At 63.0% G+C, this 57671-nt stretch carries 47 protein-coding genes (1 of these 47 running past the window's edge); 27 read left to right on the forward strand and 20 right to left on the reverse strand.

Annotated features, from left to right (window positions below):
- The first annotated feature begins 239 nt into the window (after positions 1-239).
- Together RKP46_RS16675 and RKP46_RS16680 are read left to right on the forward strand one after the other, a co-directional pair.
- Positions 240-3194: a bacteriohemerythrin gene (locus tag RKP46_RS16675; protein WP_311107660.1), complete on the forward strand. Its 2955-nt coding sequence runs from the start codon at positions 240-242 to the stop codon at positions 3192-3194.
- A 124-nt stretch (positions 3195-3318) separates the two neighbouring features.
- Entirely contained in the window at positions 3319-4446 is a 1128-nt protein-coding gene (locus tag RKP46_RS16680; protein ID WP_311107661.1) for an HD domain-containing phosphohydrolase, read from the forward strand.
- Here RKP46_RS16680 and RKP46_RS16685 read toward each other — a convergent pair.
- Positions 4443-5009, reverse strand: a complete 567-nt coding sequence (locus tag RKP46_RS16685) for a YSC84-related protein (protein WP_311107662.1) — start codon at positions 5007-5009, stop codon at positions 4443-4445. The genes RKP46_RS16680 and RKP46_RS16685 overlap by 4 nt on opposite strands.
- Before the next feature lie 577 nt (positions 5010-5586).
- Here RKP46_RS16685 and RKP46_RS16690 point away from each other — a divergent pair.
- Complete coding sequence (locus tag RKP46_RS16690) at positions 5587-7932, forward strand: fatty acid cis/trans isomerase (protein WP_311107663.1); 2346 nt, start codon at positions 5587-5589, stop codon at positions 7930-7932.
- 202 nt (positions 7933-8134) lie between these two features.
- On the opposite strand, the gene RKP46_RS16695 is transcribed toward RKP46_RS16690, so the two are convergent.
- The gene (locus RKP46_RS16695) at positions 8135-8581 is read right to left on the reverse strand and encodes a group 1 truncated hemoglobin (RefSeq protein ID WP_311107664.1); all 447 of its coding nucleotides are present in this window, start codon (positions 8579-8581) and stop codon (positions 8135-8137) included.
- 688 nt (positions 8582-9269) lie between these two features.
- Here RKP46_RS16695 and RKP46_RS16700 point away from each other — a divergent pair.
- From RKP46_RS16700 to nudB, 6 genes are read left to right on the forward strand one after another with little or no spacing between them, the layout of a single operon-like run.
- The gene (locus tag RKP46_RS16700) at positions 9270-9554 is read left to right on the forward strand and encodes an FmdB family zinc ribbon protein (RefSeq protein ID WP_311107665.1); all 285 of its coding nucleotides are present in this window, start codon (positions 9270-9272) and stop codon (positions 9552-9554) included.
- Positions 9539-10186 (forward strand): DUF502 domain-containing protein, encoded by a 648-nt coding sequence (locus RKP46_RS16705; RefSeq protein WP_311107666.1) that lies wholly within the window; start codon positions 9539-9541, stop codon positions 10184-10186. Before RKP46_RS16700 ends, RKP46_RS16705 begins: the two co-directional genes overlap by 16 nt.
- A gap of 22 nt (positions 10187-10208) precedes the next feature.
- Entirely contained in the window at positions 10209-12011 is a 1803-nt protein-coding gene (gene aspS, locus RKP46_RS16710) for an aspartate--tRNA ligase (RefSeq protein WP_311107667.1), read from the forward strand.
- 6 nt (positions 12012-12017) lie between these two features.
- Positions 12018-12407 carry a ribonuclease domain-containing protein gene (locus tag RKP46_RS16715; protein ID WP_311107668.1) on the forward strand — a complete coding sequence of 130 codons (390 nt, stop codon included), beginning with the start codon at positions 12018-12020 and terminating at the stop codon, positions 12405-12407.
- Positions 12404-12847 (forward strand): barstar family protein, encoded by a 444-nt coding sequence (locus RKP46_RS16720; protein WP_311107669.1) that lies wholly within the window; start codon positions 12404-12406, stop codon positions 12845-12847. The genes RKP46_RS16715 and RKP46_RS16720 overlap by 4 nt, the downstream gene beginning before the upstream one ends.
- Complete coding sequence (gene nudB, locus RKP46_RS16725; protein ID WP_311107670.1) at positions 12844-13296, forward strand: dihydroneopterin triphosphate diphosphatase; 453 nt, start codon at positions 12844-12846, stop codon at positions 13294-13296. The genes RKP46_RS16720 and nudB overlap by 4 nt, the downstream gene beginning before the upstream one ends.
- Here the strand turns inward: nudB and RKP46_RS16730 are convergent.
- The 13 genes from RKP46_RS16730 to RKP46_RS16790 all read right to left on the reverse strand — a co-directional run bounded on the left by RKP46_RS16730 (position 13262) and on the right by RKP46_RS16790 (position 27961).
- Positions 13262-13588 (reverse strand): cysteine-rich CWC family protein, encoded by a 327-nt coding sequence (locus tag RKP46_RS16730; protein ID WP_311107671.1) that lies wholly within the window; start codon positions 13586-13588, stop codon positions 13262-13264. The genes nudB and RKP46_RS16730 overlap by 35 nt on opposite strands.
- Complete coding sequence (locus RKP46_RS16735) at positions 13486-14250, reverse strand: DNA-binding domain-containing protein (RefSeq protein WP_311107672.1); 765 nt, start codon at positions 14248-14250, stop codon at positions 13486-13488. Before RKP46_RS16735 ends, RKP46_RS16730 begins: the two co-directional genes overlap by 103 nt.
- Complete coding sequence (locus RKP46_RS16740; RefSeq protein ID WP_311107673.1) at positions 14247-15086, reverse strand: DUF692 domain-containing protein; 840 nt, start codon at positions 15084-15086, stop codon at positions 14247-14249. The genes RKP46_RS16735 and RKP46_RS16740 overlap by 4 nt, the downstream gene beginning before the upstream one ends.
- Before the next feature lie 111 nt (positions 15087-15197).
- A complete protein-coding gene (locus tag RKP46_RS16745) occupies positions 15198-15458 on the reverse strand; it encodes a hypothetical protein (protein ID WP_311107674.1) in 261 nt (86 codons plus the stop codon).
- 392 nt (positions 15459-15850) lie between these two features.
- Positions 15851-16213: a cytochrome b5-like heme/steroid binding domain-containing protein gene (locus tag RKP46_RS16750; RefSeq protein WP_311107675.1), complete on the reverse strand. Its 363-nt coding sequence runs from the start codon at positions 16211-16213 to the stop codon at positions 15851-15853.
- A complete protein-coding gene (locus tag RKP46_RS16755) occupies positions 16213-17469 on the reverse strand; it encodes a ferric reductase-like transmembrane domain-containing protein (RefSeq protein ID WP_311107676.1) in 1257 nt (418 codons plus the stop codon). Before RKP46_RS16755 ends, RKP46_RS16750 begins: the two co-directional genes overlap by 1 nt.
- 26 nt (positions 17470-17495) lie before the next feature.
- Positions 17496-17792: a hypothetical protein gene (locus tag RKP46_RS16760; protein ID WP_311107677.1), complete on the reverse strand. Its 297-nt coding sequence runs from the start codon at positions 17790-17792 to the stop codon at positions 17496-17498.
- A 343-nt stretch (positions 17793-18135) separates the two neighbouring features.
- Positions 18136-19044 carry an SPFH domain-containing protein gene (locus RKP46_RS16765; RefSeq protein ID WP_311107678.1) on the reverse strand — a complete coding sequence of 303 codons (909 nt, stop codon included), beginning with the start codon at positions 19042-19044 and terminating at the stop codon, positions 18136-18138.
- Positions 19041-20024 (reverse strand): SPFH domain-containing protein, encoded by a 984-nt coding sequence (locus tag RKP46_RS16770; RefSeq protein ID WP_311107679.1) that lies wholly within the window; start codon positions 20022-20024, stop codon positions 19041-19043. The genes RKP46_RS16765 and RKP46_RS16770 overlap by 4 nt, the downstream gene beginning before the upstream one ends.
- 215 nt (positions 20025-20239) lie before the next feature.
- A complete protein-coding gene (locus RKP46_RS16775; protein WP_311107680.1) occupies positions 20240-21319 on the reverse strand; it encodes a 3-deoxy-7-phosphoheptulonate synthase in 1080 nt (359 codons plus the stop codon).
- 12 nt (positions 21320-21331) lie between these two features.
- Positions 21332-24736, reverse strand: coding sequence for a transcription-repair coupling factor (gene mfd / locus RKP46_RS16780; protein WP_311107681.1), 3405 nt, complete (start codon positions 24734-24736; stop codon positions 21332-21334).
- Positions 24737-24871: 135 nt separating this feature from the next.
- Positions 24872-25654 (reverse strand): NAD-dependent deacylase, encoded by a 783-nt coding sequence (locus RKP46_RS16785; RefSeq protein ID WP_311107682.1) that lies wholly within the window; start codon positions 25652-25654, stop codon positions 24872-24874.
- A 12-nt stretch (positions 25655-25666) separates the two neighbouring features.
- Positions 25667-27961 carry a penicillin-binding protein 1A gene (locus RKP46_RS16790; protein WP_311107683.1) on the reverse strand — a complete coding sequence of 765 codons (2295 nt, stop codon included), beginning with the start codon at positions 27959-27961 and terminating at the stop codon, positions 25667-25669.
- Between the two features lie 158 nt (positions 27962-28119).
- Here RKP46_RS16790 and RKP46_RS16795 point away from each other — a divergent pair, with 158 nt between their 5' ends.
- The 8 genes from RKP46_RS16795 (at position 28120) to RKP46_RS16830 (ending at position 35880) form a co-directional block, all read left to right on the forward strand.
- Positions 28120-29199 carry a pilus assembly protein PilM gene (locus RKP46_RS16795; protein WP_311107684.1) on the forward strand — a complete coding sequence of 360 codons (1080 nt, stop codon included), beginning with the start codon at positions 28120-28122 and terminating at the stop codon, positions 29197-29199.
- Positions 29196-29765 carry a PilN domain-containing protein gene (locus RKP46_RS16800; protein ID WP_311107685.1) on the forward strand — a complete coding sequence of 190 codons (570 nt, stop codon included), beginning with the start codon at positions 29196-29198 and terminating at the stop codon, positions 29763-29765. Before RKP46_RS16795 ends, RKP46_RS16800 begins: the two co-directional genes overlap by 4 nt.
- The gene (locus tag RKP46_RS16805) at positions 29762-30451 is read left to right on the forward strand and encodes a type 4a pilus biogenesis protein PilO (protein ID WP_311107686.1); all 690 of its coding nucleotides are present in this window, start codon (positions 29762-29764) and stop codon (positions 30449-30451) included. Before RKP46_RS16800 ends, RKP46_RS16805 begins: the two co-directional genes overlap by 4 nt.
- Entirely contained in the window at positions 30448-30966 is a 519-nt protein-coding gene (locus RKP46_RS16810) for a pilus assembly protein PilP (protein WP_311107687.1), read from the forward strand. The genes RKP46_RS16805 and RKP46_RS16810 overlap by 4 nt, the downstream gene beginning before the upstream one ends.
- Entirely contained in the window at positions 30967-33027 is a 2061-nt protein-coding gene (pilQ, locus tag RKP46_RS16815; RefSeq protein WP_311107688.1) for a type IV pilus secretin PilQ, read from the forward strand. It abuts the gene before it with no gap.
- Positions 33028-33132: 105 nt separating this feature from the next.
- Complete coding sequence (locus RKP46_RS16820) at positions 33133-33657, forward strand: shikimate kinase (protein ID WP_311107689.1); 525 nt, start codon at positions 33133-33135, stop codon at positions 33655-33657.
- On the forward strand, positions 33657-34745 hold the full coding sequence (aroB, locus tag RKP46_RS16825) for a 3-dehydroquinate synthase (protein WP_311107690.1): 1089 nt from the start codon (positions 33657-33659) through the stop codon (positions 34743-34745). Before RKP46_RS16820 ends, aroB begins: the two co-directional genes overlap by 1 nt.
- Positions 34738-35880, forward strand: coding sequence for a deoxyguanosinetriphosphate triphosphohydrolase (locus tag RKP46_RS16830; RefSeq protein ID WP_311107691.1), 1143 nt, complete (start codon positions 34738-34740; stop codon positions 35878-35880). Before aroB ends, RKP46_RS16830 begins: the two co-directional genes overlap by 8 nt.
- A 28-nt stretch (positions 35881-35908) precedes the next feature.
- On the opposite strand, the gene RKP46_RS16835 is transcribed toward RKP46_RS16830, so the two are convergent.
- The 3 genes from RKP46_RS16835 to RKP46_RS16845 all read right to left on the reverse strand — a co-directional run bounded on the left by RKP46_RS16835 (position 35909) and on the right by RKP46_RS16845 (position 39473).
- Positions 35909-36370, reverse strand: a complete 462-nt coding sequence (locus RKP46_RS16835) for a CBS domain-containing protein (protein ID WP_300328389.1) — start codon at positions 36368-36370, stop codon at positions 35909-35911.
- Between the two features lie 85 nt (positions 36371-36455).
- Positions 36456-37871 carry a Re/Si-specific NAD(P)(+) transhydrogenase subunit beta gene (gene pntB, locus RKP46_RS16840; RefSeq protein ID WP_311107692.1) on the reverse strand — a complete coding sequence of 472 codons (1416 nt, stop codon included), beginning with the start codon at positions 37869-37871 and terminating at the stop codon, positions 36456-36458.
- A gap of 12 nt (positions 37872-37883) precedes the next feature.
- Positions 37884-39473 (reverse strand): Re/Si-specific NAD(P)(+) transhydrogenase subunit alpha, encoded by a 1590-nt coding sequence (locus RKP46_RS16845; RefSeq protein ID WP_311107693.1) that lies wholly within the window; start codon positions 39471-39473, stop codon positions 37884-37886.
- 603 nt (positions 39474-40076) lie between these two features.
- On the opposite strand from RKP46_RS16845, the gene RKP46_RS16850 reads away from it, so the two are divergent.
- From RKP46_RS16850 to glmS, 4 genes are all read left to right on the forward strand, one after another.
- Complete coding sequence (locus RKP46_RS16850; RefSeq protein ID WP_409194162.1) at positions 40077-44759, forward strand: glutamate synthase-related protein; 4683 nt, start codon at positions 40077-40079, stop codon at positions 44757-44759.
- Positions 44760-44761: 2 nt separating this feature from the next.
- The gene (locus RKP46_RS16855; protein WP_311107694.1) at positions 44762-46204 is read left to right on the forward strand and encodes a glutamate synthase subunit beta; all 1443 of its coding nucleotides are present in this window, start codon (positions 44762-44764) and stop codon (positions 46202-46204) included.
- Positions 46205-46474: 270 nt separating this feature from the next.
- Positions 46475-47833, forward strand: coding sequence for a bifunctional UDP-N-acetylglucosamine diphosphorylase/glucosamine-1-phosphate N-acetyltransferase GlmU (gene glmU, locus RKP46_RS16860; RefSeq protein ID WP_311107695.1), 1359 nt, complete (start codon positions 46475-46477; stop codon positions 47831-47833).
- Between the two features lie 6 nt (positions 47834-47839).
- Positions 47840-49669, forward strand: coding sequence for a glutamine--fructose-6-phosphate transaminase (isomerizing) (glmS, locus tag RKP46_RS16865; RefSeq protein ID WP_311107696.1), 1830 nt, complete (start codon positions 47840-47842; stop codon positions 49667-49669).
- A 236-nt stretch (positions 49670-49905) separates the two neighbouring features.
- Here glmS and RKP46_RS16870 read toward each other — a convergent pair whose 3' ends face one another.
- Both RKP46_RS16870 and RKP46_RS16875 read right to left on the reverse strand, forming a co-directional pair.
- On the reverse strand, positions 49906-51594 hold the full coding sequence (locus RKP46_RS16870) for a cation acetate symporter (RefSeq protein WP_311107697.1): 1689 nt from the start codon (positions 51592-51594) through the stop codon (positions 49906-49908).
- Entirely contained in the window at positions 51591-51914 is a 324-nt protein-coding gene (locus RKP46_RS16875) for a DUF485 domain-containing protein (protein ID WP_311107724.1), read from the reverse strand. Before RKP46_RS16875 ends, RKP46_RS16870 begins: the two co-directional genes overlap by 4 nt.
- A gap of 243 nt (positions 51915-52157) precedes the next feature.
- Here RKP46_RS16875 and aroC point away from each other — a divergent pair, with 243 nt between their 5' ends.
- From aroC to asd, 6 genes are all read left to right on the forward strand, one after another.
- Positions 52158-53273: a chorismate synthase gene (aroC, locus tag RKP46_RS16880; RefSeq protein ID WP_311107698.1), complete on the forward strand. Its 1116-nt coding sequence runs from the start codon at positions 52158-52160 to the stop codon at positions 53271-53273.
- 78 nt (positions 53274-53351) lie between these two features.
- Positions 53352-53603, forward strand: coding sequence for a DUF465 domain-containing protein (locus RKP46_RS16885; protein ID WP_311107699.1), 252 nt, complete (start codon positions 53352-53354; stop codon positions 53601-53603).
- Positions 53604-53649: 46 nt separating this feature from the next.
- Complete coding sequence (locus RKP46_RS16890; RefSeq protein WP_311107700.1) at positions 53650-54840, forward strand: MFS transporter; 1191 nt, start codon at positions 53650-53652, stop codon at positions 54838-54840.
- A 22-nt stretch (positions 54841-54862) separates the two neighbouring features.
- Positions 54863-55702, forward strand: a complete 840-nt coding sequence (locus RKP46_RS16895; protein WP_311107701.1) for a M48 family metallopeptidase — start codon at positions 54863-54865, stop codon at positions 55700-55702.
- 84 nt (positions 55703-55786) lie between these two features.
- Positions 55787-56851 carry a 3-isopropylmalate dehydrogenase gene (leuB, locus tag RKP46_RS16900; protein WP_311107702.1) on the forward strand — a complete coding sequence of 355 codons (1065 nt, stop codon included), beginning with the start codon at positions 55787-55789 and terminating at the stop codon, positions 56849-56851.
- Between the two features lie 31 nt (positions 56852-56882).
- Positions 56883-57671: the 5' portion of an aspartate-semialdehyde dehydrogenase gene (gene asd, locus RKP46_RS16905; protein ID WP_311107703.1), read on the forward strand. It continues 342 nt past the right edge of the window; the window shows 789 of its 1131 coding nt (coding positions 1-789); the start codon lies at positions 56883-56885; the stop codon falls past the right edge of the window.

Genomic DNA, 57671 nt, shown 5'->3' on the forward strand with positions numbered 1-57671 from the left:
CTCCGGCCAGCGCCAGCACGCGGCGCTGCCAGCCCGATCGACTGGCGGCGTGGACAGGGGGATTCTTGCCCAGCAACCGGCTCGGCGCGAGGCCCTGATCAACCGGCGAAGCCTCACTCGGACGCCGCTCGGCCGCTGTCGCAGCTCGTCGGCCGCCAGACTAAAGCTCAGGAGTGCATTGCCGTTATCCGATGCAGGCATCGGGCTGTACCTGTCAACGTTTGCGGAGCCGCCAAGTCATGCATTCAATCGATTTTCTACCCTGGGAGGATAGCTTCGACTGTGGACTGCCGGCGGTCGACGCGCAGCACCGGCACCTGGTGCAGATGATCAACGCGCTCGCCAGCCACGTCGCGTTCCGGACGGACGTGCCGCAACTCGATGCGATGTTCGACGAACTGGCCGGATATGCGGTTTACCACTTCCAGACAGAGGAAAGCGTGTGGTACGAGTACCTGGCTGGCGACGAGGATGAAGCCAATCATCGGCAGGCGCACGAAAGCTTCGTCGACCAGGTGCAACGCCTGCGTGCGGAGCAGAGCTCGCCGTCGACGACACGTGCGGCGGAGCGAACGCTGGCCTTTCTGGCGAGCTGGCTGATCTCGCACATCCTTAAGGGCGACCGCTACATGGCCGGTGTGGTGCTTGCGCTGCGGGCGGGTCTTGGCCGCGAGCAAGCTCGGCAGCAAGCGGGCGCGCGGATGGCCAAGGAATCGCGCCTGTTGGCTGATCTCGTCCCGTCGTTCAATGCGACGCGGACGACCAATGCCCTGCACCTGATCTCGGAGGTCACCGAGCTGCGCCGTGCGCAGGCCGAGCTCAAGCGCGAAAGCGAGAAGAACCAGGCCTTGCTCCGCTCGGCCAGCGACGGCGTGCATGTCCTCGACAGTAGAGGCAACATCGTCGAGGTGAGCGATTCCTTTTGCGCCATGCTCGGCTGCTCGCGCGCCGAAGTCCTGGGGAGCAACATCGCGCGCTGGGACACGCGCTACGTCCCTGACGAAGGGAGACCGGCGTGGCGACCGGACGCCACAAGTACGCAACGCCGCCTCGTGCGCAGCGTCTATCGGCGCAAGGATGGCAGCCTGATCGACGTTGATGTCAATGGCGTGCCGCTGACGATAGAGAGTCAAACGCTGTACTTCTACTCGGCGCGCGACGTCAGCGCGCTCGTTGAGATGGAATCGGTACTCAAGCGGCAGGCCGAGTTCACCAACTGTCTGGTCGAGGCGATGGGCGACGGCATCGGCGTCTGCCATGACACCGCAACGCCACCCTACGTGCGCTTCACGGTCTGGAATCCGGCAATGCAGAAGCTCACCGGATACAGCCTGAGCGACGTCAACGAAGTGGGCTGGCAATGCGCGCTACCGGTTGAGGAAGCAAGGCGAGAGGAGGCTCGCCTGCGGGCTGAGCGCATGCGCTACGGTGACCATCTGCGCGGTGAGGAGTGGACGATACGTAGCGGCAGTGGCGAGCGGCGGACGCTGCAGGTCCATACGACCTTCGTACAGCCGCCCGGCGGTGGTTTGCACGTCTTGCTCGTGCTGCGTGACATCTCCGCGCGCAAGGCGGCGGAACTGCTCGTCCAGCAGCAGCGCGACCTGGCACAGTTCTACCTGGATACGGTGCAGAGCCTGATGCTCGCACTCGATTCCGAGGGGCGGATCACGATGATCAACCGTGCCGGGCGCGAGTTGCTCGGCTACACCGGTGACGAGCTGCTCGGCCGATACTGGTTCACCACCTGCCTGCCACAAGACAAGGGAATAAAGCACAGCTTGCCGCTCTTTCGGCGAGTCATCGCTGGCGAACTCAAGGCCAACCTGGCCGGAGAGGATATGGTGATTTGTCGCGACGGATCGCAGCGCTTGATTGGCTGGAAGACGGCGCCGCTGATCGACGACGCCGGGCATATCGTCGGTACGCTCAGCTCAGGCGCCGACATTACTGAACGCAGGGCGGCGGAGGAAGAACTTGAACGCTACCGCACGCACCTGGAGGTTCTCGTCGGGCAGCGCACATTGGAGCTGTCGGCGGCCAAGGAAGCGGCAGAAACCGCCAATCGCGCCAAGTCCGACTTCCTGTCGAGCATGAGCCACGAACTGCGCACGCCCATGAACGCGATCATCGGTTTTGCCCAGATGCTCGAGTACGATGGCGAACTGAACGCCAACCAGCGCGACAGCGTGCAAGAGATTCTCAAGGCGAGTCGGCACTTGCTAGATCTGATCAACGAAGTCCTCGACCTTTCGCGGATCGAATCGGGGCGCATCGAACTGTCGCTCGAGGCCACCAACGTTGCCGCCGTCGTCGACGACTGTCGGCACCTGGTCGAGCCACTCGCCGCGCCCTACGGCATCGTGCTGGTCACCGACGTTCCCGACGGTACCTGGGTGACTGCCGATCGCGTCCGCCTCAAGCAGGCGCTGCTCAACCTGCTGTCGAATGCCGTCAAGTACAATCGCGAGCAGGGCAGGATTCACCTCGTCGCCCAGGCGCGCCAGAGCGATGGTGGACCGCGCATCAGCATCAGTGTCGCGGACACCGGCATCGGTATTGCTGCCGAGCGCCTGAACGCAGTCTTTCAGCCCTTCACCCGGTTGGTCGGCGAGCAAAGCGAGATCGAGGGTACCGGCATCGGGCTGACGATCACCCAGAGGCTGATTGAGCTGATGGGGGGCGAAATCGGTGCCGAAAGTGAACTCGGCGTTGGCAGTCGCTTCTGGATCGATCTTCCCAGTGCCGGCGTCGCACGGCACGATGACCCGAGCAACGTCAGCCTCGGCGCGCGGACGCAGGCCTTGGCGGCGAGCGACGAGCGGCGCGTCCTGTGCATCGACGACAACCCGTCGAACCTGAAACTGATGACCCAGATACTCGGTCGGCGCACCAATCTTCGCCTGCTGGCAGCGCACGCACCGCACCTGGGAATCGAGCTGGCGCTGGCGCACCGCCCGCACCTCATTCTGCTCGACATCAACATGCCGGGAATGGACGGCTACCAGGTGCTCGCCATCCTGCGCCACGAACCCCTCACCAGGCGAACGCCGGTGATCGCGATCACCGCCAACGCACTCGCCCGTGACATCGAGCGTGGCCGGGCGGCCCGCTTTCGCGACTACATCATCAAGCCGATCGATGTCACCGCTTTCCTGCGTGTGGTCGAGGACGCGCTGCAGGATCAGCCGTAGCCGCGATCGAAATGCCAGCGCACATCGGCCACACGATCAGCGATATCGTTGTCAGGCGAGCTCCTTCGCGCGCCGGGGGCTTGCCGACTGCTGCATCGACGACCGAGGCGACAATGGAGGATGTGTGAACGACCCGCTGCGCAAGAACGCGTGCATTTTCTTGGTCGACGATGAGCCGGCGAATCTGAAGCTCCTGACCAAGATGCTGGCGAGCCGCCAGTACGAGCATCTTGTGCCCCTCCAGGACGCGCGGCAAGTCATCGACGCCTATCGCGCCAACCGCCCGGACCTGATTCTGCTCGACATCAACATGCCACACCTCGACGGCTATCAGGTGATGGCCCAATTACAGGCGCTGGCCGATCCGCTGCTCCCGCCGATCGTCATTCTCACGGCTCAGCATGGGCGCGACACGCTGCTCAAGGCGCTGGCTGCGGGTGCACGCGATTTCATTGGCAAGCCGTTCGACATGGCCGAACTCATGATGCGGGTCAATAACCTGCTCGATGCTCACCTGGCGCACCGCATGCTGCACGATCAGAAGGGCATGCTTGAAGAGATGGTGCGCCAGCGTACGGAAGAGCTGAATCAGACCCGCCTGCAGGTCGTGCGCCGCCTGGGCCGTGCGGCCGAATACCGCGACAACGAGACCGGCTACCACATTCTGCGCATGAGCAAGTACTCCGCTCTTCTCGCGCAACGCCTCGGCTGGGACAAGGCGGCTTGTGATCTGATGCTCAATGCCAGCCCGATGCACGACATCGGCAAGATCGGCATTCCCGATGCGGTTCTGCTCAAGCCGGGCAGGCTGGACGAGAACGAAATGGCGATCATCCGGACGCATCCGGAAATCGGTGCCAGCCTGTTGGCGGGCGACCGCTCCGAACTGCTCTGCCTGGCGCAAACGATAGCGCTCACCCACCACGAGAAGTGGGATGGCAGCGGCTATCCGGCCGGCCTGGCGGGTGGCGACATCCCCGAGGCGGGGCGCATCGTCGCCGTCGCCGACGTCTTTGACGCGCTAAGCTCGAACCGATCCTACAAGCGGGCGTGGTCGGTCGACGAGGCGGTGGCCTACGTCATCGACAGCAGCGGCAGCCACTTCGATCCGGATGTGGTGCGCTGCTTTCAGGAGCACCTGCCGGAAATCCTGGCTATTGGCAACGAACACCGGGAGCCGCAGGCCCAGCCGCCCTGCCTTGCGGCCTCGGCAGAACCGCTGGCGGCCTCCCCGCTGGCCCCAGCCGACTAGTTCAAGTCGTTGTTCCGATAATACTTCGTTCCCTTCAGCGTGGCATCGAGGGCAAGCCCCTTGTCGGTCATCTGGTACACGTGGACACCGGGTGCCACGAGCACCGCGCCCTCGAAGGCGCCGCCCTGCTTACCGTCGGTTGCCGCCGCAGTCGCCTGCGCGCTCGATTCCCAGCCCGAGTCGACGAAGTTCGTCAGGGCATCTTCGTTGTCAAAGACGAAGACCAGCGAGAACTTCTTGATGCCGATACCGAACCCGGCCTGTACCTCGACCATCTTCATGAAGATTTCGCGCTGTGTGCGGTTGTTGACTGCCACCCCGCTGCCGGCGCCGCCGCCGGCAAGGAAAATCTTCATTCCGAAGTTGCTGAAGGTGGCATAGCCGGCACTTGCCGCGATCCGCTTCTTTGCCGCCGGAGAGCTTCGGTAGAGTTGGCGCAGAATGCTCTGCGAGGTCTTTCTGATTTCCGCGCGTTCCTGCGCTACCGTGGACTCGGTGGCGAAGGAAGGCGTGTTGACAAAGAGGGCCAGTGCGGCAAGGCAGATAATCAGGGCACGCCTCATGGAAGAATCCTTTCATCAAAAGCAGTCAAGAAAACGGCAGCATACGTTCGTCGGGTGAACCTCACCGCGTGCCCCGGCCATGAGCCAGCCGCTCGTCTGGACGGCCACAACCCGGGCATGCTGCCCGCCCGCGGCGTGGCGGTTCCCGCGGCCGCTCTGCGCGGTAGTCGAACTTCCAGATAGTATCCGCTTCCCAGCGAAACACGGTCAATGCTCTCGGCAGTTTCTTTGCCAGCTGGCTGCTCGAAACGATCGATCCTGGACGGTCGTCGAGCCAGCTTCCAGGGGCGCCCGTGTGCGCGCCGATCCTTTACAATGGCCGCGTCCGGGCGTGCCGAGTCGGGCCATCGAAGCGCGCTGTGCAGCCGATCTGGCGCCTGGTTCGCGCACGCACCGCGCGGCCGGCCCGGCTTTCGCCCGGTCGACACTGCGCCATCCAGGGCTGTCGGTCGCCCGCCCACCTGCCTCCCGCCCGTCGAACTGCCATGCTGCCTCCTTCGTCCGCTCCTGCCGCAGATCCTCCCGAGCATCCGACCACGACCCCAGCGCGCTATCGCCGCGTGCCGGGATCCGGTCGATGAGCGCGCGGGGCATCGTGGCACTGCTCGGCGCGCTGCTCGTCGCCGGCTGCGCAGTGCTTTCGCGCGATGCGCTCGACCAGCAGTTCGGGGCGGCCGACCCGACGCGTCACGACGTGCCGCTTGCCAGCACGGGTGAGATTTCCTACCGGCGCGATGTGCAGCCGATTATCGAGCGGCGCTGCGTGCTTTGCCATGCGTGCTACGACGCGCCGTGTCAGCAGAAGCTCGGCGCCTGGGAAGGAATCGCGCGCGGCAGCAGCAAGCAGCGGGTGTACGAGACGCGCCTGGGCGAAGCAGCGCCGACGCGGCTTTTCGAAGACGCAGGCAAGGCTTCCGAGTGGCGCCAGCTCGGTTTTTCGCCGGTACTCAACGAACGCCAGGCGACGGCCGAATTCAATCTCGCCGGCAGCGTGCTCTATCGCAGTCTGCAATTGAAGGAGCGTCATCCACTGCCGCAGGTCGCGATCCTACCGCCGACTTTCGATTTCTCGCTTGATCGTGCGCAGAGCTGCCCGCAACTGGCCGAGTTCGATCGCTTCGCGCACGAGCATCCCTTGTGGGGAATGCCTTTCGGCCTGCCCGGCCTGAGCGCGGGCGAAATGGACCAGGTCCGCCGCTGGCTGGAAGCCGGCGCGCCTTTCGAGGGACTACCGCCGCTGCCGGACAAGGTCGAGCGCCAGCTTGCCGAATGGGAGGCGTTTTTCAACGGCGATTCGGCCAAGCAGCGCCTGGTCAGCCGCTACCTCTACGAACACCTCTTTCTCGCCCACCTCTACTTCGACGACGATGCGCAGCGCCACTATTTCCGCCTGATCCGCTCGCGCACGCCGCCCGGGGTGGCGGCTGAGCCGATCGCCACCCGCCGGCCTTACGACGACCCGGGCGGCGAGCGCGTCTACTACCGCCTGCAACGCGAGCAGGAGACGATCGTCGACAAGACGCACATGCCCTACGCGCTGGGCGCCGAGCGCATGGCGCGCTGGCGCGCGTGGTTCCTCACGCCGGATTACGTGGTCGACCAACTACCCTCGTACGATGCGGTGGTCGCCGCCAATCCCTTCCTCGCCTTTCGTGCGCTGCCGGTCAGCGCGCGCTACCGCTTTCTGATCGACGAAGCGGAGTTCACGATCATGGGCTTCATCAAGGGTCCGGTCTGTCGTGGGCAGGTCGCACTGGACGTGATCCAGGACCGTTTCTGGGTTTTCTTTCTCGCCGACCAGCGGTTGCCGCAACAGCGTGATGACTTTCTCGCCCGCGAAGCCGCTTTTCTCCGCCTGCCGGCGGAGGCCGGCAGCGCGAGCGGAATCATCGGTCCCTGGCGCGAGTACGCGCGGCTCGAAGCGCAATACCTGCGCCACAAGTCGGCGGCGCTGAGCGAACACGCGCAGGCGAATGGGCGCCCGGCCCTCGACTGGATCTGGGACGGCGACGGCGTCAACCCGAACGCTGCGCTGACCGTCTTTCGTCACTACGACAGCGCTTCGGTCAGCAAAGGACTGCTCGGCGAGCCACCGAAAACGGTCTGGGTGCTCAGCTACCCGCTGCTCGAACGTATCCACTACCTGCTCGTCGCCGGTTTCGACGTGTATGGCAACGTCGGTCATCAGGCGCTGTCGCGGCTGTACATGGACTTCATGCGCATGGAGGCCGAGTTCAACGCGCTCGTCTTCCTGCCACTGACAAGTCGGCGAGCCGTACGTGACCACTGGTACCGGGACGCTGACGACGAGGTGAAAGAGCACGTCTACGGCACCCTGGCGCGTTTCGAGGTCGACAGCGGAATTCGCTTTCAGACGCAGGCGCCGCTGGCCGAGTTGCATGGCATGCTGCGCCAACGGCTGGCGCCGGTGCTCGAAGGCCAGCGCGATCTGGCGAGCGTTCCCGATGTCGGTCTGCGCCAAGCTCTCGCCGCCCTCGCCGGCGTGCGCGGCGCGTCGCTGTCATGGTTGCCGGAAGTGCTCATCCTGCGCGTCGACGATCCCGCGCACGTGACGCGCTACTTCACCGTGCTGCGCAATACCGGTCATCGCCATGTGACCAGCCTGCTGCGCGAAGGGCGCGAGCTGCAGCCGGACGAAAACACGCTGACCGTCGTCGCCGGCATCCTTGGCTCGTATCCGAACGCCATCTTCCGCGTGCAGCGCAAGGAAATCGGCGCGCTGGCCGCGGCGCTGCGCACGCTCGCCCGCGAGGACGACTACCGCGCACTGGCCGACCGCTACGCCGTTCGCCGCACACAGGCCGATTTCTGGCGCATCAGCGATGCGCTGCAGGACGAGCACCTGCGCCTGGCGCCGATCGCCGGTGGATTGCTCGACTACAGCCGGCTGGAGAACCGTTGAAGGCAGGCGACCGCCAGCGCACTGCCGGCCAGGTAGCAAGGGGAAATACTGGCCGGCAGGCGCGAATCTGCTGCACCTCGCAGCTTGGCGTCCCGCTTGGCGGCGACGCTTCGCTCGAGCAGACGAGCGTTTGTACCCTCTGCTCAAGTGTGACCAGGGCAGGACGGCTGGCGCCGGCGCGCGCGCCTCTCCGGTTGACGACTCAGCGGCCGACGATATCGCTCTTCAGCCCGGAGATCGCCTGCAGCACTTCGCCGCGTTCGGCCGCCGGCACCTTGAAGCGGTCGAACGTCGCCGACAAGGCCCTGAGCGAAATCTCCCAGTCATCGTCGGTGATCTTCAGCCCGCTGTGCGAGGTCTTCATGTCGCGTCCACGGTAAGAGCACGGACCCTTGCTGACCACGCAGAGGAAGTCGATCACATCGCCACGAATCCGCGCCACCGAGGCGCTACTGTGGCCGACGAAGAATCTGCCCAGCTTCGGGTCCTGCACCAGGCGGCCGAGAAAGTCGTCGGTAACCGCAGCGAGCGCGTCGTAGCCGCCCAGGCGCTTGTACAGTGTCGCTTCCTCGCTCGCGGCGGGCGCCGCCAGGCCGATCGTCAACGCTGCGACGAGTAGTGCCAGCGCGTTTCCTCTTCTGCTTTTCATCGTGCATTCCTCCATTCGTTGTCCATAGTCGGGCGGCAACCGAAAGACGCCACCTGCTGAGAACTACGCTTGCCTGGCCCGCCTGGATGCACACGGTCGGCAAAAGCGCGCGCGATGCTGTCGACGCTCGGCTGGCGGGGGGCGAAGCCCACGGGCGGGCAGGCTTTGCAGCCGCGCCGTGCGCTTGCCTTGCTCGCACGCGATGGCCGTCGCGGGCGAGCAAGGCCGGGGGAAGGCGCCCGCGTCCGACAAGAGTTTCCGGTCAACCGCCGTGTTGACGGATGTCGCGGTGCGCCGTCTTCTGGAGTGCGCCAATGTTTGCGGCCGGTTTGTTCGAAATGCGGCGCGTTGGCGGTGAAACGACTCGCGCAGGACGCAGTGTGATCGCCCGCCGGGCAGCGGTGGACTGCGCGGCGGGCGTGGCTATTCCCGACGGCTGCGCGAGACTGAGGTGGCATCTTGCCGGGGCTGCTGCGCGAGGCGCCGAGCGAATCCCGAATTCCTTCAGCCAGGATCAGCCGATTGTCCGTCATCGGCGGGCCAGGGTCGGCACCGCGATGGCGCATCGCGTGTGCAGTGTCGGGCTGAGCGCAACTGGCCGCTGGCTCAGGCCGGTGTCGCTGGTGGCGTCGGCCGCGCGCGCGTGGCGTATAATCCGCCTTTTCCCCGTAATGTCTGAAGCTTGGCCATGCCGATATACGCGTATCGATGTTCTGCCTGCGGCTGCGAGAAAGATCACCTGCAGAAACTTAACGACCCGGAGTTGCGTGTCTGCCCGCAGTGCGGCCAGGCGACCTACAGCAAGCAGGTGACCGCGGCCGGTTTTCAGTTGAAGGGTAGCGGCTGGTACGTCACCGATTTCAAAGGCGGGAACAAGCCACCGCCGACCGCCACCGAGAAACCGGAAAAAGTTGAGCAACCCGCCGCAGAAAGCGCCGGCACAGCAGAAAGCGGCCCGTGCACGGCCAGTTGATCAAGCGCTACTTTCTTACCGGGTTGCTGATCTGGGTTCCCCTGGCGATCACCGCCTGGGTGCTCGTGCTGATCGTCAGCACGATGGACCAGTCGCTGCACCTGCTGCCGGCAGCCATCCACCCGCGAAATCTGCTCGGCTTCGACCTGCCGGGTGTCGGCGCGGTGCTCACGCTGCTGATCATCGTGCTCACCGGTCTGCTCGCGACGAATTTTATCGGGCAACGCCTGGTCATCTGGTGGGAGCGGCTGCTCGCCAGAATCCCCGTCGTCAATTCGATCTACACCAGCGTCAAGCAGGTTTCGGATACGCTGTTTTCGTCGTCCGGCAACGCGTTTCGCAAAGCGTTGCTGATCGAGTATCCACGGCGCGGAGCGTGGACCATTGCCTTTCTCACCGGCAAGCCGGGCAGCGATGTCCTGCAACACCTCGACGGCGACTTCGTCAGCGTCTACGTGCCGACGACGCCCAACCCGACGTCGGGCTTCTTCCTGATGATCGCCAAAGCGGATGTGATTGAACTCGACATGAGCGTCGATACGGCACTCAAGTACGTCATTTCGATGGGCGTCGTCGCCCCGCCGCCAGCACCGGCGGGCGATCGCCCCGGCCGACGGAGCGCCGTCGCCTGACCTTCTTACCGCGGACAAAGGTATGCGCACTCATTATTGCGGACAAGTGAATGGCCGCCTGATCGGCCAACAGATCACGCTTTGCGGCTGGGCTCACCGGCGGCGCGACCACGGTGGTGTCATCTTCATTGACTTGCGCGACCGGGAAGGTCTGGCTCAGATCGTCTGCGACCCGGATCGGCCGCAGATGTTCAGGACAGCGGAAGTCGTGCGCAGCGAGTTCTGCCTGAAGGTCGTCGGCCAGGTTCGCGCACGCCCGGAAGGCACGGTGAACCGCAACATCGCGAGCGGCGAAGTGGAGATTCTCTGTCACGAGATCGAGGTGCTCAATCCCTCGCTGACCCCGCCTTTCCAGCTCGACGAGGACAATCTGGCGGAGAACACGCGCCTGCTGCACCGGGTGCTCGACCTGCGCCGACTGCAGATGCAGCGCAATCTGCAGTTGCGCTACCGTACCGCACGCGCTTTCCGCCGCTTTCTCGACGAGGCCGGTTTCATCGACATCGAAACGCCGATGTTGACGAAGAGCACGCCGGAAGGTGCGCGCGATTACCTGGTTCCCTCGCGCGTGCATCCCGGGTATTTCTTTGCCCTCCCACAATCGCCGCAGCTCTTCAAGCAGTTGCTGATGATCGCCGGCTTTGACCGCTACTATCAGATTACCAAGTGTTTTCGCGACGAAGATCTGCGCGCCGACCGGCAACCCGAGTTTACCCAGGTGGATATCGAGACCTCGTTCATGCACGAAGGCGAGATCATCGCGCTGATGGAGGAACTGATGCGCTCGGTCTTCGCCGAGGTGATTGCTGTGCAGTTGCCGAATCCCTTCCCGCGTTTGAGCTACGATGAGGCAATGGCACGTTACGGATCGGACAAGCCCGACCTGCGCGTGACGCTGGAATTGGTTGAGGTGACCGACGTTCTGCGCGACGTCGCGTTCAAGGTGTTCGCCAACGTGGCCAACAGCGCGGGCGGGCGGGTCGCCGCGTTGCGAGTGCCGGGCGGAGCCAGCCTGACGCGCAGCGAGATCGACGCCTATACGCAGTTCGTCGGCATCTACGGTGCGCGCGGCCTGGCCTACATCAAGGTCAACGACGTCAGGCAGCCAAACGAAAACGGTCTGCAGTCGCCGATCGTCAAGAATTTGCATGCAACTGCGCTGCAGGCGATCCTCGAGCGCACTGGCGCGCAATCGGGGGACCTGATCTTTTTCGGTGCGGACAAACGCAAGGTGGTCAACGACGCCCTCGGCGCGTTGCGCGTCAAGATCGGTCACGAGAAAGCGTTCCTCAACGGGCGGGCCTGGGAGCCGGTGTGGATCGTCGATTTCCCGATGTTCGAATACGACGAAGACGAAAAGCGCTGGAATGCCTGCCACCACCCATTTACCAGCCCGAAGGACGAACACCTGGAGTTGCTCGACAGCGATCCGGGCAAGTGCCTGGCCAAGGCCTACGACCTCGCCCTGAACGGCAGCGAACTGGGTGGCGGTTCCGTCCGCATTCATCGTTCAAGCGTCCAGGAGAGTGTTTTCAAGGCACTCGGCATCGGCGACGAGGAGGCGCGCAGCAAGTTCGGTTTCCTGCTCGAAGCCCTCAAGTATGGTGCTCCGCCACACGGCGGCCTGGCCTTCGGGCTTGACCGGATTGTCACCATGATGGCCGGTGCCGAGTCGATTCGCGACGTGATCGCCTTCCCGAAGACGCAACGCGCGCAGTGCCTGTTGACCGATGCGCCGAGCGCGGTAGACGAGAAACAGTTGCGCGAGCTGCATATTCGCCTGCGCCAGAAGATCGAAACGCAAGTCGACGTCGGCCGGAGCTGAAGCGCCATGCAGGAAGTCGCCGCCTTCTGTCGCTCCATACTGCTCGCCGCTTTTCTCGGCCTGTTCGCCCTCGCTTCGCCGGCGTACGCCCGCGGCGCGGACTCGCTGCCAAGCGTTCTCTTCGCCGACTTGCCGGCCGAGGCGCAGGCCACCTTGCGCCTGATCGAACAGGGTGGCCCATTTCCTTACCCGCGCAAGGATGGCAGCATTTTCGGGAACTTCGAGCGACGTCTTCCGCTGCAGGCGCGTGGCTATTACCGCGAATACACGGTGCCTACGCCCGGCCGGCGCGATCGCGGGGCTCGCCGGATCGTTGCCGGCCAGATCGCACGCGGCGAGTACTACTACACCGATGACCACTACCGCAGCTTCCGCCGCATACGCGAACGCCCATGACACATACCAGGCTGCAAGAACTGCTCGAAGACGCCGGGCAAACCGGCATTTTCCACCTTCCCGAAAGCGGCCGGACGGCGGTACGCCATGCCGCCGAAGCTGGCGGCATGGTCTGCTTCGAAGTCAGTTTTGCCGACTCGGCGCAGATCGATGCGGTCCTTGCCGGACTCGGGCGCGACCTTGATTTTCCGGAATGGTATGGCAACAACTTCGACGCCCTGAAGGACTGCCTGACCGATTTCTCGTGGTGCGAAGCCGCTGGCTATGTGCTGATCATTTCACACGCGGAAGTGCTGCAGCGCGAGAACCCCGACAAGTTTCATACTCTCAACCAGGTGTTCAACGCGGCCATTGACGAATGGCGCGAGCAAGGCTTCCCGCTGTGGGTCTTTTACGATCTGCGTACCAACGGGCTGGCGACGCTTCCGACGCTGACGTGACGACGTACAAACGGCCAGTTTCGGTACTCGTCGTCATTCACACGCCAGACCTGCAGGTTCTCCTGCTCGAGCGGGCGGCACACGCCGGCTATTGGCAATCGGTGACCGGCAGCCAGGAAGCCGGAGAAACGCTGGTCCAGACGGCACTGCGCGAGATTGCCGAGGAGACCGGCATCGAAGCCGATCCGGCCGCCCTGCTCGACTGGCAGTTTACCAACACCTACGAAATCTTCGCCGAGTGGCGGCAGCGCTATGCACCGGGTGTGACGCACAATACCGAGCACGTGTTCTCGCTCGAGTTGCCAGTCGTCCAGCCAATCCGTCTGGCGCTCAACGAGCATCTCGCCTACTGCTGGTTGGCGCAGCGTGAAGCAGCCGCCAAGTGCTTTTCGTGGAGCAACCGTGACGCCATTCTCATGCTGAACGAGCGGCGACGTTCTCCTGGCTAGCTTTTTCGGTCAAGCAGTCCGGGCAGTAACAACTGCCACCGGGCAGCGGGGTAAACGCCAATGGCGGTTGCTGCATGCACCAGCACGACGCCAGACCGGCGGCGGCGCCGCACACGAAGGATGCGCCGCAGGCGCTGCAGATGCTGCGCAATATTTCTTCCGACACGACTTGATTCCTTTCCTTTGCGCTCAATCCCTGGCCAGCAGGCCCTCGTCCAGCCAGCGCCCAAGAACGGCGACAACGCCCTGCACGGCCGCCGCGTCGCCGTCCTCGGCGAGCAGCGAACAGCATTCGGCAAACGTGGCGCCGTCGGCCAAGGCACGCAAGGCAGCGCCTTCCCGATTATCCGCCGAACGCCATAAGCAGTCGAGCTTGCGGCGCCAGACGAGCAGCGTGTGCGCCAGGCGCTGCGGCGCCTCGGTGAGCGCTGCCGGATCGTCGTTGAGCGCATGCCAGACGGGTTCGACGCGCCACTGCAGGTCGATCGTCTGCAGCGATGGCACCAGCCGATAGCGCCGGCCGGGCCAGTCGTCCGGCGCCAATGCGATGAGCTCGTCGCGCGTCAGGCACGGCGCATCGGCAGCGTCGAAAGCCGCCCGCATCGCCCAGTCCATACGCGCCAGGTCGACCAGCGCCGGATGCGGTAGTTGTTCGCTGGTGCGGCTCAGGTAATCGACCAGCGAATCGCCAAACCAGCGGATCGAGCGCTGCCGCGAAGGGTGAGCATCGATGTAGGCGCTGGCCAGCGCGGCAAAGGCATCGTCGCCCAGGGCGCGCAGCAGAACCGGAAAGTTGTCGCGCAAAGCGGCTGTCAGACGGGCGCGGTAGGCCACACGATAGACCTCCAGGCCGCGCGCGGATCGTTGCGCCGCGTTGGCAAGCAGGTCAGACGCCGAAGCGTCGACCAGAATGGCAGCCTGCAAGCCGTTTTCGATCGCCTCCAGCGAATTCATCGCACCCGCTCCGCGTGCCCCTGACTGCGCTCGGCAAGCTCGCGCGCACACACCAACTCGCCGATCAGCAGCGCGAGCGGCGGAATATCGTCGTCGCGCTCGATCATCGTCGGCACCGTTCCGAGCCGCTGCAGCGCGTAGGCGTAGAGCTCCCAGACCGCCTGACATACCGGCTGATCGTGTGTATCGATCAGGATGTCGGGGTGCGTTTCGTGCCCGGCCAGGTGAATCTGACGCACGGCTGCCGGCGGTATCGCATCGATGAAGGTGCGTGCGTCGAAGCCGTGATTGACGCTGCTCACATAGGCATTGTTGATGTCGAGCAGGAGCTCGCAACCGGTTCGCGCGACCAGTTGAGCGATGAACTCCCATTCGCTCATCTCGTCGGCAAGGAAGGAAACGTAGCTCGAAACATTTTCCAGGACGAGCTGGCAGCGAAGAAACTCCTGCACCTGATCGATACGTGCCGTCAGGTGACGCAGCGTCTCCGCCGTGTAAGGCAGCGGCAGGAGGTCGTGCAGGTTCACCCCGGCAACCCCCGTCCAGCACAAGTGATCGGATACCCAGGCGGGTTCCAGTCGATCGATCAGCGCCTTGAGTTGTCCCAGGTAAGCCGGATCGAGTGGGTCGAGGCTGCCGATCGACAGCGACACACCATGCATCACCATCGGATAGTCGCGCCGAATCTGCTCGACGAAATGGAGCGGCTTGCCGCCCGCGACCATATAGTTCTCGGAGATGATCTCCAGCCAGTCGACCGGCTGCCTGGCAGCGATGAAATCACCATAATGCGCGCTGCGCAGGCCGAGACCGAACCCGGCAATCGCTTCACTCAAGACAAGCTCCTCGCCAATTTCCACGCAGCCCCATGGCCGCCCAGGGTGTCGAGGGGCGACGATGGTGGGCTGACGCACGCCAGCCTGACGTGCTGGCGTGCCTTGCCTACCCTATTTGACGACCTTGCCGCCAGCGTCCGTACACTCCTTGGCGCTGCCCTTGTTGACCCAACCCTGGCCCTTGCAGGCGTTCATTCCCTTGCACTCGCTTTTTGCCGTCTTGCATTCCGACTGGCCCTTGCAGGCGTTGATCCCGGCACAGTGAACGGCCGCGCTCTCGGCTGCGCCAACGCTCGGTACGACCAGTGTTCCGGCGGCAAAAAGGGCGGCGGCAGCGGTCGCGAGGGCAACACCAGACATTTTGTTCGACATGAGTCTCTCCTCGTAATGGGGTGTGGAAGACGCCGAAGTCCGCAGCGATGCGGCGAGGCCTCCGACACTGCTTAGACGCGTTCATCCGGCAATTGCTTACAGATTCTAGGAAAAAACTGCTTCAGCGGCCGTTGCGGCCGATCCTCTACGCCTGGTCAGACGCACGCCCTGTGCTGGGCAATCGCCGACCTGATCCAGGCCGGAACCCCCGACCTGCGGCACAAACTCAGGCGACCCCACGTGATCAGCGTGCTTGGGCGCGCGGGCCGCTGCCTGTTTACAGCCCGCGACCTGAACAATGCAGGGCATCGACGAAGTGGCAAAGCGTAGAAGAGGGGCGCACTGCCCCGCTGCGCAGGCCTGCGTGACCGCTTTCGTGCTGCTCGCTGGAATCAGTCGGCAACAAGACTGCCAATCCGGTATTGCGCCAGCAACTCGTCCGCCCGTTCGGAATGGGTGCGTCCCTTGTTCTTGGTTGCGTACGCCTGGCTTGCTTCCCGGCCACACCAGGGGAGAACGAGCTCGGGACGCGAAGGATGCTCGGGAAGATACGGGCTGACATCGTAGACGCTGCCGCGAATGGCCATCCAGCAATCCTCCGGCGTCGCGTGCCGCGCCAGCTCAACCGGCGAGACCTGTCGCTCGCGCACGGCAACCGCCGGTAGCGGAACCTCAGGCCGCCAGTAGGTGCTACTCCAGAAGGCCGCTACGAACAGCCAGAAGGCCACGGTTGCACCCACGTACAAACGCTGCATCAGCGGAACCCGAAGCTTTCGAAGTGGATCTGTCGCGGACTTGTTCCCCGCTTGAGCAGGGTTCTTCGCGCCGCCGCCAACATTCCCGGCGGCCCACAAAAGTAGCACTCCTGGCCAGTCACCAGCGCGCCCGCTTCGGCCAGCAGCAGCTCGAGATTCGGTGCTTCATCGCCGGTTGCCAGGGTATAGAGGGCAAGCTTCGGGTCAGCAGCGGCCAGCGCCTGCAACTCATCGACGAAAGCCGCGTCGGCTGTGCTGCGATAAAGATAGAGCAGGGTCGTCGGCTGGACTAGCCGGGAGGAGCGTAGCAGCGCCAGGAATGGCGTAATGCCGATGCCGCCGGCCAACCAGAGCTGGCGTGCGACCGGCCGGTCGGCGAGGAACGATCCGAATGGACCGTGGACACGCGCCGGCACGCCTGGCGCGATCAATTGCATGCGCCGTGTACAGTCGCCGAGTGCCTTGACAGCAATCCGCAGATCGCCGTCAGCATCGACGGCGCTGACCGTGAACGGGTGAAACTCGCCGCAGCCCCGGAAGCCGGCGCCGGAAAAGAAGGCGACCAGAACAAACTGCCCAGCGCTGGCGGCGATCGGCCGAGCCAGTGGTGACAGGGCAATCTCGAGCACGTCGTCGGTGACGTGCACGGCGGCCCGGACGAGATAGGGCCGTGCAGTCCGTGCCGAGTCCTCGCCGAGCAGTCGCCAGCCAAGCAACAGCACGCACAGCGCGAGCAGTGGCAGGACGGGCCCGTCGATTCCGAGCAGGAAGAGGTGCAGCAGTCCGCAAAGAACGCCGATACCCAGAACGAAATGCAGCCGGCGCCAGCTCCGGTAGGCCAGGCGCTGAGCAAACGTCGCCGCCAGGCCCAGCATGAGAAGGAACAGCGCAAGCCAGCCGAGCCAGATCGGCCAGAGCTGGGGGGCAGGGAAAAGGATTTGCCAGGCGAGTTGCGGCGAATCCATCCAGGCATCCGCGGCGAGCGCCAGCGGATGCGCCAGAAGCAGAAGATAGGCTGCCACGCCGATCCGATGGTGCCAGTGGTACATTCTTTCCAGGCCGCCCAGCCAGGGCGCCAGCCAGGTCTCGCGCAACATCAGGAAGAGACTGGCCAGGAGCAGTCCACAGCCCGCCCAGCCAAGCACGATACCCAGGCTGCGCGCCAGCGACAGTCCATCGGGAAACGCCCACCAGACGGGAACAGCCGTGCACGCGACGACAAGCAGCGGAATCGACAGGCGGCGAATCAGGTTCATGAGCGGAAACGGAAGACGGCCCAAAGTCAGCCGGACGGCTTGTCCGCTTGCAGGTGCTCGCAGATGTCGCGCTTGCCACGCGGCAATTCAAGCCCGCGCTGGCGGGCACGTTCTTCCATCTGTTCGTGGTGCGCCAGGCGGTAACGCTGACATTCTTCGTACGTCCGAAAGCCGCGGATGCGCGCCTGATGCTCAATTCGTTCCTCAGGCGTCATCAGTTGCCACCCGCGCGTGTTCGCTTCGCTCGCTCGCCAAGGCCCGCCGGCATGCACACTGGCCGACAAGGCCAGCGCGTAGAAAGTTACCAGAAGCATGTTGATCATCGGTCGTACTCTCCACCTCGAACGAAGCGCGCGCTCCCGGGGGCAAGCTCCTTGTCGTGTCCACTGAAGCCGTGCGCAGCATTCGCCGCGCAAGCGGCAAGGCCAAGTTGCGCGGCACCGCCAGGTGGCAGCAATGAAGTGGTCGGCGCTTCCGGCGCGGCGCACTGGAGAAGCAAGCGCGTAACGCATCGTGCTGCCCCGCTGCGTCGCGACTGCGAGCAGCTCGGCGCAGCGCTTTCCAGGCGGGCATGACGGGAGGCCGGACAGTAGAGACTCGGGCCAGCCGCGCCTGCCGGCCACCAGGGCGGCGCGCATCATCGCGTTCGTCGCGTGCGGCTGTGCACTACGGCTGCGGTCCATGGCGGGCGGCGATCAAGGACTTGAGCAGTTCATCATGCGGCGGTAGCAGCGTGAGCTGGCCCTTGCTGGCAAGCAACTGCTGAACCTCCAGGATCTCGAAGAGCGCATCGGCGACTTCCCGGTCGGCGGCGATCACCTGGATCGCCTGGCCGACGATCTGTGGCCGGGTCGCGCCCGCCTTGGCGAACTCGATCGCCGCCAGGCGCTCGGCAGTGCTGGTGATGATGTTCACCTGGTTGGCGCCATCCTGCTTGATCGCCGAAGTCACCTGACGCAGGCGGTTGACGACTTTCTCCTGGATGTGCCGGGTCATTCCCGCATCGCGGAAATGCACCTTGCGGATATAGACCGAACCGAGTTTATAGCCCCATTCGTGCGAACGCGGCGACACTTCCTCGCGCACCGCCTTGCTCATTCCGTGCCGGTTGATCAGCATCTGTTCGAGCGGCATGTTGCTCAAGGAACGGACGACCGCATTGCTCACGTTCGCCGCCAGCGAGCCGCGCGGGTCGGCGTTGCGGAAGAGGTAGGCCAACGGCTGGCTGATGTACATCTCGTACCAGATGCCAACGCCCATCGGCGCGCCCTCTTCCGAGTTGACCGGGTTGCTGCGCAGGTATTGCTGGTCGAGCCGCATGTCGAGGACCTCGCGCCGGCCGAGCCACATCACCAGGAATGCGGGCAGACCAATGCTGAGCGGCAGGAAGTGCAACCCCGGCTCGTTCAGAATCCCGACCACCCGCCCGAAGAGAACGAAGACCTGGCAGGTTCCCTCCTGGACGATGGTGTACAAGCCGAGACGCTGGAGGAGCAACAGGGTCAGCGGGACGACGGCCCATAAGGCAATGAAGGTCGCTGCGGCAGCGGTCGGGAAGCCGATCCAGGCGCTCATTCTTTCACCTCGCGGATGACGCTGCGCGCATGCGAAAAGAGAGGCACGCGGACGTTGCGCAAGTACGCGCGCAGCGTATCCGGACCGCTTTCGCGCAAGACGCCGAGTTCTCTGGCCAGCGCAACCAGCGGCTCTACTTCCGCTTGCGCATTGAGTGTCTGGATTTCGACCGCACGCCTCGACTGGACGATCTTCTGATCGGCCAGTGCCTGCGCCAGGCTGATGTCGGAAGAAACCTGGTTATAAGCTGTGTTGATTGCCGCCAGCGCGGTTTCCACCTCGCCCGGCGGGTCGATCCCGGTGATCAGCGAGGCATCGAGGATGATCCCGTAGCGCGCAGCCGACGAGGCGCACTCACGTTCCATGTGTTCGTTCAGGTCGCGTAGATTTTTGCGCAGATCGTTGATCGAAACGCCGGTGACGGCACTCATTTCGCCACCGCGTGCGGCTTCAGCGCCATTTGGTGCAGCAAAACCCGCGATGCGCTCGCGCAGCACCGAAACAAAGTAGCCCATGACGTGCGAGATCGGGTGCTTGACGCCAAAAAGGTAGGCGTAGAGATTGCTTTCGGCAACGCGGTAGCGAATCTGGCCCGTCAGGCCGGTGTCGAGCTGGTCCTTGGTCACCGCATCGAGTACCGTCCCGTGCGCGTTGGCCGTCGGATCCTCCGGGTCGTGCGCCATGTTCATCGTCTGCGTGGCGATCGAGACCTTGTAGATCCTTTCCCAGGGCCATTTGAAGTAAGGCCCGCCGGGCGGAATGACGCGCAGCTGCGGATAGTTGTAGCGCGCCTTGTCGTCATCGCTCAGGCTTTCGCCGAGTGCCGACTGCGCGGTCATTGTCTCACCAACACGCTGCACGCGACCGAAGACGGTCTTCACGGCACGTTCGTTCTGGTCCACCGTGTACAAGCAGTTGAGCCCGTAGCGCGCTAGCAACCAGGCAAGCAGTCCGATCAGCATACCGAACATGATATCCATCCGTATCCTCCTGCTCCTGCACCGAGCGGTGCGTCACCGCGGCTGCACCGACAGGGGCGATTATGCGGCATTTGCCGGGCGCTGCGGCCGTGCCTGCTGGCGTGCGGCAAGCGCTTGGCGCAAGGCGCGGCGGTCAGCCCCGCCGGTGCGTGGCAGCGCTCAGGATCGCCCGCTATTCGCAGGCTGTTGCCCGCACAAAGGCCGCCCGTCGCGCGCTAGGCACGCGCGAGGCGGGCGGGCAGCACCTCGCGCAACAAACCGGCCGCGTCGCGAATCATCCGTTCGGTGGTGGCCCAATCGACGCACGAGTCGGTGACCGAACAGCCGTAGATCAACTGCGACAGATCCTCGGGAATCGGCTGGTTGCCGGCTACGATGTTCGATTCGATCATCATGCCGACGATCGAGCGGTTGCCCAGGCGAACCTGATTGACCACATCAGCCATCACCAAAGGCTGCAGTTCGTACTTCTTGTAGCTGTTGGCGTGCGAGCAGTCGATCACCACGTTGCTCGACAAGCCCGCCTTGCGCAGGGCGATTTCAGCCATCTGAACGCTCACGGTGTCGTAATTCGGCCGGTCGCCGCCGCCACGCAGAACCAGGTGGCCATGGCGGTTGCCGCGCGTACGTACAATCGCCGTCCTGCCCTGCTCGTTGATGCCGAGGAAGCTGTGCGGGTGCGCTGCGGAAAGAATGGCATTCACGGCGATCCCGATGTCGCCGTTGGTGCCGTTCTTGAACCCCACCGGGGTCGACAGGCCGGACGATATCTCGCGATGCGTCTGCGACTCGCTGGTGCGCGCGCCGATCGCCGTCCACGAAATGAGGTCGCCAAGGTATTGCGGCGAGATCGGATCAAGCGCTTCGGTGCCCGCCGGCAGTCCGAGTTCGGCCAGTTGCAGGAGGAAGCTGCGTGCCTTGCGCATTCCTTCGTCGACGTGGAACGAGTCGTCCATGTCCGGATCGTTGATGTAGCCTTTCCAGCCGGTCGTCGTGCGCGGTTTTTCGAAGTAGACGCGCATGACGAGATAGAGCGTGTCCTCGACCTCGCGCGCCAGTTCGAGCAGACGATGGGCGTAGTCCAGCCCGGCAACCGGGTCGTGGATCGAGCAAGGTCCGACGATGACGAACAAACGATGATCCTGGCGGTCGAGAATGTGGCTCAACACGGCCCGGCCACGCCGGACGGTGCCGGCGGCGCTCGGCGTCAGCGGCAGATGCGTGAGAATCTCCTCCGGAGAGGGCATCGGGTCGAATGCGGTAACGTTGATGTTGTCGAGGTCGATGGTCGTCATGGAAGGTCAGATTCAGTTGGCTAGGCGTTGAACAAGATCCCGCACGGCCGCTACGCGCTCAGCGAGCGTCGTGCTTTGCCGCTTGAGGATGAGTTTGTCCGGACCGGCAAGGCGGCAGTTGCGGTCCTTCTGGACAAGATTGATGATCCGTATCGGTTCGATCGGCGTTTCGGGCGAAAACTGAAGAACAACTTGCCCGGCCGTGACGTCGAGCTTGCTTATCCCCAACGGCTTGCAGAGGAGGCGCAGACGGTGGCCGTCGAGCAGCGCGCGGGCTGGCTCCGGCAATTCGCCGAAACGATCGACGAGTTCCTCGTGCAACGCGGTCAGCTCGTCGGCGTCGCTGCAATCGGCCAGTCGCTTGTACAGCGTCAGACGTTCGTTGACGTCGGAGGCGTAGTCCGCCGGCAGCAGCGCCGGCATATGCAGGTTGATTTCCGAGGCAAGCGCCAGTGGCGCTGCCGGATCGACCTCCTTGCCCTGCTTCAGCGCGGCGACGGCGCGCGTCAACATTTCGCTGAACATGGTGAAGCCGACTTCCTGCATTTCGCCTGACTGGTTATCGCCGAGCACCTCGCCGGCGCCGCGGATCTCGAGGTCGTGCATCGCCAGATAGAAGCCGGCGCCAAGTTGATCCATCATCTGGATGGCTTCCAGCCGCTGGCGAGCCTGTTTGTTGAGCGCGCCTTCGTCGTGCGTCAGCAGGTAGGCATAGGCCTGATGGTGTGAACGCCCGACGCGTCCGCGTAACTGGTGCAGCTGGGCGAGGCCGAACTTCTCGGCCTGGTTGATGATCATCGTATTCGCGTGCGGGTTGTCGATGCCGGTTTCGATGATCGTCGTGCACAGGAGGACATTGGCGCGCTGCTGGGTGAACTCGCGCATGACGCGTTCGAGCTCGCGTTCGTTCATCTGGCCATGTCCAACGACGATGCGCGCTTCCGGCAGAATCCTGCGCAAGTGCTCGTGCATCCGCTCAATGCTGGCGACCTCGTTGTGCAGGAAATAGACCTGGCCGCCGCGCTTGAACTCGCGCAGCAGTGCTTCGCGAATGATGCCCTCCGAGTAGCGGGTGACGAAGGTCTTGATCGACAGCCGCTTCTGCGGCGCGGTGGCGATCACCGAGAAGTCGCGCAGGCCTTCGAGCGACATTGCCAAGGTGCGCGGAATTGGCGTCGCCGTCAGCGTCAGAACGTCGACCTCGGCGCGCAAGGCCTTCAGCGCCTCCTTCTGACGGACGCCGAAGCGGTGCTCCTCGTCGATGATGACCAAGCCCAGACGGTTGAACCGGATGTCCTTCTGCAGCAGCCGATGCGTCCCGATGACGATGTCGAGTTTGCCGGCAGCCAGCCGGTCGACCACTTGCGCCCCCTCGCGCGCCGTGCGGAAGCGTGAGAGCTCGGCAATGTTGACCGGCCAGTCGGCAAAGCGGTCCTGGAAGGTCTCGAAATGCTGTTCGCAGAGCAGCGTCGTCGGACAGAGGACTGCCACTTGCCGGCCGCCGGCAACCGCACAGAAGGCGGCGCGCAGCGCCACTTCGGTCTTGCCGAAGCCGACATCGCCGCATACCAGGCGATCCATCGGGCGGCCCGATTTCATGTCCTCGAGCACGGCGGCGATGGCTGCTGCCTGATCCTGAGTTTCCTCGAAACCGAAGCCGTCGGCGAAGGCATCGTAGTCGTGCGCCTTGTACTGGCAGGCATGCCCCTGGCGCGCAGCGCGCAGCGCGTACAGCGCGAGCAGTTCGGCGGCCGTGTCGCGCGCCTGCTGGGCGGCCCGGCGCTTGGCCTTTTCCCAGTGTGGCGAACCTAGTGTGTGCAGCGGTGCGGCGTCGGGATCGGCGCCCGAGTAGCGCGAGATGACGTGCAGTTGCGCCACCGGGACGTAGAGCTTGGCGTTGTCGGCGTAGTGCAGTTCGAGGAACTCCATTGCGCCCTCGCCCAGGTCGAGATGGACCAGGCCCTGATAGCGCGCAACGCCGTGCTGCTCATGCACGACCGGCGCGCCCACCTTGAGCTCAGTCAGGTCGCGCAGCCAGTTGTCGACCGAGGACCGGCGCTGGCCGCTCTGGCGTCCACGGCGCGATGGGCTGTCCGCGTAAAGCTCGGCTTCCGTGACCAAGGCGAGTTGGCCGATCTGAAAACCTTCCTGGAGCGGCCCGACGGCGAGCGCGAGGCGGGTGTCGGCGGCGAGAAAGCTGGCCAGATCCGGACACGCAACAAGCGGCAAGGCGAACTCTGCGCACAGGCCGGCAAGCGTTTCGCGCCGCCCAGGGCTCTCCGCCAGCAGCAGGACTCGCCCCGCGTAGCCCTCGACGAAGGTCTTCAGTCGACCCAGCGGATCGTCGGCGCGCCGGTCAATGGCGACCGATGGCAGGCGCCCGCTTGGGCCGCCGTCGCCGCGGTCGAGACTGATCCGGGCGTAAGACCTGGCAGCGACGAAGAAAGTCTCCTCGGCGAGAAAAAGTTCTTCCGGCGCCAGCAGCGGGCGGCTGCGGTCGCCCGCAAGCAGCCGATGGCGGCCCTGCGCCTCATGCCAGAAAGCACGGAGGGCAGCCGGAACATCCGCGTGCAGGCAGACCACGCTGCGCTCCGGCAGGTAGTCGAAGAGCGTCGCCGTTTCATCGAAGAAAAGCGGCAACCAGTACTCGAGACCCGGTACCGGAATGCCGCTGGACACGTCCTTGTAGATTCCGGCACGCAGCGGATCACCCTCGAAAGCCGTTCGGAAGTTGCGCCGAAAGCGCGTTCGTCCTGTTTCGTCGAGCGGAAATTCACGTGCCGGGAGAAGGCGAACCTCGGCGACCGGATACAGCGTGCGCTGGCTGTCGGCGTCGAAAGTCTTGATCGTTTCGATCTGCTCGTCGAACAGATCGAGGCGGTACGGCAATGGCGATCCCATCGGAAACAGGTCGACCAGACCCCCGCGAATCGCGTATTCGCCGGGCGCAACGACCTGCGTCACGTGCGCGTAGCCGGCCACCGTCATCTGCGCCCGGAAGCGTTCCGCATCGAGTCTGTCGCCCTGCTTGAGGAAGAAGGTGTAGCCTGCCAGATAAGCCGGTGGTGGCAAACGGCAGACGGCGGTGCTCACCGGCACCAGCAGGACATCGCAATCGCCCTGGGTTACGGCGTAAAGCGTCGCCAAGCGCTCGGAAATCAGGTCGTGATGCGGCGAGAAGACGTCGTAGGGCAGGGTTTCCCAGTCGGGCAGCAAGCGCACGCGCAAGTCCGCCGCGAACCAGGGGATCTCGTTCAGCAAGCGCTGTGCGTCGCCGGCGCTCGCGGTCAGCACGGCGAGCAGGCGCGGCGCGCCGCCGCGTTTCGCCTGGCTCGCCAGTTCGGCGAGCAGCAGTGCATCCGCTGAGCCGGCGAAAGGGGGAAGCTGTCGCCTTTCGCCAGGCTCGGGCAGAGGCATTCGGGGAAGCGGTAGCGGCAAGAAGGACGACTCGCTGGTCTGGCTTGGCTGGTAAGTGGCGGCCGCGGAGGGCGCGGCGCGCACGGGGCGAAAGGCGCGCATTATAGCCTGGCCGGCAGGCGCCGCCGGGCGTGCTCAGGCGTCAGCTGCGTCCACAGCGCCTGGCGCCAGCGTCTGGCAGAGAGCGGCGAAGAACTGCGAGGCGCCCGCTCTAATCGAGTAATCCGCAACCTCCGACAGCGGCGTCCGGTGTGGATTGATTTCGACTACCGTGGCGCCTGACGCTTTCGCCCAGACCGGCAGGTGCGCTGCCGGTTGGACAGTAAACGATGTGCCAACACAGAAGAAGACGTCTGCCGTCGCGCTGCGCCGCCCGGCGGCGGTGAACACCTCCGGGTCGAGCGCTTCGCCGAAGAGCACCAGGTCTGGCCGCGCCGGCGCACCGCAGTGCGGACAGGGAAACGGTTCGCGCAGATCGTCTCCCCACTGGTCGGCGAAACCGCAGCGCGCGTGGCAACGCAATCGGTGAATCGTTCCATGCACCTCGAGCACCTCGCCATTTCCGGCGCGCGAGTGGTAACCGTCGATGTTCTGCGTGACCACCGTCAGGCGCTTGTCGGCGACTATCCTTTCCAGCCGGGCGATTGCTTGATGTCCAGGATTGGGCTGCCGGTCGTCGACCAGGTTTTTCAGTTCGCGCAGCCAGTTCCAGACCACGCGGGGATTGCGCATGAAACCATCGATGCTGGCGACCTCGTCCGGATCGACATTGTTCCACAAGCCGGTTGCGCCATCGCGGAAGGTCGGGATGCCACTGTCGGCCGACAGGCCCGCACCGGAAAAGACGACGATTTCTGCCGCTCTGCGCACGAGCGAGGCGATCTCATCGTGCACTGCCATGCCTGGCCTGTCCTTCATTCCGCCGTGCTCCTAGTCTTCGGGTTTGGCCGCTTCGTCAGTGGCGGGCTCGGGCTCGAGTTCATCGGGCGCATTCTCCTCGTAGAAGAACTCCTCCGACGGACCCTTCTTGCGACCAGACGTAGTCCGCGCGACGACGCCTTGCGGTGGCGGCAGGAAGGACTCGGGGACATCTTTCAGAACGCGTGCCATGTAGCCGATCCAGGTCGGCAAAGCGGCAGTGCCGCCGGTTTCGCCGCTGCCCAGATTGCGCGGCTGATCGAAGCCGATCCACGAGCAGCCAACGACGGTTTGCTGATAGCCGCAGAACCAGGCATCGACATGCTCGTTGGTCGTACCGGTCTTGCCGGCCAGGTCCTTGCGCTTGAGCGTTGCCGAGGCGCGCGCGGCAGTGCCATAGATGGTTACGTCGCGCAGCATGCTGTCCATCAGGTAGGCATTGCGCGCGTCGATGGCGCGCAGGCTGTCTTCGCCAGCGGTGATCGGCTCGGCCCGGGCGAGCACCTGCTTCTTGTCATCCTGGATTTCGCTCACGATGTACGGCCGAATACGGTAGCCGCCGTTGGCAAAAACGGCATAGGCAGTAACCATCTGCCAAGGCGTCACCGAACCGGCGCCCAGCGCCATCGTCAGGTAGGGCGGATGCTTGTCGGCGTCGAAACCGAAACGCGTCACGTAGTCCTGCACGAAGCGCACGCCGCTTGCCTGCAGCAGGCGTATCGAGACCATGTTCTTCGATTTGGCGAGCGCGGTGCGCATGCGCATCGGCCCTTCGTACCTGCCGTCGTAGTTCTTCGGCTCCCACGACTGGCTGCCGGTTACCGACGCCGGGAAGCTGATCGGTTCATCATTGATCACCGAGGCCGGGGTGAAGCCCTTCTCCAGCGCGCCCGAATAGATGAAAGGCTTGAAGCTCGAACCCGGTTGCCGCCACGCCTGTGTCGCATGGTTGAACTGCGAGCGGTTGAAATCGAAACCTCCGACCAGGGCGCGCACCGCTCCGTCGCGCGGATCGGCGGCCAGAAAAGCCGCTTCCGCTTCCGGCATCTGGACGATCCGCCAATTATTCTTCTCGTCGGTCTGCACGCGGATGACCGCGCCACGCCGCAGTCGCTTGGTCGGCGGGGCCTTGTCGTCAAGCATGCGGGCGGCAAACCGCAGGCCGTCGCCGCTGATCGTCACCACCTCACCGCCACGGCGGTAGGCGCGGACCTTGCGCGGATCGATCTGCAGGATGATCGCCGGATGCAGGTCTTCCGCATCCTGAAAATCCTGCAGTAGTTCGTCGAGCGCCTCGTCCTGTTCCGACTTGATCTCGTTCAGGTCGACATAGGCTTCCGCACCGCGATAGCCGTGCCGCCGGTCATACTCCAGGACGCCGCGCCGCAGGCTGTTGTAGGCCGCTTCCTGATCGTTCTTCAGGATCGTCGTGTAGACCCGCAAGCCGCGGGTATAGACGTCATCCGGAAAACGTTCGGCGGCGATCTGCCGCGCCATTTCGGTGACGTACTCGGCGTGCACAGGAATCTCGTTAACTTCGCGTTTGATCACCAGCGCCTGCGCCAGGGCAGCTTCCTGCTGCTCCGCGCTGATGAACCCAAGTTCGTTCATGCGACGCAGGACATACTGCTGTCGCAGGCGCGCGCGCGTCGGGTTGATCACCGGGTTGTAGGCCGATGGCGCTTTCGGCAGACCGGCGAGCATGGCTGCCTCGGCGATCGTCAGGTCGCCGAGAGGCTTGCCGAAGTAGGTCTGGGCGGCAGCAGCGAAGCCGTAAGCGCGCTGCCCCAGGAAGATCTGATTGACGTAAAGCTCAAGAATCTGGTCTTTGCTCAGGTTGTGCTCGATCTTGAAGGAGAGCAGCGCTTCGTACAGTTTTCGCGTGTAGGTCTTCTCGGACGAGAGAAAGAAGTTCTTCGCCACCTGTTGGGTGATCGTCGAAGCGCCCTGCCGCTTGCCGCCGCCGATCAGGTTGGCGTGCAATGCGCGCAATACGCCCAGCGTATCGACGCCCCGATGCTGGTAGAAGCGTTCATCCTCGGCCGCCAGGATGGCCTGCTTCATGATTTCCGGAACCTCCTGGATGCTGACGAAGGCTCGCCGCTCCTCACCGAACTCGCCGATCAGATAGCCGTCCGCGGTATAGATGCGCATCGGCATCTTGGGGTGATAGTCAGTCAGGATGTCGAGCGACGGCAGGTTCGGGTAGGCCAGGCTGAGGACGACCACCGCCAGGGCGAGCACGATACCGGCCAGACCAAGAACGAAGACAATCGGGTAAAGAAACCAGCGCAGCAGAGTAGGCAAGACAGTGTCCGGCAGCGAAAGCAGATCTGCAATATTATATAGCGCTGCAACAGAAATGACTTTACACTCTCTGAGCTTGTTGCTAGCATCTAAAGTGGAATATTTATTGTGGCGCTAACTGCAAATTATTGAAGGGTTTTTTGGTACGAGGTAGCAGTTTGCAGATTGATCTTTCGATCTTCAATCCCAAGGCTCGCTCGCTGATCGGCCTGGATGTCAGCTCGTCGTCGGTCAAGATGGTCGAGTTGGGCAGCGATAACAAAGGCGGTTATCGTGTGGAGCGTTACGCGATCGAGGTCCTGCCACGGGATGTCATTTCTGACGGCAACGTGGTGAACCTCGAAGCGGCCGCTGAGTCCGTTCGCCGGACATGGAAAAAGCTTGCCACGGCGACGCGGCATGTCGCAATCGCCCTTCCGACCTCGCACGTCATCACCAAGAAGATCATCGTCGCGGGAGGTCAGCGCGAGGAGGAACTGGAAGTCGTTGTCGAGTCAGAGGCCAACCAGTACATTCCATTTCCGCTCGATGAGGTGAACCTGGATTTCCAGGTGATTGGCCCGGCGCCTTCCTCACCGGACGAAATCGAGGTCCTGATTGCGGCCTCCCGCAAGGAGAAAGTCGAAGACCGGGTGGCCGTTGCCGAATCGGCCGGGCTCAAGCCGGTCATTCTCGACGTCGAGTCGTACGCCGTTCTTTCCGCCTTCGAACTGATCGAAAAGCGCCTGCCGGATCCAGGCAAGGGCAACATCATCGCGCTGGTCGATGTCGGTGCCAACGTGATGAACCTGACGGTGCTGCGCAACGGGCAGCAGATCTACGCGCGTGAGCAGGCCTTCGGGGGAAACCAATTGACCCAGGACATCGCTCGCTCGCTTGGCATCAGTTTTGAGGAGGCCGAGGCGGAGAAGCGCCGCAACAACTTGCCCGAACAGTGCGAAACAGAATTGGTGCAGCCGTTTCGCGAGGCGATGGCTCTCGAAATCTCGCGTGCGCTGCAGTTCTTTTTCACCTCGACGCAGTTCAGCCGGATCAATCATGTCGTCCTGGCTGGTGGCTGTGCGGTCATCCCGCGGGCAGATGAAGTGGTCGCGTCGCGCACGCAGATTGATACGATCATCGCCAATCCCTTCGCTGACATGGTGCTCGCCGACCGCGTCCGGAGCAAGAGCCTGCTCGCCGATGCTTCGTCTTTGATGGTCGCCTGCGGCCTGGCGTTGCGGAGGTTCGACACATGATCCGCATCAACTTGCTTCCACACCGGGAAGAGAAGCGCCGGGCGAGACGTCAGCAGTTCTGGGCTTTCTTCGGTCTGGTCACGATCATTTCTGGGCTGGCGGTTTTTCTCGTCTATCTGCTGATCGCACGCGAGATCGCCGCGCAGGAAGCCAGGAACGAGTTCCTCAAGAAGGAAATAGCCGTCCTCGACAAGCAAATCGACCAGATCAAGCGACTGAAGGAGCAAAGTGACGCGCTGATGGAGCGCAAGAAGATCATCGAATCGCTGCAGCGCGACCGCGCCGAGGCCGTTCGCCTGCTCAGCGAGCTGGCCAAGCAGATGCCGGAAGGAGTCTATATCCGCTCGCTCAGGCAGGAAGGCCAGAGGATCAGCCTGGGCGGCCTGGCTCAGTCGAGCGCGCGCGTCTCGACACTGATGCGCAACATCGAGGCATCGCCGTGGCTTGAGAAGCCGCAGTTGATCGAGATCAAGGCAGCTACGGTCGACAAGCGCAGGGTAAACGAGTTCAGCATGAACGCCTCGATCAAGCGGGCTCCAGTGGTGGCGAAGGGAGAACAGAAATGAAGGCGCCCACACTGAAGGCGCCCACGCTTCCAACGTTCGATTACCAGGCGATCCTGCGCGATTTCCAGAATCTTAATCCGCGGGATGTCGGCGCGTGGCCGCTGGCACCGCGCATCGCCGTCCTTGTTGGTGTGCTCCTGGTGATCGTGCTCGGTGGCTGGTGGTTCTTCTGGCTGGACCAGATGGCGGTTCTCGAAACCAGTCAGCAAGCCGAACTGAAACTGCGCGACGAATTTGTCAACAAGAAGAAGCAGGCGGTCAATCTCGACCTGCACGTGCAGCAGTTGAACGATATCGATCGCTCGTTCGGCGCCCTGCTCAAGCAATTGCCCAACAAGTCGGAGGTCGAGGCGCTGCTGGTCGAGATCAATCAGGCTGGCATGGGTCGGGGTCTCCAGTTTGAACTGTTCAAACCTGGCGTCGAACAGGTGAAGGACTTTTACGCCGAACTGCCGATCAATGTTCGCCTGACCGGCACCTACCACGATTTCGGCGCTTTCGCCGGGGACATCGGCAAGCTGTCGAGAATTGTCACCTTGAACAACATCTCGATTGTTGCCGGCGCGCAGAGCAAGGACGGTACCTTGGCGCTCGACGCCGTGACCAAGACTTTCCGTTACCTCGACGAAGAGGAGTTGGCGGCGAAGAGGAAAGCGGCGCAAGCGGCCAAGGGGGCGAAGAAATGAGGCGACTATCGATCGTCTTGTGCGCGATCTTTCTGGCGGCCTGCTCGACCAGCGGTCACGAGGACCTGCAGGAGTGGATGAAGACGGTCGCCCTTGATACCAAAGGCAAGATTCCGCCGCTCCCGGTGGTCGAGCCCTACGAACCGGTCCCCTATGATGCAGGAAAGCTGATCGATCCGTTCCGGCCGGGGAAGATGGCGCCCGAGGAGAAGAAGAGTAGCGGTGGCGGTTTCCGGCCCGACCTGGATCGCCCGAAAGAACCGCTGGAGGCTTACCCGCTCGAGACCTTGCGCTACGTTGGCGTGATGACCCGGAACAAGACTTCGCACGCACTCATCCAGGTCGACGGCTCCCTGTACCAGGTCCGCATCGGCAACTACATGGGACAGAACTTCGGCGTCATCGTTGGCGTGTCCGAATCCGAAGTGACTCTGCGTGAACTGGTCCAGGATTCAGCCGGCGACTGGGTGGAGAGAACGAGCAGCTTGCTGCTGCAGGAAAAGGGAGCGAAGTGAATGAAACAGATCAGGCAACACCTGCTCGGCCTTGTTGGTTTGGTGCTGCTGGCGCTCGGTTTGGCGAATGCGCAGGAAGGTGGCACGAATACCATCGAAGCGATGAGCGTCGCGCAACAGGGTTCCGTGGTCAACGTCCGGATCACGTTCAAGGAGCCGCTGAGGGCGCTGCCGCCGGCCTTCAGTGTGACGACGCCGCCACGTATCGCCTTCGACTTCGCCAATACGACCAATGGCCTCGGCAAGGTGAGCGAGACGTACAACGAAGGCGACTTGCGTAGCGCCAACATCGTCCAGGTCGAAGATCGCACTCGCGTCGTGCTCAATCTGCTGAAAACGATGAACCACGAAGCAACCATCGACGGTCGCAGCCTGCTTCTCACGCTTGCCCCGCGGGCTACGGCGGAGAGTGCCGGACCGGTCGAGCATTTCGCCAAGAGCCGTCAGTTGGATGTTCCGAATGAAATACGCGACATCAGTTTCCGACGTGGCAAGGACGGCGAGGGACGGATCACAGTCGACCTGACCGACGCCAACGCTGGAATTGACATTCGCCAGCAGGGAGCCAGCCTGATCGTCGATTTTGTCAAGGTGTCGCTTCCTGAGAACCTGCGCAAGCGGCTTGACGTCACCGACTTCGCGACGCCCGTGCTGACCGTCAACACGGTGAGCAAAGGATCGGGCGCACGCATGACGATCACCCCGCGCGGGATATGGGAGCACAACGCCTATCAGACCGACACGCAATTCGTCATCGAAGTCAAGCCGATCATCGAGAATCCGAACAAACTGGTGCAAGGGACGCGCGGCGGCTATCAGGGCGAAAAGCTGTCGCTAAACTTCCAGAACGTCGATGTCCGCCGCCTGCTCCAGGTGATCGGCGAGTTTACCGGCATGAACATGGTCGTCAGCGACTCTGTTGGCGGATCCATCACGCTGATTCTGAAAGATGTTCCCTGGGACCAGGCGCTCGATATCATCATGCAGCAGAAGGGCCTGGACATGCGCAAGAACGGCAACGTGATCCTGATTGCGCCGCGAGAGGAACTCGCCACGAAGGAGAAGCTGGAGTTTGAGGCGAAAGCGCAGATCAGCGACCTCGAGCCGCTGCTCACTGAAAGTTTTCAGATGAACTACATTCGGGCGGAAGCGGTGCAGAAGCTTCTGGTCGATCCGAAACAGACGCTGCTGTCGAAGCGGGGCAGTGCGTTGCTCGATGACCGCTCCAACATGATGTTCGTCAAGGATACGCCAAGCCGGCTGGACGACGTGCGCGCGATGATTGCCAAGGTCGACATGCCCGCCCGACAGGTGATGATCGAAGCGCGCATCGTTGAAGCAGGCGACAGCTTCGCCAAGAACCTGGGCATCCGTTTGTCGTGGAATCAGGCCAACCGCCTGGACACCGCGCGTATCGGCAGCGACGGGACAGCGCTCAGCGGCAACCTGAATACGGTCGCGTCGGTCAACCTGCCCTCCACGCCGCGTGTCGGAAGCGCCGGTCTGCTCTCCTTCACCTTGTACAACCAGCGCTTTACGCAGTTCCTGTCAGCCGAGATATCCGCCCTGGAGGCCGATGGGCGAGGCAAGGTCGTTTCGAGTCCGCGCGTGATGACGGCGAATCAGGTTGAAGCGATCATCGAGCAGGGCTTCGAGCTTCCTTATCAGATGGCGACTGCTTCCGGCGCGACAGCGGTCGCCTTCCGCAAGGCAAACCTGTCGCTCAAGGTCAAGCCTCAGATTACGCCTGATGGAAAGATCACCATGGCCCTCGACATCAACAAGGACACGCCGAGCCCGAGCTTCTCGACACAGGGCGGCGGATATGCGATCGACACGCGTCACGTGAAGACCGAGGTTCTGGTCGACAACGGTGGAACGGTCGTCATTGGCGGCATCTACACCCAGACGACGCGTACTGGCGCGCAGCGGATTCCATTTTTTGGTGATCTGCCGTATATTGGCTGGCTGTTCAAGAACCGCGAAGTCATCGACGACAAGACGGAACTATTGGTTTTCGTTACCCCGCGGATCATTTCCGAGAATCTGTCGGTGCGTTGAGCACCCCCGGTGAACTCAGCAGGAAGCCGGCGATCAGCCGGCTTTTTGTTGTCCGAGCTGCTCATGGTGCCAAGTGTGCGGGCCATGGGGTGAGTTGCCGCAAGCGTGAACACTTTCGACGATCAACACAATATCTTCCTGGTTGGGCTGATGGGCGCTGGGAAAACGACTTTAGGGCGGGCGCTGGCCAAGCGTCTGGCCTACCAGTTTGTGGACTCGGACCATGAAATCGAGGCGCGGACAGGCGTTCGCCTGGCGACGATTTTCGAAATCGAAGGGGAAGAAGGATTTCGCAAACGCGAAGCGCAGGTCATCGCCGAACTGGCCAACTTCAGGCGGTGCGTCGTGGCCACCGGCGGTGGTGCGGTTCTCCGGCGCGAAAATCGCGCCTGCTTGCGGAGCAGCGGTCTGGTCATTTACCTGGACGTGCCGTTGCCGACGCTCGGGGAACGAACGCGGCGCGACCGGAACCGGCCGCTCCTGCAGGTCGCCGACCCGCTGCTTAGATTGCAGCAGTTGCATGTGGAGCGCGACCCGCTATATCGAGAGGTGGCTCACGTGGTGATCAGCGGCAGTCGCATTACCCTGCGCGCGATCTGCCGCGCGCTCAGGAAGGAGAGCGTAACGTAATGCAAACCTTGACTGTTGCCTTGGGCGACCGTTCCTACCCCATCCATGTCGGGCAGGCTTTGCTCGGGAACGCCGGCTTGATCATCCCGCACCTGCGCCAGGCGAAAGCGGCAATCGTAACCAATACGACCGTTGCCGCCTTGTACTTGCAGGAGGTAGCCCAGCCACTGCGGCAAGCGGGTGTCGAGGTGATCGAGATCATCCTGCCCGATGGTGAGCAATACAAGGACTGGCCAACCCTCAACCTGATCTTCGATGCGCTGCTCCGACAGCGGTGTGAGCGTTTGACGACGCTGATCGCACTTGGCGGTGGAGTGGTCGGCGACATTACCGGCTTTGCCGCCGCCTGCTACCAGCGCGGCGTCCCTTTCCTGCAGATGCCGACAAGCCTGTTGGCGCAGGTTGATTCGTCGGTCGGCGGCAAGACTGCAATCAACCACCCGCTCGGCAAGAACATGCTGGGGGCCTTCCATCAGCCGATGGTAGTGCTCGCCGACACCGACACGCTCAATACGCTCCCGGATCGCGAACTGTCGGCCGGACTAGCGGAAGTGATCAAGTACGGATTGATTCGCGACCTGGCGTTTCTCGAATGGCTTGAGCGCAACGTCGAGCGGCTGCTGGCGCGCGACCCGCAGGCGCTTGCCGAAGCGATCTGCCGTTCATGCGCGAACAAGGCGCAGGTGGTTGCCGCCGACGAGCGGGAGAACGGCGAGCGCGCGCTGCTCAACCTGGGACACACCTTTGGCCACGCGATCGAAACAGGTGTAGGCTACGGCCAGTGGCTGCACGGGGAAGCAGTGGCTGCCGGGATCATGATGGCGGTCGAGCTGTCAGCACTTCTCGGGTGGCTGGCCAGCAATGATGTCGAGCGCATCGAGCGACTGCTGCTACGCGCGGCCTTGCCGGTTTATGGCGCTCCGCTGGCAGTTGACCGCTATGTCGAGCTGATGCAGCACGACAAGAAGGTCGCCAACGGACAGCTTCGGCTGGTCCTTCTACCGAAGCTGGGGACAGCCCAACTGGTCAGCGGCGTTCCCTTGGGCGCGATCGAACAGGCCATCCGCCGGCGCTGCGCGAATGCCTGAGCTCGCAGCCTTTGCGGTTTCCTCGGTCAATTCGCGCGGTCGTCTGCACCCGGATGCGGAGCCGATCTACCGGGGAGAATTCCAGCGCGACCGAGACCGCATTGTCCATTCGACCGCTTTCCGCCGCCTGGAGTACAAGACGCAAGTCTTCGTCAATCATGAAGGGGACTTGTTTCGCACGCGTCTGACCCACAGCCTCGAGGTGGCGCAGATCGCGCGCGCGATCGCTCGTGCGCTGAGGCTCAATGAAGACTTGGCGGAAGCCGTCTCGCTGGCGCACGACCTGGGGCATACCCCGTTTGGCCACGCCGGACAGGAAGCGCTCAACGACTGCATGCGCGAGCATGGTGGCTTCGAGCATAACCTGCAGAGTCTGCGCACGGTCGATGTTCTCGAGGAGCGTTACGCCGCTTTCCCAGGGCTGAATCTTTGCTTCGAGACACGCGAGGGAATCATCAAACACTGCTCACCGGAAAACGCACGCCAGCTTGGTGATCTGGGCGAGCGCTTTCTTACCCGCCGGCAGCCATCGCTGGAAGCTCAGATCTGCAACCTAGCGGATGAAGTGGCTTACAACAACCACGATATCGACGACGGGCTGCGCGCCGGATTGATCAGCCTCGAGCAGTTGCAAGAGCTTGTTCTCTTCGCTCGGCATGCTGACCAGGTCCGACAACTTTACCCCGAGCTTGCCGGGCGCCGCTTGATCCACGAGACCATCCGGCGTGTGATCAATACGCTGGTATGCGACCTGATCGAAACTACCAGGGCCAATATCGTTCGCCACGCGCCGCGCGAATTGGCGGACGTACGTCTTGCCCCGCCGCTGGTCGCTTTTTCCGAAGAGCTGTCGGCGCAGCAGCAGGCCATGAAGCGCTTCCTGCGGACACACTTGTACCACCATTACCATGTGCTTCGAATGGCGAACAAGGCGGGGCGCATCGTTACCGATCTCTTCTCGGCATTTACCGACGATCAACGCTTGCTGCCGCCGCAGTATCAGACTCACGCGGGCGCATCGCCGCGCCGGGTTGCCGACTACATCGCCGGGATGACCGACCGCTACGCGATCAAGGAGCACCGACGGCTGTTTGCCGTCGACACGGTAGAGCGCTGGCCGGCCGCACTCGCGTAGCGCCTGCCGACCAGCGACCGGCCGCCGCTCAGGGGGCCGGCCAGTCCTTGATGTACGCCTTGAGCAACTTGTTCTCCATGTTGCGCTCTTCGAGCACTGCCTTGGCGACATCGTGGAAAGAGACGATGCCGACCACCGCGTCGTCCTCCATGACAGGAACATAGCGCGTGTGCGAGTCCACCATCATGCGGCGCAACTCGTCCACGTCCATATCAGGGGTTGCCGTGGGCGGATCGCGGTCCATTGCCTCAAGAACAAGGATTTCGGCAATCGGTGGCGTCGGGCCGACCCGCCGCTCGGTTTGCCGCTTGGCCAGGATCACCAGAACCTCGCGGAAGGTCAGCATGCCCGCCAGTTTGCCGTCATCCATGACAATGGCAGAACCGATGTCGTTGTCGGCCATCATGATCACCGCTTCTGAGAGCGGCGTTTCCGGACGCACCGTGAACAGCCTGGCATCTTTGACCTGCAGTACTTCTTTGACCTCCATGTCACCCCCTAGAGATTGGTTTGCTCGCCGGCGACGCGTCTGACGCCGGCCGGCGAAATTCTATCAGATAGATACCGTCCGCCTGTCAGGCCTTCAGCGCGACCAGAACCTCGTCCAGCATCTTCTTCGCATCACCAAACAGCATGCGGTTGTTCTCCTTGTAGAACAATGGGTTGTCTACGCCGGCGTAGCCCGAGGCCATGCTTCTCTTCATGACGATCGAGGTCTTGGCTTTCCACACTTCGAGCACTGGCATGCCAGCGATCGGGCTCGTCGGATCGTCCTGCGCACCTGGGTTGACGATGTCGTTGGCACCGATGACCATGGCGACATCGGTCTGCGGGAAATCATCGTTCAGTTCGTCCATTTCCTGCACGATATCGTAAGGCACCTTGGCTTCCGCCAGCAGTACGTTCATGTGACCAGGCATCCGACCGGCGACTGGATGGATGCCGAACCGCACATTGACGCCTTTCTCGCGCAGCAGGCGGGTAATCTCGTATACCGTGTGCTGCGCCTGCGCGACCGCCATACCGTAACCCGGAACGATGATGACATTCTTCGCCTCACGCAGCAGTTCGGCTGTGTCCGGGGCGCTGATCGCGACCACTTCGCCGGCCGGTTGCGCTGCTCCTGCGGCCGCTGGCGTTCCGCCGCCGGTACCGAAGCCTCCGGCGATGACGCTGATGAAGTGTCGGTTCATCGCTGCGCACATGATGTACGAGAGGATTGCGCCGCTTGAACCGACGAGTGCACCGGTAACGATCAGGAGGTCGTTAGACAGCATGAAGCCGGTAGCCGCCGCCGCCCAGCCGGAGTAGCTGTTCAGCATCGAGACGACCACCGGCATGTCGGCACCGCCGATGGCCATGACCATGTGAATGCCGAAAAGCAGCGCGATCACCGTCATCACGATCAGTGGCGTCATCCCCTCGCCAACCGAGCCAGCGCGCAGGAATTCGCGTCCAAAATAGATGACGACCAGCAGTCCAGCCAGGTTGATCCAGTGTCGGGCGGGCAGCAGGAGCGGGTTGCCGGAGATCTTGCCGGACAACTTGCCGAAAGCGATCACCGAGCCGGAGAAGGTAACGGCGCCGATCAGGATGCCGACGTAGATTTCGACCTCGTGAATCGCCTTCTCGGCACCGCTCATGTGCGCTGAGGCCACTGGATCGATGTAGTTGGCGAAACCGACGAGCATCGCCGCCAAACCGACCATGCTGTGCATCAGGGCGACCAGTTCAGGCATCTGGGTCATCTGCACGGTGCGCGCCGCGTACAGGCCGATCGACGCGCCGACCACCATGGCACCGATCAACCAGGCGTAACCCGAGGTGCCGACATGCGGTCCGAGGACCGTCGCCAGCACGGCAATCGTCATGCCGATGACGCCATAGAGATTGCCGCGGCGGGCGGTCTCCTGGTTGCTCAGGCCGCCGAGACAGAGGATGAAGAGAATTGTTGCTCCGAGGTAGGAGACGGTTGCCAGGCTTTCAGACATCTTGCACTCCTCCTACTTGCGGAACATGGCCAGCATGCGCTGGGTGACGGCGAAACCGCCGAACATGTTGATCGTCGCGAGAACGATGCCACCGATCGCCAGCCAGCGGATCCATTCGTCGGGTCGGCTCACGCCGGGGTCCACCGGGGGGGCGATCTGAACGAGTGCGCCAATCGCGATGATGCTGCTGATCGCGTTGGTCACGCTCATCAATGGTGTGTGCAGCGCCGGAGTGACGTTCCAGACCACCATGTAGCCGACGAAACACGCAAGGACGAAGACCGTGAAGTGGCCGAGAAACGCGGCCGGTGCGTTCGCCCCGATGAACCAGAAGACGACGGCAGCAGCGGCGAAGAGGGTGGCCATTGCCGGGCCCGACATCGGTGACCCACCCTTGCCGTGCCCATGCGACTTCGCGGCAACCGGTGGTTTGGCTGCCGCAGCAGGGGCGGCCGGCGGCGCAGCCGACAGCTTGGGTGCCGGTGGCGGCCAGGTGATCGTGCCTTCCTTGATCACCGTTGTTCCGCGAATCACCTCGTCGTCCATGTTGACGTCGATTGCACCGTCCTTGTTCTTGCACAGCTCTTCGGTCAGGCGCAGCAGGTTGGTCGCGTAGAGCGTGCTCGACTGTTTTGCCAGGCGGCTCGGCAGGTCGGCGTAACCGATGATCGTCACGCCGTGCTTGACGGTGACCGTACCCGGCTCGGTCAGTTCGCAGTTGCCGCCCTGCTCGGCCGCCATGTCCACGATGACGCTGCCCGGCTTCATCGACTGGACCATTTCGCTGGTAATCAGCCGAGGCGCTGGCTTGCCCGGAATCAGGGCGGTCGTGATGATGATGTCGACTTCCTTGGCCTGCTTGGCGAAGACCTCGCGCTGAGCCTTCTGGAAGCCCTCGCTCATCACCTTCGCGTAGCCGCCGACGCCGGATCCTTCCTCCTGGTAATCGACGGTGACGAACTCGCCGCCCATCGACTTGACCTGATCGCCCACCTCCGGACGCGTGTCATTGGCGCGAACGATGGCCCCGAGGCCGGAAGCGGCACCGATCGCCGCCAAGCCGGCAACCCCCGCGCCGATGACGAAGACTTTGGCGGGTGGCACCTTGCCCGCAGCGGTAATCTGGCCGGTAAAGAAGCGGCCAAAATGGTGTGCCGCTTCGATGACGGCTCGATAGCCGGCGATGTTGGCCATCGAGCTGAGCGCGTCGAGCTTCTGTGCGCGTGAAATGCGCGGTACGCTATCCATCGCCAGCACAGTGACCTGGCGCGCGGCCAGTTGCTGCAGCAGTTCAGGGTTCTGCGCGGGCCAGATGAAGCTGACCAGCGTGCTGCCCGGACGCAGCAGGTTCACTTCCTCGGCGGTCGGTCCGCGCACCTTGAAAATGATGTCCGATGACGACCACAGCGCGGTCGCGTTGTCCACCACTTCGGCTCCGGCGGCGCGAAAAACGTCGTCGGAAACGTTCGCGGCGTCCCCCGCGCCCGTTTCGACGCGCACGGCGAAGCCCAGTTTGATCAGTTTCTCGACGACTTCGGGAACGGTTGCAACGCGTTTTTCCCCGGGCGCAATCTCTTTTGGAACTCCAATTGTCAGCGGCATTTGGTCCTCCATCTATGATTTTTTGTCTCAACTCTTCTGAAACTGCTCCGCCAAACAGCGGCAACGCTCGCCACACCTCGACTGCGTGCTGAAGTCAGGCCGCGACGGTGCACAAACGGCGAGGTGAAGGCAACATCTTGCTCAAACCTTACGTGCGCACAGCGGCACCCCTCACCCGGACTGCTGCGCCCCAGGTAACATGCGCTTCTTGCCGCGCGTCGCAGCCGTGCAGCCCCGGCCACACGGACTGGAGGCGCACTTTAGCACGGCAAGGGCATTTAGCAGAAGGAGAGCATGCTCGCCCGGGCTGAGAGCGGGCGGTCCGCGTCCAGTCCCGGGACGGCATACATTTTGCTCGCCGCTTGGGTCGAGCCCCAGGATTTGCGTAAGCTTGCTTCCTGGCGACCCCTTCGCCCCTTATTGAAGCATCGGAAGCGAGCGTGCGCACTCCCTTGGTGCGGTGCAGCATCTTGAACGGCTTGGCTATTCCGGGTATAGTCGCCAGTCCCGCGCGGAGGCCTGGGGGCGTGCTTGCGGGCGTCGCGCGCGCCTTGCCCGCAAGCGCTTGTCGGGCAAACGTCTTTGTCTTGTGAGGATTTGAGTGTGATCGATTCAGCCATACCCGAGCGGCAGGGGCTTTACGACCCGGCCAACGAACACGACGCCTGCGGCGTCGGTTTTGTAGCACAAATCCGAGGCAAGAAGAGTCACTCGATCATTGAGCAGGGACTGCTCATCCTGAAGAACCTGGATCATCGCGGTGCGGTCGGTGCCGATCCCTTGATGGGTGATGGCGCTGGCATTCTCATCCAGATTCCGGACGAACTGTATCGCGCCGAAATGCTTGCCAAGGGTGTCCATTTGCCGCCCGTCGGCGACTATGGCGTTGGTATGGTCTTCCTGCCGAAGGAGTCGGCGTCGCGCCTCGCTTGTCAGGAAGAAATCGAGCGTGCGGTACGTTCCGAAGGCCAGGTCGTTCTCGGCTGGCGCGACGTACCGGTCGATCATGGTCTGCCGATGTCGCCCACGGTGCGGGCGCGTGAGCCGGTGATCCGGCAGATCTTTGTCGGCCGTGGCGCCGATGTCATGGTTACCGATGCGCTCGAGCGCAAGCTCTACGTCATCCGGCGGCGCGCCGCGAATGCCATTCTGGCGCTGGGCCTGAAGCACGGGAAGGACTTTTATCAACCGTCGATGTCGGCGCGCACCGTCGTCTACAAGGGTCTGCTCCTGGCCGACCAGGTTGGCGCGTACTACACCGACTTGCAGCAGGCGCAGTGCATTTCGGCGATCGCGCTGGTACACCAGCGCTTCTCGACCAATACCTTCCCGACCTGGCGTTTGGCGCATCCCTTCAGGATGATCGCTCACAATGGCGAAATCAACACACTGCGCGGCAACTACAACTGGATGCGGGCGCGGGAGAAAGGGACTTCTTCGCCACTTCTCGGGCGCGACCTCGAGAAGATCTGGCCGTTGATCTATCCGGGACAGTCGGACTCGGCGTGTTTCGACAATGCGCTCGAACTGCTCGTGATGGGTGGCTACTCGCTGGCGCACGCGATGATGATGCTGATTCCTGAAGCCTGGGAGTCGCATACCTTGATGGACGAACGGCGCAGCGCCTTCTACAAGTACCACGCCGCGATGATCGAGCCCTGGGACGGGCCCGCGGCCGTCGCGTTCACCGATGGGCGGCAGATTGGCGCGACGCTCGACCGCAACGGGCTACGGCCGGCGCGCTATCTGATTACCGACGACGATCTGGTGGTGATGGCGTCGGAAGCCGGTGTCCTGCCGATTCCCGAGGAGAGAATCGTCAAGAAGTGGCGCCTGCAGCCAGGCAAGATGTTCCTCATCGATCTCGACCAGGGTCGCATCATCGAAGACGCCGAGCTGAAAGACACGCTGGCGCGCAGCAAGCCTTACCAGGATTGGCTGAGCCGCATCAACATCAAGCTCGACGACCTGCCGGCGCCGAAAACCTCGCCGATGCGCGCCGCCCCCGCTTCGTTGCTCGATCGGCAGCAGGCCTTCGGCTACAGCCAGGAGGATCTCAAGTTCATTCTCGACCCGATGGCCACTTCGGGTGAGGAAGCGACCGGCTCCATGGGCAACGATTCGCCTCTCGCCGTCCTGTCGCATCGGAACAAGCCCCTGTTCAACTATTTCCGCCAGCTTTTCGCGCAGGTAACCAATCCGCCGATCGATCCGATCCGTGAGCAGATCGTCATGTCGCTCGTCTCGTTCATCGGCCCGAAACCGAATCTGCTCGGAATCAACGAGATCAACCCCCCCTATCGTCTTGAGGTGGCGCAGCCCGTTCTCGACTTCGACCAGATGGCCAAGCTTCGCCGCATCGCGAGCTACACGGGCAACAAGTTCCACTCGGCCGAGCTCGATATCTGCTACCCGATCGCCTGGGGCAACGAAGGCGTCGAGGCGCGCCTGGCCTCGCTCTGCCACGAGGCCGAAGACCACGTGCTGCTCCGAGGCTCGAGCATCCTGATCATTTCCGATCGGCGGATCGACCGTGAGCACGTCGCCATCCCCGCCCTGCTGGCGACCTCGGCAGTCCATCAGCACCTGGTGATGAAGGGCTTGCGTACGCGCGTCGGTCTCGTCGTCGAAACCGGCGCTGCGCGTGAGACGCATCACTTCGCGGTCCTCGCCGGCTACGGTGCTGAAGCCGTGCATCCTTACCTGGTGCTGGAGACGATCCAGCAAATGGTCGGCGGCGACGCCGAGAAGGGCGACAAGGCGATCAAGCATTTCGTCAAAGGGGTCGGCAAGGGACTGCTCAAGGTCATGTCCAAAATGGGCATTTCGACCTACATGTCGTATACCGGGGCGCAGATCTTCGAAGCTGTCGGCTTGCAGCAGCGCGTCGTCGACAAGTACTTCACCGGGACGTCCACGCAGGTCGAAGGAATTGGCGTCTTCGAGATCATGGAAGAGGCTATTCGTCTGCACAAGCAGGCGTTCAGCGAAGACCCGGTGCTTGCCGGCATGCTCGACGCTGGCGGCGAATATGCTTACCGCGTGCGCGGTGAGGAACACATGTGGACGCCCGAGGCGATTGCCAAACTGCAGCACGCGACGCGCAGCGGTCAGTTCTCGACCTACAAGGAGTACGCCCAGATCATCAACGATCAGACGGCGCGTCATATGACCTTGCGCGGCCTGTTCGAGATCAAGCCGGCAGGCCCGCCGGTGCCGCTCGAGGAAGTCGAATCGGCCAAGGAAATCGTCAAGCGCTTCACCACCGGCGCGATGTCGCTGGGTTCGATCTCGACCGAGGCGCACTCGACGCTGGCGATCGCCATGAACCGTCTGGGCGGCAAGTCGAACACCGGGGAAGGCGGTGAAGACCCGGCGCGCTTCAAGCTGCTCCAGGGAGGCGAACTGCTCTCGGATGTGGTCGGCAAGTCACGCATCGAGCGCGACCTGGTCTTGCAGCCCGGAGACAGCCTGCGCTCGGCGATCAAGCAGGTGGCATCCGGTCGCTTCGGCGTAACCGCCGAATATCTGATCAACGCCGACCAGATCCAGATCAAGATGGCGCAGGGCGCGAAGCCCGGTGAAGGCGGCCAGTTGCCCGGCCACAAGGTTTCCGAATACATAGGCTTCCTGCGCCACTCGGTGCCCGGCGTCGGGCTGATTTCGCCACCGCCGCACCACGATATCTACTCGATTGAAGACCTGGCACAGCTCATTCATGACCTGAAGAACGTCAACCCCGGCGCGTCGATCAGCGTCAAGCTGGTCTCCGAGGTCGGGGTTGGCACGGTGGCCGCCGGCGTGACGAAAGCCAAGGCCGATCATCTGGTGATCGCCGGTCACGATGGTGGAACCGGGGCCAGTCCGCTGTCCTCGATCAAGCATGCCGGGTCGCCATGGGAACTGGGCCTGGCCGAAACGCAACAGACGCTGGTGCTCAACCGGCTGCGTGGACGCGTTCGCGTCCAGGTCGATGGCCAGATCAAGACGGGTCGCGACGTTCTGGTCGGTGCCCTGCTCGGTGCCGATGAATTCGGCTTCGCCACCGCGCCACTGGTCGTTGAAGGTTGCATCATGATGCGCAAGTGCCACCTGAACACCTGTCCGGTCGGTGTGGCGACCCAGGATCCTGTTCTGCGTCGGCGCTTTTCCGGTCAACCCGAACATGTTGTGAATTACTTCTTCTTCGTTGCCGAGGAACTGCGCGAAGCGATGGCGCGAATCGGGATCAAGCGCTTCGACGACCTGGTCGGCCGCTTCGATCTGTTGGAGATGAAGAAGGGAATCGCGCATTGGAAAGCACGCGGCCTCGACTACAGCCGAATCTTCCGGCGCCCGCCGAACACCGCCGACGTTCCGGCTTTTCACTGCGAAGAGCAGGAGCACGGCCTGGCCGGTGCGCTCGACCGGCAACTCATCGAGGCGGCCCAGGTCGCGCTCGAGCGAGGCGAAAAGGTCAGCCTCGAACTGCCGCTGCGTAACGTCAACCGCACCGTTGGCGCCATGCTTTCGGGGCAAGTGGCGAAGCGTTACGGGCACGCCGGTTTGCCCGACGGAACCATCGAGGTTCGCTTCAAGGGTACGGCGGGACAGGCTTTCGGCGCTTTTCTGGCGCACGGAATCAGTTTCGACCTGATTGGTGAGGCCAACGACTACGTCGGTAAAGGCTTGTCTGGCGGGCGGGTCATCGTGCGTCCGAACCACGGCTTTCGCGGCGAGACTCCGAGCAACATCATTATTGGTAATACGGTTTTGTACGGTGCGATCGAGGGCGAAGCTTTCTTCGCAGGCGTCGCCGGCGAGCGCTTTGCCGTGCGCAACTCGGGTGCGACGGCGGTCGTCGAGGGCGTCGGCGACCACGGCTGCGAGTACATGACGGGCGGAACGGTGGTCGTCATCGGGCAGACGGGCCGCAACTTTGCGGCCGGGATGTCGGGCGGCGTAGCCTACGTCCTGGACGAGGAGCGAAGCTTTGCCTCGCGCTGCAATATGGCACAGGTCTCGCTCGAACCGATTGCCGAAGAGTTCGCCGCGCGCAAGGACAGCGACGCCGGCGAGGATCTCGAGGGACACGGCCGAGTCGATCTGCGTCATCTTGGTCAGAGCGACGAGGCGCTGCTCAAAGGACTGATCGAAAGACACTATGGCCTTACCGGCAGCCGCCAGGCCAGGCGCCTGCTGTCCGAGTGGGAGCGCTACCGCGCGCGCTTCGTCAAGGTCATGCCGCACGAATACCGGCGCGTGCTCACGGAAATGGCCGCGAAAAAGCAACTGGAGGCAGCATAGTCATGGGAAAGCCCACCGGATTCATCGAGTACCAACGTTTGGCGGAAGCTGCCGAGCCGAGTCAATCGCGGCTCAAGCACTACCGGGAGTTCGTGCACGTACTGAACGATGAGCAGGCGCGGATGCAGGGTGCGCGTTGCATGGACTGCGGCATTCCCTTCTGCAGTAACGCTTGCCCGGTCAACAACATCATCCCGGACTGGAACGACCTGGTTTATCGCGGCAACTGGGAGCAGGCGCTGGCCGTTCTGCACTCGACCAACAACTTTCCCGACTTCACTGGCCGCATTTGTCCGGCCCCGTGTGAAGCCGGCTGCACACTGAACATCAACACCGACGCCGTTGGCATCAAGTCGATCGAGCACGCGATCATCGACAAGGGTTGGGAAAAGGGGTGGATTCGCCCGCAGCCAGCCAAGGCGAAAACGGGCAGGAAAGTGGCCATCGTCGGTTCCGGACCGGCTGGCTTGGCGGCAGCCCAGCAACTGGCGCGTGTCGGCCACACCGTGGTGGTCTTTGAAAAGAATGATCGCATTGGCGGTCTGCTGCGCTACGGGATCCCCGACTTCAAGCTGGAAAAGTCGCTGATCGACCTGCGCATTCGCCAGATGGAGGCGGAAGGCGTCGCTTTTCGTGTCAACCAGACGGTGGGTGGTAGTGGACCCGGTGCGCTACCGGTTGCCACGTTGCTCGCCGAATTCGATGCGCTGGTTCTCGCTGGCGGTGCCGAGGCACCACGCGACCTGCCCGTGCCGGGGCGTGACCTTGCCGGAGTGCATTTCGCGATGGATTTTCTGCCGCAACAGAACAAGGTCAATGCGGGTGATCGGCTCAGCGGACAGATCCGGGCGACCGGCAAGCGGGTCGTCGTCATCGGCGGGGGCGATACCGGTTCGGATTGTGTCGGCACGAGCAACCGCCAGGGAGCTGCTTCGGTCATCCAGTTCGAGCTGATGCCACAGCCGCCGGAGCAGGAAGACAAGAGTCTGACCTGGCCGTATTGGCCGTTGAAGTTACGCACATCTTCGTCGCACGAAGAGGGCTGCGTGCGCGACTTCGCGGTCGCGACGCAGGAATTTCTCGGTAAGGAAGGCAAGCTTACCGGCCTGCGCGTCGTACGCGTGGAGTGGCAGGGTGGCCGGATGAGCGAGGTCGCCGGCAGTCAGTTCGAGCTCGGCGCCGACCTGGTGTTGCTTGCCATGGGTTTCGTCTCGCCGGTGCAGCAAGGTTTGCTCGAGCACATCGGGGTCGAACTCGATGCGCGCGGCAACGTCAAGGCGACGACCGAGGGCGTCGGCTGTTACGCGACCAACGTCGCCAAGGTTTTTGCCGCCGGCGACATGCGCCGTGGACAATCTCTCGTCGTCTGGGCGATTCGGGAAGGTCGGCAATGCGCACGTGAGGTCGACGCCTTCCTGATGGGCAGTTCGACCTTGCCACGGTGAATCGGCGCGCTTGGGCCGTCAGCGCAGAGCGGCAGGCAGCGGACGTCGCCTGCCGACAGACTGCGCCGTACGTTTACTCTGCAGCGCGTGCGCACTTGATACAATGGCGATCGTGATATTGTTCCGGATGTCGGCAGGCCGTTGTGGAACAATTCCCGCAAGCGATCAGGTGCCCTGCCTCCTTTCCCGCCGTACCGCCTTGGTCGAACGCGCGCTGCGCGCGTCGTCGGCAGGCGTCGGAGCAACCTTCAGCGCAGGTATTTCAAGCCCATGAACATCGTTATCCTCGCTGCCGGTCAGGGCAAGCGCATGCATTCGAATTTGCCCAAGGTCCTGCATCCACTGGCCGGCAAGCCATTGGTTCGGCACGTCATCGAAACGGCGCGCAGCCTCGCGCCAAGAACGATGTGTGTCGTCTACGGACACGGCGGCGATGCTGTGCGCGCAGCACTCGCCGCACCAGACTTGACCTGGGTCCTGCAGGATCCGCAGCTGGGCACCGGACATGCGGTGATGCAGGCGGCGCCGCAGTTGGCGCCGGGCGGAACCACACTGATCCTGTATGGTGACGTGCCGCTGATCCAGGGCGAGACACTGCAAAGACTGGTACACGCTGCACGGAACGCCTTGGCCATCCTGACCGTCGAATTGCTTGACCCGACCGGCTATGGGCGCATCGTGCGCGACGCATCCGGCGCCGTCCAGCGAATCGTCGAGCACAAGGATGCCAGTGCTGGCGAGAGGTCAATCCGCGAGGTGAACACAGGAATCATCGCCCTGCCAACGGATCGCCTGGTCGGCTGGCTCGCCCGCCTGTCAAACGACAATGCGCAACGTGAGTATTATCTGACTGACATCGTCGGCATGGCGCTTGCTGCGGCTTTGCCCATTACCACCGCTCAGCCGCAAGGCGAGTGGGAAGTGATGGGGGTAAACAGCAAGGTACAGCTCGCCGAACTCGAGCGCATCGTCCAGCGAAGAATTGCCGAGAGTCTGATGGAAAGCGGTGTTCGCCTGGCCGACCCGGCGCGCCTCGATGTGCGCGGCGAGCTGATCTGCGGGCGCGACGTCTTCATCGACGTCAACTGCGTCTTCGAAGGTCGCGTGGTTCTCGACGAAGCTGTCGAGGTGGGTCCTGCCTGCGTCTTCAAGAATGCGCAGATCGGTGCCGGTGTGCGCGTGGCCGCTTTCAGCCACATCGAAGATGCGGTCGTTGGGCCGGATGCTGTCGTCGGTCCGTTTGCCCGCTTGCGGCCAGGAACCGAGCTCGCTGCCGGCGCGCATGTCGGGAATTTCGTCGAACTGAAGAATACGAAACTCGGCATACAGTCGAAGGCCAATCACCTGGCTTACGTCGGCGACGCGGTCGTCGGCAGCCGGGTCAACATTGGCGCCGGAACGATCACCTGCAACTATGACGGCGCCAACAAGTTCAAGACCGTGATCGAGGACGACGCTTTCATCGGCTCGGATACACAACTGGTCGCACCGGTTACGGTTGGCCGCGGCGCGACTCTCGGTGCGGGTACGACCCTGACCAAGGACGCACCGGCGGACACGCTGACCCTCTCGCGTGTTCGACAGGTTTCCCTCCCGGGCTGGCAACGGCCCCAAAAAACGAAAAAGTGATCTGCCATGTGTGGTATTGTCGCCGCGGTTGCCGACCGCAATGTTGTTCCCATCCTTCTCGAAGGCCTGCGCAAGTTGGAGTATCGTGGCTACGATTCGGCTGGCTTGGCGTTGATCAACGAAGCTGGTCTGCAGCGGCTGCGCTCGGTTGGCCGCGTCGCCGAACTGACGGCACAGGTTGAAGCCTTGCAGGCTGCGGGCAACACCGGCATTGCGCACACACGCTGGGCGACGCACGGTGTTCCCTGCGAGCGCAACGCGCATCCGCATGTTTCGCATGGACTGGCCGTCGTCCACAACGGGATCATCGAGAACCACGAGCCCTTGCGAGCGTATCTGAAGAGCGAAGGCTACGCCTTCGATTCTGATACCGATACCGAGGTCGTCGCGCATCTGGTTGCGCACGAACTGAAAGTCGAACCCGACTTGCTGACCGCCGTCCGCCGGGCGGTCGGCCAACTGCAGGGAGCTTATGCCATTGCCGTCCTGCGTGAAGAGGATCCGCAGCACATCGTCGTTGCGCGCGAGGGGGCGCCGCTGCTCCTCGGCCTGACCGACGACGCTTGCTACGCAGCCTCGGACGCCTCGGCTCTGGTCCAGGTGACGCGGCGCATGGTGTACCTCGAGAACGGCGATTGTGCCGAGCTGCTGCGTAGTCGCTACACGATTGCCCGAGTCGATGGTACGCTGGTTGACCGACCAGAAACCGAGTCGCACCTGTCGGCCGACGCAATCGAGTTGGGCCATTACCGGCATTTCATGCAGAAGGAAATCTTCGAGCAGCCGGTTGCCCTGGCGAATACGCTGGAAATGCTTGGCGCGGCGCGCAGCATTCAACCGGGGCTATTCGGTGCCGAGAGCGAAGCTTTGCTCAAGGAAGTTGGGCAGGTCTTGATCATCGCCTGCGGTACGAGCTATCACGCGGGCCTGGTGGCCCGTTACTGGCTCGAGTCGATTGCCGGAATACCGTGCGCTGTGGAGGTGGCGAGCGAGTACCGCTATCGCGAATCGGTTCCCGACCCGCGCACCTTGGTCGTGACCATTTCCCAGTCCGGCGAAACGGCCGACACGCTGGCGGCACTGCAGCACGCCAAGGCGCTCGGCATGTCGCGCACGCTATGCATCTGCAACGTTCCCGAGTCCTCACTGGTGCGGGAAAACGCCCTTCGTTTCATCACTCGCGCTGGTCCGGAGATCGGCGTTGCCTCAACCAAGGCGTTTACCACTCAGCTTGCTGCACTTTACCTGCTGACGCTGGTACTCGCCAAGGTACGCTCCCGCCTCACGCCGGAGGCAGAAGCGGCCGAGTTGCACGCTGTTCGCCATCTGCCGATGGCGGTCGCCAGCGCTCTCGAACTGGAGCCGGAGATTCGCGTGTGGTCGGAACGCTTCTCGATGAAGCAGCACGCGCTCTTCCTTGGTCGCGGTCGACATTACCCGATCGCGCTCGAGGGCGCGTTGAAGCTGAAGGAAATCTCCTACATTCACGCTGAAGCGTATCCGGCAGGCGAACTGAAGCATGGACCTCTCGCCTTGGTCGACCGTGAGATGCCGGTGATCGCCGTCGCGCCAAATGATGTCCTGCTCGAAAAGCTGAAGTCAAATTTGCAGGAAGTCCGCGCGCGTGGCGGAGAACTGTACGTCTTCGCCGATGCAGACAGCGAAATGAAGGAATCCGACGGCGTGCATGTCCTGCATCTGCCCGAGCACTACGGCGCACTGTCGCCCCTGTTGCACGTGGTACCGCTGCAGTTGCTGGCCTATCATGTTGCGCTGGTCCGCGGAACTGACGTTGACAAACCGCGCAACCTGGCCAAGTCGGTGACCGTCGAGTAAGGTCGAGCCCCAGTTCTGCGCGCCCGCGCAGCAAGGCGCCGAGCGGCTTTCCCTGCTATCGGTCAATCCCAACAAGAAACGGCTCGGGAGGTGTTCCTCCCGAGCCGTTGTGTTGTCCAGCGTGCCGATAGCGGCTACGTATCCCCGGTGTAGGTCACTTGGGCCAGTCGACGCTCATCGGGTGGGATGCCGGAAACCATTACGCACGCCGTCCAACAGCAAGTTTTCAGCGTCGCTCAGTGACCCGAGGCAGCCGCCGCGCCAACACCGGTTTCGGAGCGAACCCGCTGCGCTGGATAAAGCGACCGCTCGAGCTGCGCCTGCTTGCTGTTATCCATCTTCGAAACGATGTAGATGACCACGAAAGCAGCGGTCATCGAGAAGATGGCGGGCGACGAATACGGGAACCACGCACTTCCTTTCGGGTTCTTCAGGACCGCTTCCCAAACCGACGCCGAGAGAATCGTCAGAACGACCGAGCTGACCAGTCCGACGACGCCGCCAGCGACCGCGCCTTTGGTCGTGCAGTCTTTCCACAGCACCGACATGAAGAGAATCGGGAAGTTTGCCGAGCACGCGATGACGAAGGCCAACATCACCATGTAGGCGACGTTTTCCTTCTCGAAAGCGATGCCGAGGAACACCGCGACGATGCCGAGGCAGATGGTGGTGATCCGCGACACGCGCAGTTCCGACGCGGAGTCCGCATTGCCGTGCTTGAGCACCGTTGCATAGAGGTCGTGCGAGACGGCTGAGGCACCGGATAGCGTCAGGCCGGCAACGACGGCGAGAATCGTCGCGAAGGCGACGGCCGAGATGAAGCCGAGGAACAAGTTGCCACCGACGGCGTTCGACAGGTGTACAGCGGCCATGTTGCCGCCGCCCTTCAGACCCTTGGCGAGATCGCCATCAACGTAGTACAGCTCGGGCGATTGCGTGAGCATGACGATGGCGCCGAAGCCGATGATGAAGGTGAGAATGTAGAAGTAGCCGATCCAGGTCGTCGCCCAGCCAACCGACTTGCGCGCCTCTTTGGCGCTCGGCACGGTGAAGAAGCGCATCAGGATGTGTGGCAGGCCGGCGGTACCGAACATCAGCGCCATTCCCACGGAAATGGCCGATACGGGGTCCTTGATCAGCACGCCAGGCGACATGATGGCATCGTGTTTGGAATGGATCTCGACCGCCTTGGCAAACAGCGCCTCGGGGTTGAAGCCGAACTTCCAGAGCACGGCGAGGGCCATGAACGTTGCACCGGTAAGCAGCATGATCGCTTTGATGATCTGCACCCAGGTCGTCGCGGTCATACCACCGAAGAGCACGTAGCACATCATCAGCACACCGACGAGGATCACCGCCACCGTATATTCCAGACCGAAGAGGACTTTGATCAACTGACCGGCGCCGACCATCTGGGCGATCATGTAGAACGCGACGACGACCAGCGAACCGGTCGCAGCGAAGGTGCGCATCGGCGTTTGGGCAAAGCGATACGCGGCGACGTCGGCAAAGGTGAACTTGCCGAGGTTGCGCAGGCGTTCGGCCATCAGGAAGGTGATCACCGGCCAGCCGACCAGCCAGCCGATCGAGAAGATCAGGCCGTCAAAGCCGTTGGCGAAGACCAGGCCGGAAATTCCGAGGAAGGAAGCGGCTGACATGTAGTCGCCGCCAATCGCCAGGCCGTTCTGGAAACCGGTGATTCCGCCACCGGCCGTGTAGAAGTCGGCTGCTGTCTTGGTGCGCGCCGCTGCCCACTTGGTGATGCCGAGCGTAATCGCGACGAAGACGACGAACATGGCGATCGCCACCCAGTTGGTGGCTTGCTTGGTCGTGTTCCCGAGGTCGGCGCCAGCCGCCAGGACGCTGCCCGTGGCGAGCAGAGCAGCCGTAGCGAAGAGAATTTTGCGGGTCGATTGGCTGATCATTTCTTGTTCGCCTCCTTGAGGATCTGGGCATTGAGATCGTCGAATTCCGTGTTGGCCCGCCGAATGTAGATGTTGGTCAGAATGATCGTAAACACGATGACCCCGACGCCGAGCGGAATTCCGATGGAAGTCACCATCCCGGGTGCGAGCTTGGTGGCCAGCCATTCCTTGTTGAAAGCAATCAGCAGAATGTAGCCGTAGTAGGCGATGATCATCAGGATGGACATGATGATGCCGTAGGAATTGCGCTTCTGCACGAACTGGTGGAACTTCGGATTGGCCTCAATCCGCGCAACGATGTCGTCGTTCACTTTGCTTATCCTCCTCCAAAAGAGACTGTTGTCGATCGAGTCACTTGCCATGACTGGCGCCCGATCATAATCAGCAATACTTACTTCGGGCTTACGGCAAAGCTGGTGGCGGAGGACCAGAAGGACCTTGGTGGCAGAGGTTGAGCCGGCGCCGCTGGCCGGCGGCAGGCGGCGAGCATCGGCCCGCTACCCCTGTGGTAGACTGCCCGCCGGCATGCGCAACCCGGCAACCACATCTTCGACGAGGCAGTTATGTCCGGCAACACCATCGGCACCCTGTTTTGCGTGACATCGTTTGGCGAGTCGCACGGGCCGGCTATCGGCTGCGTGGTGGACGGGTGTCCGCCTGGTCTGCCAATCAGCGCGGCGGATATCCAGGCCGATCTCGACCGGCGTCGGCCTGGAACTTCACGCCATGTGACGCAGCGTCGCGAGCCGGATCAGGTCGAGATTCTCTCTGGCGTTTTCGCGGGCATGACGACGGGAACGCCGATTGCCCTGCTGATCCGCAACCAGGACCAGCGGAGCAAGGATTACGCTGAGATTGCGACGACTTTCCGCCCCGGCCATGCGGACTATGTTTACCTGCAGAAGTACGGCCTGCGCGATCCACGTGGTGGCGGGCGGTCTTCGGCGCGCGAAACCGCCGTACGCGTAGCGGCCGGAGCGATTGCCCGCAAGTGGCTGGCCGAACGCCATGGCGTGGCGATCTGCGGCTGGTTGAGTCGTCTGGGGCCGATTGATATTCCCTTCGTTGCGCGCGAAGACATCGCCGGCAACCCTTTCTTCGCACCGAACGCGACGATCGTTCCACAACTTGAAGACTATATGGATCGCTTGCGCAAGGCGGGCGATTCGGTCGGTGCGTTGCTCACGGTCAGCGCCAGCGGCGTTCCACCCGGTTGGGGCCAACCTGTTTATGATCGGCTGGATGCCCAGATCGCTTATGCGATGATGAGTATCAACGCGGTAAAGGGCGTCGAGATTGGCGCCGGTTTCGCCAGCGTTGAACAAAAGGGCAGCGAGCATGGCGACGAGATGACCCCGCAAGGCTTCCTCTCCAATCATGCCGGAGGTGTGCTGGGTGGCATTTCGAGCGGACAGGAGATCATCGTCAGGCTGGCGGTCAAGCCAACCTCGAGCATCCGCCTGCCGCGTCGCTCGATTGACGTGCACGGTCAGCCGATGATCGTCGAGACGCACGGCCGGCACGACCCCTGCGTTGGTCTGCGGGCGACCCCGGTTGCCGAAGCGATGCTGGCGCTTGTCCTGATCGATCTGGCCCTGCGCCATCGCGCCCAGTGCGCCGACGTCCGCTGCCTTACTCCGCGCCTTGCCGGGCATCTGCCGGACGTCCCGGGCAAGTGACGACCGGCGGCACTAGCCAGTATAATCGCGCCGTCTGGTCGCGCATCCGGCCGGCCGGAGTCTCCTGAGGCTATGATCATGCAAGTTGAGCACCACGACCTTCATCTTGACTTCCCAGAGTATGTTGACTCGATCCACGCGCTCAAGGCGGCAAGCGAGAAATTCGGCAACTTGTACGACGAGTACCATCAGCTCACGCGGGAAGTCGAACGGCTCGAGGAAGATGATGTCCCGGTGGATGATTTCGCGTTTGAGAATCTGAAGAAGCAGCGGGTTCGTCTGAAGGACCAGATGTACCGGATGCTCGTTGCGCACAAGAGCGGCGACTGAGCCGGCGCGTGCCGGCCCGCGGGCAGGCGTCCGGTAGAAGCGCCTGATGCAGCTTCTGCCCTATTGGCGGCTTTCGGGCTATTATTTTTTCCATTTTGCCTGCATCGGCGCTTTTTCACCGTACTTCGGGCTTTACCTCGAGTCGCTCGCCTTTTCCGCCTGGGACATCGGCCTTTTGATGTCCCAGCTGCCCTTGATGCGGCTGTTTGCCCCCTACCTGTGGGGTGCACTGGCCGACCGGCTGGTACGCCGGCTGCCGGCCGTCCGCCTCGCTGCAGCCCTCGGCCTGATCTGCTTTTCCGCCTTCTTCCTCACGCGGAGTTTCGCCGCCGTGTTGCTCGCCATGGCGCTTTTCGCCTTCTTCTGGAGCGCCGCGCTACCCCTCGTCGAAACCGCGACCTTTGCTCATCTGCGTGATGAGCCCCAAGGTTACAGCCGGATCCGCCTCTGGGGATCGATCGGTTTCATCGTTGCGGTGATGGCAACGGGTGCGCTACTCGATAGAATGGACCTGCCGGCCCTGCTCTGGGTGATGCTGGGTCTGCTGAGCAGCACCCTGCTGTGCGCCGCGCTGGTCCCCGAGCCGGCCGGGACGGCTGCCGGAGTGGCATCGGAGCAAGCGATCGGAGACATTCTTCGCCAGCCGCGTGTGCGCGCTTTGTTTGCCGCCTGCTTTGCCATGTCGGCGGCGCACGGCGCGCTTTACGTCTTTTACTCGATACACCTCGCCAATCATCAGTACAGCAAGCTGTCCGTTGGCGGTCTGTGGTCGCTCGGCGTACTCGCCGAGATTGCTGTCTTCTTCTTCATGGTCGACTTGCTCCGCCGTTATGGCTTGCGTACCATTCTCCTCGTCTGTTTTGCCGCAGCCGCCATCCGCTTCCTGCTCATCGGCTGGTGTGTCGAGCACTGGCCATTGGTTCTTCTTGCCCAACTGTTGCACGGACTGACCTTTGGTGCCTACCACGCAGCGGCTATTGCTGCGGTGAATCGTTGGTTTTCCGGAAACTGTCAGGCCCGTGGGCAGGCGCTCTACTCGAGCGTTTCTTTTGGTGCCGGTGGCCTGCTCGGCGGGTTGCTCAGCGGATGGTCGTGGGAACGGCTGGGGGCGGCGCCGACCTACACGATCAGCGCGAGCTTTGCGGTGGTCGGTCTCCTGTTCGTTGCCCGCTGGATCCAGCACAGCGATCTGGCCGACGTCGGCGCTGAGCGCGCCCGGTGTGTTGCCCGAAGTTGATACTGATCGTGAGGAAAGCGCGATGATCATCGGTCTCTTGCGCAGTTGCTGCCTGGCAGCGCTGCTTGCCGGACTGACTACCGGCTGTGCGACGACCCGCACGACCGCTGGCGGAGCGGTCGGCGTTCAACGCGAACAAACCATGCTCGTTTCGTCGGGCGAGATCAATCGCTCGGCCGCCAAGGCCTACCAGGAGACCATGCGCGAGGCGCAGGCGAGGAACCGCCTCAATCGCAGCCCGCAACAGTTCGAGCGCGTGCGCCTGGTTGCCCAGCGGCTGATCCCGGTCACCGCAGCCTTCCGCAGCGACGCGACCGGCTGGTCGTGGGAAGTCAATGTCATCACCTCTCCGGAGTTGAACGCCTGGTGCATGCCAGGCGGCAAGATGGCCGTCTACAGCGGCCTGCTCGAGCAACTGCAGTTGACCGATGACGAACTTGCCGGAGTGATGGGACACGAGATCGCGCATGCCCTGCGCGAGCACGGGCGTGAGAAGGCGAGTCGGGCGGCTGGCGTAAACGTGGCAGCCAGCATTGGCGGCGCTTTGATCGGGGCTTACTTCGGTGTCGATTCCGGTCTCGGCCAGAGCATCATCGGAACCGTCGGCGATCTCGCGTTCATGCGCCCGAACTCGCGCGAGATGGAACAGGAAGCAGACCGCATCGGCGTCGAACTCGCCGCGCGCGCCGGCTACGATCCCTTTGCGGCGATCGCCCTATGGGAGAAGATGGGCCGCACCGTGCGTGGGCAACCGCCGCAGTGGCTGTCTACGCATCCGTCGCACGCGTCGCGCATCGCCGACTTGCGGGTCTATGCCGAGCGCGTGTACCCCTTGTATGCCGGTGTGCGACGCGCTCGCTAGGCGCTGGGCAGATCGGCGAAGCGCCGGCACGATCTGACGAGAAGCAGGGGCTGTGACATAATCGCGTGCTTTGAGGAAATGCGAATGAAAATCTGTGTTCTTCCAGGGGACGGCATTGGCCCGGAAATCATGGCCGAAGCGGTACGCGTGCTGCGTGCGCTCGACCTGGATTTCGAAATGCACGAGGCCCTGCTGGGCGGCTGCGCCGTCGACGCTACCGGCGATCCGTATCCGGCTGCGACGCAACAGCTTGCGCAGGATGCTGATGCGGTCCTGCTCGGCGCTGTCGGCGGCCCGCAATGGGACAAGCTGCCGCGCGAGCAGCGCCCGGAAAGGGGGCTGTTGGGAATCCGCAAGCATCTCGGCCTGTTTGCCAACCTGCGCCCGGCGATTCTTTATCCCGAGTTGGCAAATGCTTCGACGCTGAAGAGCGAAGTGGTCGCCGGGTTGGATATCCTGATCGTCCGGGAACTGACCGGCGACATTTATTTCGGTCAGCCACGCGGCATCGAAGTACGCGAGCTGGCTGGCCAGCGCGAGCGAGTAGGCTTCAACACGATGATCTACAGCGAGAGCGAGATTCGCCGCATCCTGCGCGTTGCCTTCGAGGCAGCGCGCCAACGCAGGAAGAAGCTGTGTTCGGTCGACAAGATGAACGTGTTGGAGACCACCCAGTTGTGGCGGGACGTTGCCGAAGAAACAGCGACCGAATACCCCGATGTCGAACTGAGCCACATGCTGGTCGACAACGCCGCCATGCAACTGGTCAGAAACCCGAAGCAATTCGATGTCGTGGTGACCGGCAACATGTTCGGCGACATCCTGTCGGACGAGGCTTCGATGCTCACCGGCTCGATTGGCATGCTGCCTTCCGCTTCGCTCGACGCCAATCGGAAGGGACTGTACGAGCCCTGCCACGGGTCGGCGCCGGACATTGCCGGAGAGGGCGTGGCGAATCCCCTGGCGACGATTCTCTCGGCGGCGATGATGCTGCGCTATACGTTCGCGTTGGAGTCCTCGGCACAGCGCGTCGAGCAGGCAGTAAAGGCCGTTCTGGCGCAAGGATACCGCACGGCGGACATCTACGAGCCGGGTACGCGCAAGGTGGGAACGCGCGCGATGGGTGATGCGGTTCTCGCCGCCCTGTGATTCGGACGAGAAGAACTGGAGGAGCAAATCGGTGAATAGAGTGGGTCTGGTGGGCTGGCGCGGCATGGTTGGATCGGTGCTCATGCAGCGCATGCTGGAAGAGGGTGATTTTCAACATATCGAACCGCGGTATTTCTCGACCTCGGCAGTGGGGGAAGCAGCCCCGGTGATCGCCGGCAAGGACGCGGGCAAGCTGCACGATGCGATGTCGCTGAGCGACCTCGCGCCGATGGACATCATCGTGACCTGCCAGGGGGGCGACTACACGCGGGAGATTTTTCCGCGTCTACGCGCTGCTGGCTGGCAGGGTCACTGGATCGACGCGGCGTCTACCCTGCGCATGCAGGAGGACGCGGTGATCATCCTGGATCCGGTCAATCGCAGCGTCATCGATGCCGCCCGAGCAAACGGCGGGCGCAACTGGATCGGCGGCAACTGCACGGTTTCCCTGATGCTGATGGGCCTTGCCGGCCTGTTTCACCATGACCTCGTCGAATGGGTCAGCGCGATGACCTACCAGGCGGCTTCCGGCGCCGGGGCGCAAAACATGCGCGAGTTGCTGCTGCAGATGGGCGCCTTGTACCAGGCGGTCGAAAGCGAACTGGCGCAGCCAGCCTCGGCAATCCTCGAGATCGACCGCAAGGTTGCCGAGACGATGCGCTCGCCGGCTTTCCCGACGAAAAACTTCCGTCAGGCGCCCCTCGCCGGCAGCCTGATTCCTTGGATCGACGTGCCGGTCGACGGCGGCCAGTCGAAAGAGGAATGGAAAGGCGGCGCCGAGTGCAACAAAATCCTCGGACGTCCTGCTTTCCGCACAGCC

This window comes from Accumulibacter sp. (assembly GCF_031732815.1).
GTDB lineage: Bacteria > Pseudomonadota > Gammaproteobacteria > Burkholderiales > Rhodocyclaceae > Accumulibacter.

What these genes read in the sequence shown, in the direction of transcription:
- RKP46_RS16675 (WP_311107660.1), top strand. Translation starts at nt 240, where the DNA reads ATGCATTCAATCGATTTTCTACCCTGGGAGGATAGCTTCGACTGTGGA.
- RKP46_RS16685 (WP_311107662.1), bottom strand. Translation starts at nt 5,009, where the DNA reads ATGAGGCGTGCCCTGATTATCTGCCTTGCCGCACTGGCCCTCTTTGTC.
- RKP46_RS16690 (WP_311107663.1), top strand. Translation starts at nt 5,587, where the DNA reads ATGAGCGCGCGGGGCATCGTGGCACTGCTCGGCGCGCTGCTCGTCGCC.
- RKP46_RS16695 (WP_311107664.1), bottom strand. Translation starts at nt 8,581, where the DNA reads ATGAAAAGCAGAAGAGGAAACGCGCTGGCACTACTCGTCGCAGCGTTG.
- RKP46_RS16700 (WP_311107665.1), top strand. Translation starts at nt 9,270, where the DNA reads ATGCCGATATACGCGTATCGATGTTCTGCCTGCGGCTGCGAGAAAGAT.
- aspS (WP_311107667.1), top strand. Translation starts at nt 10,209, where the DNA reads ATGCGCACTCATTATTGCGGACAAGTGAATGGCCGCCTGATCGGCCAA.
- RKP46_RS16715 (WP_311107668.1), top strand. Translation starts at nt 12,018, where the DNA reads ATGCAGGAAGTCGCCGCCTTCTGTCGCTCCATACTGCTCGCCGCTTTT.
- RKP46_RS16720 (WP_311107669.1), top strand. Translation starts at nt 12,404, where the DNA reads ATGACACATACCAGGCTGCAAGAACTGCTCGAAGACGCCGGGCAAACC.
- RKP46_RS16730 (WP_311107671.1), bottom strand. Translation starts at nt 13,588, where the DNA reads ATGCTGTTCGCTGCTCGCCGAGGACGGCGACGCGGCGGCCGTGCAGGG.
- RKP46_RS16735 (WP_311107672.1), bottom strand. Translation starts at nt 14,250, where the DNA reads ATGAATTCGCTGGAGGCGATCGAAAACGGCTTGCAGGCTGCCATTCTG.
- RKP46_RS16745 (WP_311107674.1), bottom strand. Translation starts at nt 15,458, where the DNA reads ATGTCGAACAAAATGTCTGGTGTTGCCCTCGCGACCGCTGCCGCCGCC.
- RKP46_RS16750 (WP_311107675.1), bottom strand. Translation starts at nt 16,213, where the DNA reads ATGCAGCGTTTGTACGTGGGTGCAACCGTGGCCTTCTGGCTGTTCGTA.
- RKP46_RS16755 (WP_311107676.1), bottom strand. Translation starts at nt 17,469, where the DNA reads ATGAACCTGATTCGCCGCCTGTCGATTCCGCTGCTTGTCGTCGCGTGC.
- RKP46_RS16760 (WP_311107677.1), bottom strand. Translation starts at nt 17,792, where the DNA reads ATGATCAACATGCTTCTGGTAACTTTCTACGCGCTGGCCTTGTCGGCC.
- RKP46_RS16765 (WP_311107678.1), bottom strand. Translation starts at nt 19,044, where the DNA reads ATGAGCGCCTGGATCGGCTTCCCGACCGCTGCCGCAGCGACCTTCATT.
- RKP46_RS16770 (WP_311107679.1), bottom strand. Translation starts at nt 20,024, where the DNA reads ATGGATATCATGTTCGGTATGCTGATCGGACTGCTTGCCTGGTTGCTA.
- RKP46_RS16775 (WP_311107680.1), bottom strand. Translation starts at nt 21,319, where the DNA reads ATGACGACCATCGACCTCGACAACATCAACGTTACCGCATTCGACCCG.
- mfd (WP_311107681.1), bottom strand. Translation starts at nt 24,736, where the DNA reads ATGCCTCTGCCCGAGCCTGGCGAAAGGCGACAGCTTCCCCCTTTCGCC.
- RKP46_RS16785 (WP_311107682.1), bottom strand. Translation starts at nt 25,654, where the DNA reads ATGAAGGACAGGCCAGGCATGGCAGTGCACGATGAGATCGCCTCGCTC.
- RKP46_RS16800 (WP_311107685.1), top strand. Translation starts at nt 29,196, where the DNA reads ATGATCCGCATCAACTTGCTTCCACACCGGGAAGAGAAGCGCCGGGCG.
- RKP46_RS16805 (WP_311107686.1), top strand. Translation starts at nt 29,762, where the DNA reads ATGAAGGCGCCCACACTGAAGGCGCCCACGCTTCCAACGTTCGATTAC.
- RKP46_RS16810 (WP_311107687.1), top strand. Translation starts at nt 30,448, where the DNA reads ATGAGGCGACTATCGATCGTCTTGTGCGCGATCTTTCTGGCGGCCTGC.
- pilQ (WP_311107688.1), top strand. Translation starts at nt 30,967, where the DNA reads ATGAAACAGATCAGGCAACACCTGCTCGGCCTTGTTGGTTTGGTGCTG.
- aroB (WP_311107690.1), top strand. Translation starts at nt 33,657, where the DNA reads ATGCAAACCTTGACTGTTGCCTTGGGCGACCGTTCCTACCCCATCCAT.
- RKP46_RS16830 (WP_311107691.1), top strand. Translation starts at nt 34,738, where the DNA reads ATGCCTGAGCTCGCAGCCTTTGCGGTTTCCTCGGTCAATTCGCGCGGT.
- RKP46_RS16835 (WP_300328389.1), bottom strand. Translation starts at nt 36,370, where the DNA reads ATGGAGGTCAAAGAAGTACTGCAGGTCAAAGATGCCAGGCTGTTCACG.
- pntB (WP_311107692.1), bottom strand. Translation starts at nt 37,871, where the DNA reads ATGTCTGAAAGCCTGGCAACCGTCTCCTACCTCGGAGCAACAATTCTC.
- RKP46_RS16845 (WP_311107693.1), bottom strand. Translation starts at nt 39,473, where the DNA reads ATGCCGCTGACAATTGGAGTTCCAAAAGAGATTGCGCCCGGGGAAAAA.
- RKP46_RS16855 (WP_311107694.1), top strand. Translation starts at nt 44,762, where the DNA reads ATGGGAAAGCCCACCGGATTCATCGAGTACCAACGTTTGGCGGAAGCT.
- glmU (WP_311107695.1), top strand. Translation starts at nt 46,475, where the DNA reads ATGAACATCGTTATCCTCGCTGCCGGTCAGGGCAAGCGCATGCATTCG.
- glmS (WP_311107696.1), top strand. Translation starts at nt 47,840, where the DNA reads ATGTGTGGTATTGTCGCCGCGGTTGCCGACCGCAATGTTGTTCCCATC.
- RKP46_RS16870 (WP_311107697.1), bottom strand. Translation starts at nt 51,594, where the DNA reads ATGATCAGCCAATCGACCCGCAAAATTCTCTTCGCTACGGCTGCTCTG.
- aroC (WP_311107698.1), top strand. Translation starts at nt 52,158, where the DNA reads ATGTCCGGCAACACCATCGGCACCCTGTTTTGCGTGACATCGTTTGGC.
- RKP46_RS16885 (WP_311107699.1), top strand. Translation starts at nt 53,352, where the DNA reads ATGCAAGTTGAGCACCACGACCTTCATCTTGACTTCCCAGAGTATGTT.
- RKP46_RS16890 (WP_311107700.1), top strand. Translation starts at nt 53,650, where the DNA reads ATGCAGCTTCTGCCCTATTGGCGGCTTTCGGGCTATTATTTTTTCCAT.
- RKP46_RS16895 (WP_311107701.1), top strand. Translation starts at nt 54,863, where the DNA reads ATGATCATCGGTCTCTTGCGCAGTTGCTGCCTGGCAGCGCTGCTTGCC.
- leuB (WP_311107702.1), top strand. Translation starts at nt 55,787, where the DNA reads ATGAAAATCTGTGTTCTTCCAGGGGACGGCATTGGCCCGGAAATCATG.